The 57671-nt window shown below is 40.2% G+C and carries 41 protein-coding genes (2 of these 41 cut by a window edge); 12 read left to right on the top strand and 29 right to left on the bottom strand.

The window, feature by feature from the left end; all coding sequences use genetic code 11:
• The 6 genes from PL8927_RS25540 to coaE all read right to left on the bottom strand — a co-directional run.
• Positions 1 to 248, bottom strand: the beginning of a protein-coding gene (locus PL8927_RS25540) for a hypothetical protein (RefSeq protein WP_083626510.1). 1168 nt of this gene lie to the left of the window's left edge; the window shows 248 of its 1416 coding nt (coding positions 1-248); it begins with the start codon at positions 246 to 248; its stop codon lies off the left edge, out of view.
• 27 nt (positions 249 to 275) lie between these two features.
• The gene (locus PL8927_RS25535; RefSeq protein ID WP_083626507.1) at positions 276 to 2093 is read right to left on the bottom strand and encodes an AAA family ATPase; all 1818 of its coding nucleotides are present in this window, start codon (positions 2091 to 2093) and stop codon (positions 276 to 278) included.
• 100 nt (positions 2094 to 2193) lie between these two features.
• Positions 2194 to 2640, bottom strand: coding sequence for a T3SS (YopN, CesT) and YbjN peptide-binding chaperone 1 (locus PL8927_RS25530; RefSeq protein ID WP_083626504.1), 447 nt, complete (start codon positions 2638 to 2640; stop codon positions 2194 to 2196).
• A 508-nt stretch (positions 2641 to 3148) separates the two neighbouring features.
• Complete coding sequence (psb28, locus tag PL8927_RS25525) at positions 3149 to 3499, bottom strand: photosystem II reaction center protein Psb28 (protein ID WP_083626501.1); 351 nt, start codon at positions 3497 to 3499, stop codon at positions 3149 to 3151.
• Positions 3500 to 3551: 52 nt separating this feature from the next.
• Positions 3552 to 4184: an adenylate/guanylate cyclase domain-containing protein gene (locus PL8927_RS25520; RefSeq protein WP_083626498.1), complete on the bottom strand. Its 633-nt coding sequence runs from the start codon at positions 4182 to 4184 to the stop codon at positions 3552 to 3554.
• 53 nt (positions 4185 to 4237) lie between these two features.
• Positions 4238 to 4933: a dephospho-CoA kinase gene (gene coaE / locus PL8927_RS25515; protein WP_083626496.1), complete on the bottom strand. Its 696-nt coding sequence runs from the start codon at positions 4931 to 4933 to the stop codon at positions 4238 to 4240.
• Between the two features lie 127 nt (positions 4934 to 5060).
• Between coaE and PL8927_RS25510 the strand changes: the two genes are divergently transcribed.
• Complete coding sequence (locus PL8927_RS25510) at positions 5061 to 10544, top strand: CHAT domain-containing protein (RefSeq protein ID WP_083626494.1); 5484 nt, start codon at positions 5061 to 5063, stop codon at positions 10542 to 10544.
• 158 nt (positions 10545 to 10702) lie between these two features.
• Here the strand turns inward: PL8927_RS25510 and PL8927_RS25505 are convergent, their stop codons facing one another.
• The 4 genes from PL8927_RS25505 to PL8927_RS25490 form a co-directional block, all read right to left on the bottom strand.
• Positions 10703 to 11038 carry a translation initiation factor gene (locus PL8927_RS25505; protein WP_083626492.1) on the bottom strand — a complete coding sequence of 112 codons (336 nt, stop codon included), beginning with the start codon at positions 11036 to 11038 and terminating at the stop codon, positions 10703 to 10705.
• Between the two features lie 63 nt (positions 11039 to 11101).
• Complete coding sequence (locus PL8927_RS25500) at positions 11102 to 11596, bottom strand: hypothetical protein (RefSeq protein WP_083626490.1); 495 nt, start codon at positions 11594 to 11596, stop codon at positions 11102 to 11104.
• Positions 11597 to 11852: 256 nt separating this feature from the next.
• On the bottom strand, positions 11853 to 12713 hold the full coding sequence (locus PL8927_RS25495; RefSeq protein WP_083626487.1) for an SDR family oxidoreductase: 861 nt from the start codon (positions 12711 to 12713) through the stop codon (positions 11853 to 11855).
• Positions 12714 to 13101: 388 nt separating this feature from the next.
• A complete protein-coding gene (locus PL8927_RS25490) occupies positions 13102 to 14064 on the bottom strand; it encodes an aldo/keto reductase (protein WP_083626484.1) in 963 nt (320 codons plus the stop codon).
• A gap of 201 nt (positions 14065 to 14265) precedes the next feature.
• Between PL8927_RS25490 and PL8927_RS25485 the strand changes: the two genes are divergently transcribed.
• The 7 genes from PL8927_RS25485 (at position 14266) to PL8927_RS25455 (ending at position 21757) form a co-directional block, all read left to right on the top strand.
• Positions 14266 to 15717: a serine/threonine protein kinase gene (locus PL8927_RS25485; protein ID WP_083626482.1), complete on the top strand. Its 1452-nt coding sequence runs from the start codon at positions 14266 to 14268 to the stop codon at positions 15715 to 15717.
• Between the two features lie 42 nt (positions 15718 to 15759).
• Positions 15760 to 16104 carry a BON domain-containing protein gene (locus tag PL8927_RS25480; RefSeq protein ID WP_083626479.1) on the top strand — a complete coding sequence of 115 codons (345 nt, stop codon included), beginning with the start codon at positions 15760 to 15762 and terminating at the stop codon, positions 16102 to 16104.
• Positions 16105 to 16470: 366 nt separating this feature from the next.
• Positions 16471 to 16836, top strand: coding sequence for a DUF4278 domain-containing protein (locus PL8927_RS25475; RefSeq protein ID WP_231506139.1), 366 nt, complete (start codon positions 16471 to 16473; stop codon positions 16834 to 16836).
• A gap of 118 nt (positions 16837 to 16954) precedes the next feature.
• Positions 16955 to 19300 (top strand): TolC family protein, encoded by a 2346-nt coding sequence (locus PL8927_RS25470; protein ID WP_083626474.1) that lies wholly within the window; start codon positions 16955 to 16957, stop codon positions 19298 to 19300.
• Positions 19301 to 19428: 128 nt separating this feature from the next.
• Positions 19429 to 19737: a 2Fe-2S iron-sulfur cluster-binding protein gene (locus PL8927_RS25465; protein ID WP_083626471.1), complete on the top strand. Its 309-nt coding sequence runs from the start codon at positions 19429 to 19431 to the stop codon at positions 19735 to 19737.
• Between the two features lie 194 nt (positions 19738 to 19931).
• Positions 19932 to 20579, top strand: a complete 648-nt coding sequence (locus tag PL8927_RS25460; protein WP_083626468.1) for a hypothetical protein — start codon at positions 19932 to 19934, stop codon at positions 20577 to 20579.
• A 68-nt stretch (positions 20580 to 20647) separates the two neighbouring features.
• Positions 20648 to 21757, top strand: coding sequence for a M23 family metallopeptidase (locus tag PL8927_RS25455; protein WP_083626465.1), 1110 nt, complete (start codon positions 20648 to 20650; stop codon positions 21755 to 21757).
• Between the two features lie 218 nt (positions 21758 to 21975).
• On the opposite strand, the gene PL8927_RS25450 is transcribed toward PL8927_RS25455, so the two are convergent.
• From PL8927_RS25450 to PL8927_RS25415, 8 genes are all read right to left on the bottom strand, one after another.
• On the bottom strand, positions 21976 to 23604 hold the full coding sequence (locus tag PL8927_RS25450) for a YcjF family protein (RefSeq protein ID WP_083626463.1): 1629 nt from the start codon (positions 23602 to 23604) through the stop codon (positions 21976 to 21978).
• Between the two features lie 118 nt (positions 23605 to 23722).
• Positions 23723 to 24739 (bottom strand): GUN4 domain-containing protein, encoded by a 1017-nt coding sequence (locus PL8927_RS25445; protein ID WP_197047553.1) that lies wholly within the window; start codon positions 24737 to 24739, stop codon positions 23723 to 23725.
• 944 nt (positions 24740 to 25683) lie between these two features.
• Positions 25684 to 28008, bottom strand: a complete 2325-nt coding sequence (locus PL8927_RS25440; RefSeq protein ID WP_083626457.1) for a dynamin family protein — start codon at positions 28006 to 28008, stop codon at positions 25684 to 25686.
• 11 nt (positions 28009 to 28019) lie between these two features.
• Complete coding sequence (locus PL8927_RS25435; RefSeq protein WP_083626454.1) at positions 28020 to 28841, bottom strand: hypothetical protein; 822 nt, start codon at positions 28839 to 28841, stop codon at positions 28020 to 28022.
• A 6-nt stretch (positions 28842 to 28847) separates the two neighbouring features.
• The gene (locus PL8927_RS25430) at positions 28848 to 31220 is read right to left on the bottom strand and encodes a dynamin family protein (protein ID WP_083626452.1); all 2373 of its coding nucleotides are present in this window, start codon (positions 31218 to 31220) and stop codon (positions 28848 to 28850) included.
• Between the two features lie 285 nt (positions 31221 to 31505).
• The gene (locus tag PL8927_RS25425; RefSeq protein ID WP_083626450.1) at positions 31506 to 32087 is read right to left on the bottom strand and encodes a DUF1802 family protein; all 582 of its coding nucleotides are present in this window, start codon (positions 32085 to 32087) and stop codon (positions 31506 to 31508) included.
• 14 nt (positions 32088 to 32101) lie between these two features.
• Positions 32102 to 32392: a DUF7734 family protein gene (locus PL8927_RS25420; RefSeq protein ID WP_083626448.1), complete on the bottom strand. Its 291-nt coding sequence runs from the start codon at positions 32390 to 32392 to the stop codon at positions 32102 to 32104.
• Between the two features lie 90 nt (positions 32393 to 32482).
• Positions 32483 to 35089: an ATP-binding response regulator gene (locus PL8927_RS25415; RefSeq protein ID WP_083626446.1), complete on the bottom strand. Its 2607-nt coding sequence runs from the start codon at positions 35087 to 35089 to the stop codon at positions 32483 to 32485.
• Positions 35090 to 35362: 273 nt separating this feature from the next.
• On the opposite strand from PL8927_RS25415, the gene PL8927_RS25410 reads away from it, so the two are divergent.
• Positions 35363 to 35872, top strand: a complete 510-nt coding sequence (locus tag PL8927_RS25410; RefSeq protein WP_083626444.1) for a hypothetical protein — start codon at positions 35363 to 35365, stop codon at positions 35870 to 35872.
• 119 nt (positions 35873 to 35991) lie between these two features.
• Positions 35992 to 36603: a hypothetical protein gene (locus PL8927_RS25405; protein ID WP_083626442.1), complete on the top strand. Its 612-nt coding sequence runs from the start codon at positions 35992 to 35994 to the stop codon at positions 36601 to 36603.
• 57 nt (positions 36604 to 36660) lie between these two features.
• On the opposite strand, the gene PL8927_RS25400 is transcribed toward PL8927_RS25405, so the two are convergent.
• The 11 genes from PL8927_RS25400 to PL8927_RS25350 form a co-directional block, all read right to left on the bottom strand.
• Positions 36661 to 37626, bottom strand: a complete 966-nt coding sequence (locus tag PL8927_RS25400; RefSeq protein WP_083626440.1) for a GGDEF domain-containing response regulator — start codon at positions 37624 to 37626, stop codon at positions 36661 to 36663.
• A gap of 10 nt (positions 37627 to 37636) precedes the next feature.
• A complete protein-coding gene (locus PL8927_RS25395; RefSeq protein WP_083626438.1) occupies positions 37637 to 42676 on the bottom strand; it encodes a PAS domain S-box protein in 5040 nt (1679 codons plus the stop codon).
• 344 nt (positions 42677 to 43020) lie between these two features.
• Positions 43021 to 43650, bottom strand: coding sequence for a hypothetical protein (locus PL8927_RS25390; RefSeq protein ID WP_083626436.1), 630 nt, complete (start codon positions 43648 to 43650; stop codon positions 43021 to 43023).
• Between the two features lie 81 nt (positions 43651 to 43731).
• On the bottom strand, positions 43732 to 44784 hold the full coding sequence (locus PL8927_RS25385) for a protein-glutamate methylesterase/protein-glutamine glutaminase (protein ID WP_083626433.1): 1053 nt from the start codon (positions 44782 to 44784) through the stop codon (positions 43732 to 43734).
• Positions 44785 to 44932: 148 nt separating this feature from the next.
• Entirely contained in the window at positions 44933 to 45808 is an 876-nt protein-coding gene (locus PL8927_RS25380; RefSeq protein WP_083626428.1) for a CheR family methyltransferase, read from the bottom strand.
• A gap of 240 nt (positions 45809 to 46048) precedes the next feature.
• Complete coding sequence (locus PL8927_RS25375; RefSeq protein ID WP_083626425.1) at positions 46049 to 49351, bottom strand: HEAT repeat domain-containing protein; 3303 nt, start codon at positions 49349 to 49351, stop codon at positions 46049 to 46051.
• 57 nt (positions 49352 to 49408) lie between these two features.
• Positions 49409 to 51466, bottom strand: a complete 2058-nt coding sequence (locus tag PL8927_RS25370; RefSeq protein WP_083626421.1) for a methyl-accepting chemotaxis protein — start codon at positions 51464 to 51466, stop codon at positions 49409 to 49411.
• A 168-nt stretch (positions 51467 to 51634) separates the two neighbouring features.
• Positions 51635 to 54217: a chemotaxis protein CheW gene (locus PL8927_RS25365; protein WP_231506138.1), complete on the bottom strand. Its 2583-nt coding sequence runs from the start codon at positions 54215 to 54217 to the stop codon at positions 51635 to 51637.
• Positions 54218 to 54303: 86 nt separating this feature from the next.
• The gene (locus PL8927_RS25360; protein ID WP_083626417.1) at positions 54304 to 54681 is read right to left on the bottom strand and encodes a response regulator; all 378 of its coding nucleotides are present in this window, start codon (positions 54679 to 54681) and stop codon (positions 54304 to 54306) included.
• 642 nt (positions 54682 to 55323) lie between these two features.
• Positions 55324 to 56256 carry an isoaspartyl peptidase/L-asparaginase gene (locus PL8927_RS25355; protein WP_083626414.1) on the bottom strand — a complete coding sequence of 311 codons (933 nt, stop codon included), beginning with the start codon at positions 56254 to 56256 and terminating at the stop codon, positions 55324 to 55326.
• A gap of 20 nt (positions 56257 to 56276) precedes the next feature.
• Complete coding sequence (locus PL8927_RS25350) at positions 56277 to 56417, bottom strand: DUF2256 domain-containing protein (RefSeq protein WP_083626410.1); 141 nt, start codon at positions 56415 to 56417, stop codon at positions 56277 to 56279.
• 47 nt (positions 56418 to 56464) lie between these two features.
• Between PL8927_RS25350 and PL8927_RS25345 the strand changes: the two genes are divergently transcribed.
• Both PL8927_RS25345 and PL8927_RS25340 read left to right on the top strand, forming a co-directional pair.
• Positions 56465 to 57262: an RNA methyltransferase gene (locus PL8927_RS25345; RefSeq protein ID WP_083626407.1), complete on the top strand. Its 798-nt coding sequence runs from the start codon at positions 56465 to 56467 to the stop codon at positions 57260 to 57262.
• A gap of 97 nt (positions 57263 to 57359) precedes the next feature.
• On the top strand, positions 57360 to 57671 hold the beginning of the coding sequence (locus tag PL8927_RS25340) for a serine hydrolase (protein ID WP_083626404.1). It continues 1188 nt past the right edge of the window; only the first 312 of its 1500 coding nucleotides appear in the window; its start codon is at positions 57360 to 57362; the stop codon falls past the right edge of the window.

Below are 57671 nucleotides of genomic sequence, written 5' to 3'. Positions count from 1 at the left end.
GGAAAAATACCCGATGCCGGAAAAACGCTGTTTCCATCCCGACGATTCAAATCTAATACTAGCACCCGTAAATCCTGAATGGAACTGTTGGTTTGCACAAAAATTTGACGCGGGGGTTGTTTTTCTAGGCGATTTCCTGTAATTGTAATTTGATTGGGTTGCAAGGTGGTTTCCACTTGAGCATTCGCTACTGTGGGAGATAATAAACAAAGAACGGGTAAGATTAGTCCAGCTAAATATTTTTTCATGGTTAAAGGTGCAATCTCAAGGTTAAACTAAGATTTTGATTGAGTTCGATTTAACATTAATATTTCATATCCTAAACGAAAATCTTCAGGAGTAATTGAAATTTCTTTAGGATTTGTTAACCCTTCCCGACGATAGCGACGAATGGCTTCTAAGGCAGCTTGATTACTCAATAACGCTAGATCTGCTCCATTCCAACCTTCAGTTTGGGTTGCCCAATTCGTTAAATCAATATTAACTAAAGGACGGTTTTTATTATGAACTTGGAGAATCGCTAAACGACTATTAACATCGGGTAAATCGACTTTTAATTGTAGGTCTAATCGTCCGGCTCTTAATAGGGCAGGATCGATAGCTTCGGGGCGGTTTGTGGCTCCAATTAATAAGATTTCAGAGGTATTTTGTAGACCGTCTAATTCCGTTAATAATTGTCCGACAACGCGATCGCTGACCCCTGAATCTCCCATATAAGCACCTCGTATGGGAGCTAAACTATCAATTTCATCAATAAAAATAACACAGGGAGGCGCTTGTCTAGCTTTAGCAAATAATTCTCGTACAGCGGCTTCGGCGGCTCCGACCCAACGACTTAATAATTCCGGGCCATTGACCGCAATAAAATTAGCCCTAGATTGGGATGCGATCGCTTTTGCTAATAAGGTTTTACCCGTTCCCGGTGGCCCCCAAAGCAAAATTCCACGAGGGGCTTTGGCTCCAGTTTGTTGATATAATTCTGGATAAAGTAACTGACCTTCTACAGAGTCTTGTAACGTCTGTTTAATACTCTCTAAACCCCCGATTTGTTCCCAGGAAATATTCGGAGTTTCCACTTCCACAGACCGTAAAACTGAGGGTTTAATTTCTGTTAAAGCGGTGATAAAATCCTGTTGAGTAATATATAATTGATCAGGAACAGGAGCATCTAAAGAGGGAACCTGACGACGTAAAGCAGTATAAGCTGCGGCTTGACAAGTTGCTTTTAAATCTGCTCCTACAAATCCCACAGATAAATCGGCAATTTCTTCTAAATTAACCGTTTGTAAGGGCATCGATTGTGTTAAAATATTGAGGATTTCTAAGCGCCCATTTCTATCAGGAACTCGAAAGCGAATTTCTTTATCAAATCTCCCCGGACGTCGGAGTGCTGGATCAATCGCATCGGGGCGATTTGTTGAGGCTAAAACAATCACGCCTTGAGTTTTAGCAAAACCATCCATTAATCCTAATAATTGAGCCACTAATCGTTTTTCCACTTCTCCTTCGACTTGGGAACGATGGGGAGCTAAACTATCAATTTCATCAATAAAAACAATACAAGGAGCAGATTTTGTGGCTTTTTCAAATATTTGTCTTAATTTGGCTTCAGCTTCCCCATAATATTTGCCCATGACTTCCGGGCCGACAATGGCAATATAACTAACTCCTAATTCTTCAGCAAAAGCCCTCGCTGTTAAGGTTTTTCCGGTTCCGGGTGGGCCGACAAATAACACGCCACGAGTGGGTTCTAAGCCTAATTTTGCTAACAATTCAGGACGTTTTAAAGGCAGTTCAACTAATTCTCGTAATTGTTGAATTACATCTCCTAATCCTCCCACTTCTGAAATATTGGATTCAGGATTAGAATTTTGGGGGGTAAAATTATTGTGTTCTTCTTGAGTGTCAGAAGCGGGAGGAGTAATAATTACAGAATGGAAATTGCTATTGCTTCTAGGAATATTCCCCATCTTGGGAATACTGGTGCGAGAACCAATTTGCACATCGGTTTTGATTTCTCCACTTTTAATTTTTTCATCTAAAGTTTTTGCAAGTTCAAATAATTGATCAAACCCATCAAATAAATTAGTCATTGAAAAACTCCCTAAAAAATTGGGTTTATAGGCGGATTTATTTAAGTTAATTATAGCTGAAAAATATAATTAAAACCGCCCATAAAACCGTTAATTGTTTTTAACTAGCAATTCGGTCTAAAGCGCGTCTTCCTCCCCAACGTTCTACAATTTTATCATCATAATCATCCGCAATATCTAGTACGGCGTTAACAGAGGCTTCTAACTCGACTTTATCACAGGTAGAACCCACAATCGTATGCTCAAAAATAATATCTCCGTGTTCATCAATCCCAAAGGCTCCAAATCTCATAATATTATTTTCTCGCAGTAGAAAATGTAATAAATCTGGGGAAAGTTCCACATCCGTAACCACATAAGACCGAGCATTAATAACGGCATCATCTTTTTCCCAAGGAAACACAAATACCTCAACCAATGCCGAACCCATGACCATTGCTAATCCTGGCACATCTTCTCTAGCACAAGGAAATTTGCCATATAACTCTCGCATCCAGGTGGCAACTTTGTTATAACAAGCTTCTTGCATTGCGGTTTGAAACTCCATTTTCCACTTTCTCCTGATGATTTTTCCTTGGTTGTAACACTTTTTGGGTCAGAATAAGCAGGATTTGTATTATTTCTCAACACGGTGATCAAAGGCTTGATCAAATTTTTGAAGTTCTTTGTAGAAGCGGGTTGTCTGAGGTTCTCAAAAATAGGTGGAATCAGGTACACTCGGAATAGGAAATTATCAGTTTAGTTTGATTGGAGGATGAACAATGGATGAAATTGCAATGGCTAACTTAATTGCCCAAGTGATTACAGTAATTGGTTCCTTGGGCTTTTTCTTCCTAACGTTTCAAGCGTTGAAACAGTTGGAAAAATAGGAAATGGGCAATAGGTGTTCCGATCCCAGTGTAGGGGCGAGGCGCGCCTCGCCCCTACTATAAATTGGATTTTAAGACATTTTTACAACTGATTTAGACTGGCTATAGATAACTGTTGAATCTTGATTAATTCGCGCATTTGAACCTCAGCCGTTAAGAATTAAACATCAAGCAATGGGGTTTCTTTTAAGTCGGTTGGAATTGAAATCCATTTTCATCTGCATAACGGTGTAAAAACCGCATGACTCGTTCAAAAACTGCTTCTGAGTCTACTTCAAAAGAACATTCAACTTTAGAAAGATCCTCGTCTTCTGCAAAAAAGAATTTAACGCCAGTGGGGGTGACTTTAATTTCTCCTTCTTCATCGCGTAACCACAAATTTGTGATTTGTTGGCGATAGGCTCTTAATCTTTCTATAGCTTGGAGATGATCAAATAGCAAAACAACGATTTTAGTCTCCGAGTCTTTGCGTTTCCGCAGGCTAATCCCGCTAATTTCTTCATCTAATCCGTTAATAAATTGTACAGAGGTTGTCATAGTCTTTTCCCTCTTGCATTTTCCTTTAGCTTATCTTATTTGTGGGAAAAAATCAATTCATTTGATAAATAATTTTAAAGGCTTGTGACGTACCGGGGGTAACTGTTGAGAGAAGTTCGAGTTGAATATTCGACCGTTTTTTAATTTGTTCAGTAACGGCTACAGTGGCTAAAATTTCCCAAGCTTTCCCAATATCTTCCCCTAATTTACTCGCTGCATTCACTTCCGCCCCAAAAATATCAGCATCGCCAATTTTCAAGATTCTGCCATATCCTAATCCAATGGATAATAAAATTTTTTCTTCATCGGTTTTATCTTGATTATAAGCTTGGGCAGCTTTTTGCATAGCGATCGCACAGTCTAACGCTTTATTCACCAACCGAAAAACCACCATTAAACTATCCCCTTCGGATTTAATTACAATCCCATCATATTCATCAATACAAGGGACAAATAATCGTTCAGACTCATAAATGAGTTGTAAAAAGTGAATAATTCCAAATCTTTCAACCCCTCTGGAAAATCCGCATAAATCGGTAAACATGATCGCCCAAACTTCGCCAAATAAATCCCAAATCTGAGCATCAATTTTTTCTCTATCTGCATCCGGTTTTAAACGTTCTTTGATTAATTTCTCCAGTCGAATTTGAGACGCACTGGTATGGATTTGATTAATATACATCATCAGCGATTCATCCTTTAAAGTATAGAAAGTTAGGCAAGTTATGGGATCAACGATTAATCCCTATCCTCACTGATCTTTATTTTAACTTTAGTTTTCCGCTCCTGACTTATCTGTTTTTGTTGGATAGCCACATCCACTTGTTTAAACAATTCCTCTGGTGTTGAAGAATTATATAAAATCACATCCGCCTGTTGACATTTTTCTTCTAAAGGCATTTGGCTATTAATTCGAGCTTCAGCTTCTTCTAGGGTTAAAATTCGATTATAATTCATTTTTTCCCGTTGAATTAACCTCAAATATTGTTGTTCTGGAGGACAATAAACCACCCAAATCTCGGTGACTAAATCGGTCATTTGAGATTCAAATAATAACGGAATCACTAAGACCCCATCAGCAGATCGGGGGGAGGTCAGATCAGAAGGAGCAATTTTTGTTGCTTTTAATTGTTGAATATTGTTAAGAAAACAATCTCGAACAAAGGGGTGAATCTGTTGTTCTAGCCACGTTTTCTCTGATGAGTCTGAAAAGATTAGACTGGCTAATCGTTGGCGATTTAAGTTACCATCAGAAAGTAAAATATCGCTCCCATAGCGGTCAACAATCGGTTTGAGAATGGGGGAATCGGGTTTTACTGCTTCTCGTGCATATAAATCCGCATCCCAAATCGGCAGTTGGTAAGTGATAGCAAGATAGTTGGAGACGGTGGTTTTCCCTGTTCCTATCCCTCCAGTTAGACCAATTAAACGCATACTTCGTTTTTAAATCTATAATATTATTAATTCTGTTTTAATTAGAATAGTCTATCTGGGTAGCTTCTGTCGAGAGATAAGTAATAGACCGCCTTTCAGTAATTGTTCGTTAAAGGCATAGACCCTTATGCAGCCTGGACGTTTTTTAAAGTTAGTTTTAATCTCCCTTCCCTTAACTGGATTTTGGACGGTTGGGATCAATGGGTGTGGGGAATTTGCTATGGGTAATCTCAAGGTTAATCTTCCCCTAAACCGAGCTTTAGCACAATCGATTATTCCTGAACCTAATAGTACAAATACCCTGACTAATTCTGTAGGAAATCGGGTAGATATTACCGGGGGTCAACGCTCAGGAGATGGGGGTAATTTATTTCATAGTTTTACTCAATTTAATGTTCCATCGGGTCAGGTTGCCAATTTTGTTTCTAACCCTTCAATTCAAAATATTCTCAGCCGGGTTGTTGGGGGACAACCTTCATTAATTGAAGGGTTAATTCAAGTCACCGGAGGTAACTCTAACCTCTTTATTTTAAACCCCGCCGGAATAGTTTTTGGATCGGGAGCGCGTTTAGATGTTCCTGCGGCTTTTACCGCTACAACAGCTTCAGGAATTGGATTTAATTCTGGTTTTTTTAATGCCTTAGATGCTAATAATTATAACACCCTTTCCGGTGAACCGAATGCCTTTCTTTTCTCTAATTCCAATCCGGGTAATATTATTAATTCGGGAGAACTTACTGTTTCCTCTGGACAAACTTTAACCTTAGTCGGAGGAAATGTGATTAATACCGGAACTTTGAACGCACCGGGAGGACAAATCACCATTGCAGCCATAGAAGGAAATAACTTAGTTAGAATTAGTCAAGATGGCTATTTACTGAATTTAGAAATTCAAGCCGTTACTCCGATTTCTGGAGATGAGCAAGCGGTGATTAATCCTCTAAATTTACCCGAATTATTAACCGGAGCAGGAGAGGATACCCAAGCTTCTATTGTTAATATTTTACCCGATGGAACGGTACAACTCGCCGCTTCTAGTCCCCAATTACCTCCTGAAGGAGGAATGGCTTTAATTTCCGGGTTTTTGAATACCAGAAACACCCGTTTTAACCCCTCATCCTCAACGCTTCCTCAAGTCAATATTATTGGAAATGATATTCAGTTATCTAATGTAGAAATTGATGCTTCGGCGGCGAATGGAGGCGGGACAGTTAGAATTGGCAGTGACTATCAAGGTAATGGTTCTTTTCCCACGGCTTCCCGCACATTTGTTAATGATCAATCTAGCATTTTTGCTGATGCTTTAACCGATGGAAATGGGGGACGGGTGATTATTGGTTCAAATGATTTTACCCAGTTTTTTGGAAGTATTAGTACCCAAGGATCTGCTAACCCGGAAACGAGCCAAGGATTAGGAGGATTTGCGGCTATTTTTAGTCAAAATAATCTTAATATAGCCGGAAATATTAACCTAAAAGGAAGTGATGGAACACCGGGAAATTTAGTCATTAATGCACCCGAAATTAATATTGGAAATCAGGATCAAACCGATGAAAATATTACCCTATCTGACCAAACCCTAGAAAATTTTGCCACCACAGCCAATGTGATTATTGAAGCTCAAAATAATATTATTATTGCAGATTTAACCGATAATGAATTAAGGTTTCCAGCCACAACAGGAACCTTAACTTTTACCGCCGATGTCGATGAATCTGGGAGTGGTGGATTTACCATGAATTCGGGGGATACTCTCCGCACTTCCGGTGCTGCTATTGTGATTACAGGCGTTAATTTAGTTACCGGAGATATCATCACTCAGGGCGGAAATTTAGACCTAACTACAACGAATAGTGGTGGAATTCGTACCGAAAATTTATCCACCTCTAACTTAGAAAATGGTGGGAATTTAACCCTGAGCAGTGATCGAGATATTGTTACTAATACGATTTCCACTTTTTCTAATCGAAATGGAAGCGGGGGGACGGTCAATTTAAGGGCATTAAACCGAATTCAAACCAATAATATTAATACCTCTGGTCGTGTTCAAGCCGGAGATATTACCCTCAGTAGTTTACAAGGTGATATTATTTTAGAGGGAGATTCCTATAGTATTGATGCTACTTCTAGTCAAGGTTCAGGAGGAAATGTTTTAGTTAATACTTCTCGAACTTTGACCACAAATTTAATTGATGCTAGAGGTGAAAAAACTGGAGGAAATATTATTCTAAATGCGGAGTTAGCTGTTGAAATTCAAGGACTGCGTACCGGAACTTTTACAGGTTTAGAAAATGCTACTGGAAATATTGAAATTACCAGTGATGAAATTAATTTTATAGGCGGTCAAGATTCTATTCAAGGTCAAGGTCAAATTTTGTTACAACCTGCAACGGTGGCTCAAGATATTGAAATTGCAGGTCAAAATAATAATTCTGAACTCAGCTTAAATTTAACCTCCAGTGATTTAAACAGTTTAGAAAATGGGTTTACGCAAATTATTATCGGGGGAAATCAAGGAAATGGTACAATCTTTATTGCGGGAAATATTTCCTTTAAAGATCCCGTTGTGATTCAATCTCCTCAAGGAATAATTGCTAGTGGAACTACGTTAAGAGAACAGTTTTATACGCTTACAGGGTTAGATGATGCCAGTTTAAAACTATTGGCATCAGAAAATATTACCTTGGGAACTCTAGTTACAAATGGGCAAAATATTTCAATTACCAGTCAATCTGGAACCGTTTCTACCCAACAATTATCAACAGGAAATTCTGCTCCCGCTACAATTCAGTTAACAGGAACAGAAATTAATTTATTAGGAGGATTAAATTCGGTTCAGGGTTTAGGAACACTGATTTTACAACCGAGTCTTAGCACACAAGCCATGACTTTAGGAGGGTCAGAAAATTCCTCTACCTTCGATATTAGTAGCCGAGATTTAGAAACCTTTGCCGATGGATTTAGTCAGATTAAAATCGGTCGTGGAGATAGTACGAGTACCTTAACTTTAGAAGGAGATTCTAAAGTTAATGATCCCACTAATTTACAAGCACAATCTATTTTAGGAACAGGTCATCTCGCCGGAGTTGATAATGCGTCTCTTAGCTTAATAGCTGGCGGAGATATTATCATTAACAATATTAGCACCGAAGGAGGAACCATTCAACTCACCAGTTCCCAAGGACAAATTCGGACTGGAGCGTTACAATTATTGTCAGAAAATTCGGGAATTGGCGATATTAATATTTCAGCATCAGGAAATATTGAAACGGGAGAAATTCGGTCTACAACTCAAGCAAATAACACTGGAAATAGTGGCATTTCTCTGAATGGTCAAGATGTTAATTTAATCAGTCGTAACGGGTCGATTAGAGTTAATGGTCAGATTTTGAGTTCATCCTTGGAAGGTGATCCGATAGCTATAGAATTGTTTGCACCTGGAAATATTATAACCGGAGATGTTACCTCTGATCGAGGAATTAACCTCACCAGTTCTCAAGGTCAAATTGTTACGGGAAATCTCCAAACTTTGCAAGGACTCGAAAAAAATCAAGGGATTACGTTAACCGGATATACAGGAATTCAAACGAATAATATTAATACATCAATTCCCTCTGGAATCAGTAGTAATATTACTCTTAATAGTGCAACAGGAAGGGTACAATCAGGAGACTTAAATACAGTCGGAACTACCGGAGGAGGGAATATTATAGTAGTTTCAGGAAATCGGATTAATACCGGACAAATTGATGCTAGTTCTCCCGAAGGAAGGAGTGGAAATATTGGGTTAAATGCTTCCCAAGATATTGATGTGGTTTCTATTCGAGGGGAAGGAAAAACCCAAGGAGGGGAGATAGGAATTGCAACTCATGGCTTATTTAGAGTAACAGGAATTTTTAATAGCCGCAATCAAATGAACGCCAGTATTTCTAGTGTTGGAGGAGAAGAAGGCGGCTCTATTGTGATTCAACAAGGTGGCGATTATTGTAGCACTTCTGAATGTAGTAATATTCCCTTTACCGTTGGAAATGCCACTTTAAATGGGACGGCTGGAGCGATTACTGATGGTAATTTAGTTACAATTTTACCTGCTACTAATTCTACTGGAACAACCGGATCAACGCAAGCAGTTGTCAATCAAATTAATTCTGAATTACAAGGTAATAATCAAGAGAGTCAAACCTCATCTGTAAGCCCTCAAACTGATGGAAGTACAACCCCCATTTTGAGTAATTCAGCGTCGGATTCTTCCTTAAATTCCACCTCGGAGACATCATCTGATTCAACTTCTACAGACCCAAATCAACCCCTAGAAACCTCAGAAAACCCAATTATTCCTTTAAATACCCCCACTATTCCCACGGATCAAATTAGTTCAGGTTCCGTGATAGCTTCTTTAGCTCAAATTGATACCTTTCGAGGAATTGAATTTTCTAATTATTTAGGTTCAAACTTAAAAAATCCTCCCCTTACGGATCAAAGTATTCGTAAAACTTTAAATGAAATTTATAAATTAACTGCATCTAAATCTGCAATTGTCTATGTATCGGCTCAATCTAATCAATTAGAATTAAGGTTAATTTTACCCGAAGGACAACCCCTATTTAAAAGTATTCCAGTTCCGAGAGAAACAGTATTAAAAACCGCTAGAACCTTTTCTAATCAAATTCGTTCCCCTGAAAATTTAGAGGATACCCGCTATAAAGAGAATGGTAAACAATTATATGAATGGTTAATTGCTCCTCTGGAAAGCCAATTAGAAGCACAAGGAATTAATACCCTAGTCTTTTCAATGGATACGGGATTAAGAACCCTACCATTAGCCGCCTTATATAATGGTAAACAGTTTCTTGTAGAACGTTATAGTTTAGGACTGATTCCCAGTTTGAGTTTAACCGATACTCGCTATGTTAATATTAAAAACTCTAAAGTCTTAGCGATGGGAGCTTCTATTTTTCCCAACTCTGACCAACAACCTCTCCCGGCGGTTCCGATGGAATTGGACTTAATTGTTCATCAAAATATTTGGCAAGGACTCTCCTTTTTAAATGATAAATTTACCATTGATAATCTTACCTCTCAACGCAATCAACATCAATTTTCGATTGTTCATTTAGCAACACACGGAGAATTTCAAACCGGAGGGTCTGACCAATCTTATATTCAATTTTGGGATCAAAAATTACGGTTAAATGAACTCAGAAAGTTAAAATTACATCAACCTCCCGTTGAATTATTAGTTTTGAGTGCTTGTACAACGGCTGTGGGGGATGAAAAAGCGGAATTAGGGTTTGCGGGGTTTGCAGTTCAAGCGGGTGTTAAATCAGCCTTAGCGAGCTTATGGTATGTGAGTGATGCGGGAACATTAGGGTTAATGAATACCTTTTATGACGCCTTATCAACGAGTCCCATTAAAGCAGAAGCTCTGCGACAATCTCAACTAGCAATGTTACAGGGAAAAGTCCGTTTACAACAGGGTTATTTAATCGATGAAACCGGAACAAAAACGGCTAAAATTCCCCTTCCTCCAGAAATTGCATCCCGTGGAAATGTTAATTTATCTCATCCTTTTTATTGGGCGGGTTTTACTTTAATTGGGAGTCCTTGGTAACATTATTCTTCGGGTNGAGCAATTAATATTACTAAATACCATTTCTGATTTAAGAGTAACAAAAATTCTCCCCTCTCCATGCGGTCGAGGGGCTGGGGGAGAGGTCTCAGAAGAATCTGTCTCCAGAATCAAACAGCCCTAGCTCTGATAAACCACCCCTAAGCCCAACGATTTTCCTCATCGGCGGGATCTCCGTAGGGATCTTCACTCGCAGGACGGACATTGCCAAATTGTCCCTGATCAGCCGGATCACCATAAGGATCTTCACTAGCGGGACGAACATTACCAAATTGTCCAAATTGTCCCTGATCAGCCGGATCACCGTAGGGATCTTCGCTGGCGGGGCGAACATTACCAAATTGTCCCTGATCAGCCGGATCTCCATAAGGATCTTCACTGGCGGGATGGACTTGCCGATTCTCATTATCATTATACTGTCTCTGATTTTGATTTAAAAAAGAGTCAGCTATTCTTCTTAAAAAACCTTCTACCATGATTTTGTTCCTTTTTCTATTAATTGAATTGGCGATAAAATTGTCAATGAAGCGATCGCTTTTTTAACGCGCCGGGGCAGGATTTTGAACAACATCATTGAGATCTAAACCTGAAGATCTGCCGTTATATCCTTGAAAATCTTGATAAGGACGGGCTTCTTCCTCTGGAACCTGAATCCCTTCAGGCGGAGGAGTTACCCAATGGGCGCGACCTTCTGCATCTCGATAATAAACACGACCATTTTTAGATAAATAATGTTTACCTTGAGGCCCTTGTTCGGTTCGATTTTTATGCTGGTTATAGATATAGTAAAGAGCCGCCGCCCCAGCTAAAATTGCCACTTTCTGACCATTGGATATTCCCGGTCTGGCTTGAGGTTGTCGAGAAGGTGGAGGCGCAACCGTTCCCCCTCGCGTATCGTCCACCGGAGGCGGAGGACTATTATAACTTTGAGGACTACCACAAGAATTTAAAAAGGGAATTGTCAGCAACCCAGACATTAATAACGCCATCGGTTGTGAAAATTTATGACGTTTGGGGGGGGATAGTGTTGGCATTGCGCCTCCTATTTTTCAGACGAAACAGGATAAATGAGGAAAACAGTTTTTTAAACTTTACTGTTCTCTAATTTTGGATTAATAGATTAAATTAAACATCTCACTAGGGAAATATAAATCAAAAAAGAGGGAGCCATTCGGACTATATAATTATGATGAGATTTTATTTAATTTATCAAGCCTAAATTATCTAAATTGTAGGGTGAGCTTTGCCCACCTTACAACTTTTTAGAACAGATTTAAAACTAATAAATTCTTATCCATTCACAACTTCACCCCCGTTGGGATGTAACACCTGTCCGGTCATATAGGAAGCATCTTTTGAGGCTAAAAACACATAACAAGGAGCCACTTCCGCAGGTTGACCCACCCGTTGCATGGGGACTTGTTGACCGAAGGTTGCGACTTTATCTTCAGGGAAAGTAGCCGGAATTAAAGGAGTCCAAATCGGGCCGGGAGCAACAGCATTCACCCGAATATTTTTCTCAACTAAATTCTGAGAAAGAGCGCGAGTAAAGGCAACAATTGCCCCTTTTGTTGAAGAATAATCTACTAAAGTTGGATTACCTTGATAAGCCGTTACAGAGGTCGTATTGATAATAACGCTACCCGGATGCAGGTGATTAATGGCAGCTTTGGAGAGATAGAACATCGAAAAAATATTTGTGCGGAAGGTGCGTTCTAACTGTTCTGCACTAATATCTTGGAAGTTTTCTTGAGGATGTTGTTCAGCAGCATTATTGACTAAAATATCGAGATGTCCGAACTCTTCTGCGGTTTGTTTGACGGCTTCCCGACAGAAATCTTCATCCCCAATATCACCCGGAATTAATAAACAACGGCGACCTTCTTTTTCAACCAGTTTCTTTGTTTCTTCTGCGTCTTCCGTTTCATTCAAATAAATAATGGCAACATCAGCACCTTCTTTAGCGTAGAGAACGGCAACAGAACGACCAATTCCGCTATCGCCACCCGTAATTAAAGCGGCTTTATCTTTGAGTTTATTACTGCCTTGATAGTCAGGATCAACAACCATAGGAGCAGGATTCATTTCCTGTTGATGCCCAGGTTGTTGATTTTGATGTTGGGGGGGTCTTTCTTGTTGTTGAGTTGGCATAAACGTATTGTTTAAAGATGAGGTTTACAAAACAATTTGGCAATTGCTTTCTCTGTTAAAAACAGTAAAATCTTTAATAATTTTCTTCCTCTGTCTCAAGTTATAAATCAATAAATTGTATAAATCTAACGGTTTGAAGTATAAACTGATCAAATATAAATAAAATTATATAATATGAAATCTGTAAATGTTTTCTACACATTCCCCCTGTAGAGACGTTGCATACAACGTCTCTACAGGGGGAATCATCCGTAGCGTTTATAATTAGATTTCATATTACAAGATCGGCTGAAAAATAGGAAAGAAAAAGCTATCTATAGATTCAGCCAAGAAACACCAACTTAATCAATAGATAGCTTCGTTAAAATTGTTAAATTTATCTCACCTTCTAAAAATCCCACATCACAGGACTATCATCTAAATGATCCGTAACAGTGCGTCCAATTTTGTCAATTTCTGCTAAATCTTCGGATGTAAGATTAATATCAGCAGCTTGACTATTTTGTTGGGCTTGTTTAACATTTCTAAAACCAACAATAGCGTGAGTTTGGGGTTGAGAAATTAACCAAGCGATCGCTAATTGTCCTAAACTACATTGATAACGTTCTGCAATGGGTCGTAATTGATCTAAAGCATTTTGCACCCGTTGATAATGATCTTTATTGGCAAAAAGTTTATTTTTAGACCGATGATCTCCTTCTGAAAATTGATGATTCGGGCCGAATTTTCCGGTTAATAATCCTTGAGCTAAGGGAGAATACGCTAAAATAGAAATCTTCTGTTCAAGACAATAAGGCATAGCATCTTGTTCAACTTGTCGCCAAAATAAAGAATAGGGCGGTTGTAAACTTTCGATTCGTCCATATTGTGCAGCTTCTTCTAACTGAGAACGGGAAAAATTAGAAACACCAATAGCCCGAATTTTGCCTTGTTTTTTTAAGTCGTTTAAAGCCCCCATTGTTTCTGCAATCGGAACAATTTCGGAATTCATAAATCCTGACGGCCAATGAATTTGATATAAATCAATATAATCAGTGTTGAGATTTTTCAAAGACCGTTCACAAGCTGCAATCACTTGATCATATTTCAAATGATTAGCAAAAACTTTACTCGCATAAACCACTTGATCTCGGACATCAGATAAGGCTTCAGCTACGATTTGTTCAGAGTGTCCTTCCCCATAAACTTCTGCGGTATCAACGGTTGTAATACCCGCATCAAAGGCAGCACGAATGGCTTTAATTGTTTCTGCATCTTCAATTCCTACCCACATTCGTTTTCCCGCTTGCCAAGTTCCGATCAAAATCGGAGTAATTAAGATATCAGATTGACCTAGAGTTCGTTTTTCCATATCAGGTTAACTTTTCGTTACAGATTTGTTGATTTTATCGCTCNAAAACGTAGCCGTTAGGCTTAGGCTGGTCAGCTATCTAAAGTTGGAGGCATGAAGCCCCGTCTCTTCAGAGCGGGGTGCTGACTTACTGATCTAAACAATAAGGAACATTTTTTAGCTACAATATCATATCAGCCTTTATTTTATATTTTGGGGATCATGCTGACTGCGGGAACCCTTCTGAACCGTCGGTTTCGACTGAAACGCCAACTGAATGAAAATCCCATTCGCCAAACTTGGTTAGCGGATGATTTAATCCTGAAGGATAAGGCCGTTGTCAAATTGTTGGCGTTAGGAGGTTCAATGCAATGGGAAGATTTAAAATTATTAGAACGGGAAGCCCAAATTTTAAAACAATTAAATCATCCTCACTTAGTCAAATATCGAGATTATTTTTCCCTTGATGATCAGAATGTCTGGTTTGCCTTAATCACCGAATATATTCCCGGCCATTCCTTAAAACAGAAGTTAGAAAATCATCATCGCTTTACCCAACAACAACTCTACTGGATAGCCTTTGAAATCTTAGAAATTCTCAATTATTTACATCAACTTCATCCGCCTGTTTTGCACCGGGATATTAAACCCAGTAATTTAATTTGGGGTGAAGATCATCATATTTATTTAATTGATTTAGGTGCTGTTCAAATTCAACCCAGAACCCCAGGATCGACTTTTACCGTTGTGGGAACCTTTGGTTATACTCCCATTGAACAATTTGGGGGTTTAGCGGTTCCGGCTTCCGATTTATATGCGTTGGGAGCTACATTAATTCATCTATTAACAGCCATTCCTCCGGCGGAATTACCTCAAGAAAAGTTTAAGATGAAGTTTAACGCAGATACCCTAGATCCAGCGTTTAAAAATTGGTTAGAAACCTTAATAGAACCTGCGATAGAGTCTCGTTTTTCTACGGCTCAAGTCGCCTTATATGCTTTGAATTATCAACCTAAATTACCTTCAAAAACTACCTCTGAACCTTCTATCCAGTTATCTCAATCTCCTAACCAATTAAAAGTTAATATTCCTTCTCGCTTTTCCTTACAATATATTTCCCCAGTGCAGAAGATTTTAGTCAATCCGATCACGGGAATTAAAAAAGGGTTGCAAATTCTGCCTGGATCAAGGACAATTAAAACCTTAGGATTAGGTGCGATCGCTGTTTTAATCGCTTACAAACTTTATTCTGTTTTAGAATCATCCAGCTTTCAACAACTTGATTTAGGGTTGATTATTTTATTTTATTTAACTTTATTGGGAATTCCGGCTAGTATAATTTTGCTAATTTATAAAGCGTTTGTTGATTATAAACCCTTTGAAAAAGTCCAACTCAATTTTAATAATCAAACTTTTGAAATTTTTTGGTCTTCTTATTTTCCTTTCCGAAAATCCGGGGATATTTCTCAAATTCAACAAATTAATTTAATTAGAACAACCGATAATCAAGGTAATTTTTATCCGAGTTTAGAAATCGTTACCCAAGAACCCAATATCTTCTTTTTATCTCGGCGCAAAACCTATCGTTTTGGACATCAATTACCCGAAGAAGAATTAAAATGGTTAAAACAAGAATTGCAAAAATGGCTTGCTTCTCAAACGAATCTCTACTAGACTAAAGCCGTCTTTATTAATTAATTCAGGATATTTGATTTTATGGCATGGTTTGAGCGTATTTTTGGCGCCCTCACAGGTGATACTCCCAGTAAACCTTCTAATGATGTTGTACAACAAGCGGCGGCTAATACTTCCCTTCCCCCAGAACGAATTGGAATTGCGGGAGAATATGACGAAAGTGGTTTAGCCAAACGGGTCGCCTTAGCCTTTGATGAAGATCCAGAACTGGATGATATTGGTTCTTTATGGGTGGCTCAAAAAGGCGGAACTGTTGTTCTCAAAGGAAAAGTCCCCAGTCAAGGTTTTCTGGATAAAGCTGTCAACATCGCCCAATTCCAACCGGGAACTGCCGAGGTCGATACTTCTCAAGTCAGTATTGAATAGTGGGGTTGGCTATTATAGCGCTACGCGCAAGGGAACCGGGAACAGGGAACAGGGAACAGGGAACAGTAAGAAGTGAAGGGTTTCAGGATTTAGAAATGTCCTAACTGTAATGCGTAGCACTATAACAGTCAACAGTTAACAGTCAACAGTCAACAGTCAACAGTCAACAGTCAACAGAAAAAGTATAAATTTTTGTTAAGTTTGCTGATCTGACCTAAAAAAATGTAACAATGAATACAGAAATAAAAAAATCGTTTAGAATTTGTCTTTGAGACAGCCTCTTTAAAGCGAAGGTCAGGAGAAATAGATATGAAACTCAACTATCGTGGCAATCAGTATGAAGCCTCTTTTCCTGCTGTTGATCAGGTGGAAAGCGAACTCACAGGTAAATATCGGGGTCAAAGCGTACAGTTTCGCTATCCTCGCCATGTTCCTGTGCCTCAAACCTATCCCCTAAAGTATCGGGGTGTTTGCTACAGCAATGCAGAACCAAAACCGTCGCTCAACGAAGTCTCCCCTTTCACCCCGACCGCAATGCAACCTGTAGAGACACGGCAGGCTGTGACCGTGCGGGTGGCTACTTTTGAGCAAGTTCTGGACGAGAATCTAGCACAAGTTCATACGGATCATTTATGCCGTTTATTGGAACGCCGCCGTCAAGCCGCCGCCGCCCGGGGCGACCTGAATTTGTTGCGCTTGCTAGATTTAGAAGCAAAACAAATTGCCTGCTAAGAGAATCCTGTTCCCTGTTAAGCTGTTCCCTGTTCCCTGCTATAGCATCAAAAAACTTAGGAATATTGCTCGCTTGCTCTAAAATTGTTTCTGGACTTGTAGACAGAAAAGAAGCCTTATGTCCGTTCTTCGTAATTTGATGGCTGTGGGAGTGAGTGGAGCAATTACGTTAATCAATGTGGGGCCAGGAACGGCCGTTCCTTCCCCCATTGAATCGCCAGATAATTCGCCCAACTCGAATGCAACTCAACCGCAAGGGTTTAAACAAAATCCAACAAAATCTCAGCATCCGGCGACGGCTGTTGTAGAACCGAGTGTTGAATCCTTATCCCCTACGGTGACTCATCCCTCAGAGGAAACTTCTGATGCTGGCCAAGAAGCAACCCCTCAAAAGGGACAACAGATTTCTACCTCTAAATCTGAACTCCCCCATCAGGAGTCAGTGCCAAGCTTTTCCCCATCGATGGAATCAGGTGATTCTGCTCAGGAGCCTTTACCTTCGTCCATCCTCACCTCAACATTTAAACAAAATCCTAAAAAATCTCAACCTTTAGTTTCAACGGCTCCTCGTCGTCTGATCGATAACTTCTTAACAAAACCGGAATCCGTTCCTCAACCGTCTCCTTCATCAGAGTCACCCACCTTAGCTTTTAAACAAAATCCTACAAAAACCGATCAAGATTCTCTCTCGACTCCTACAGAACCCACCGTTGTTAATACAACTCCAGAACCACCTTCTGTGCAGCAACAGCGTTCGACGCCAACTTCCGAGACACCAACAACAGCAGCCAATCCTCCTAACTTACCCCATCCCTCAAAGGACAATTCCTTATCCCCAGAGATTAATCCTCCCTTACAGGTTGAAGTAGCCTTACCGAATGCCTCGACCTCAGCAACAACCCTAACCTCACCGTTCACAACTTCCGGGCGGGGTAGCGGAAATTCTCAACCCTCCCTCCTGGCTCAAGTTAGTACACCCGCCTTAGAAGTTCCTGACCTGACACCGCCAACGACTCCCTTTCCGCCTCCCACACCCAACGGAACCTTACAAACCAATCCTCCCTCTATTCTGCTACCCAGTCAGAATCCGCTTTATAAGCCCACCTTACCCGATCAAGTTAATATTGAGGAAACCGTTCCGGTTACTCTCCAACAAGCAGTTGATTTAGCAATTCGCAATAATCAAAATGTCGGCATTGCCCAACTGCAAGTCGAGCAAAACTTAGCCAGTTTACGCGAAAACCAAGCGGATTTATATCCGAGTTTGATCTTTAGTTCTAGTTTTGGTCGGACTGTCTCTGCTCTGCAAGACTTACAAGTCCGGGCGCAAAACCGCGCCCTGCGAGTCCAACGCTTTAATGGTGTCCAAGGTGCTGATCAACAGGAATTTCAGACTCGCTTCGGTACCTATTCCTTTGATAATTCGCTGCAATTGCAGTACGACTTAGGAATTAATGGATTAAGGGGATCAAGAATTCGGGCTTCTGAAAAACAGTTACGGATTTTTGAATTAAGATTAGAAACCACCATAGAAGAAGTTCGATTTGATGTGACTCGTGCCTATTACAATTTGCAAGAAGCCGATGCTGCGGTTGAAATTCAAGCGGCTGCTGTGCGAAACTCCCAAAAGAGTTTAGAGGATGCCGAAGCTTTAGAACGAGCCGGAGTTGGAACCCGTTTTGAAGTGTTGCAAGCTCGCGTTACCCTCGCTAACGCCCAACAGGATTTGACGAATTCACGACGGGATCAACTGCAAAGTCGGCGAGAACTGGCTGCGGTTCTCAATATTGATGAAAATGCGAATTTATTGGCGGGAGATCCAATTGCTTTGGCGGGAGCTTGGGATTTCACCTTAGAAGATACGATTGTTCAGGCTTATCAAAATCGGGCTGAGTTGGAAGAACAGTTAGCTGAACGCGATCGCGCTCAACAGTTACGCCGAGCAGCATTAGCAGCCACTCGTCCTAGTGTCACCCTCGCCGCCAGTTATAATCTTTTGGGACAAATTAACGATAACCCTGATTACAGGGCTGTCCAGGGTTGGGCTGATGGTTATGACGCTCAAGTCCAGTTTTCTTGGAATTTCTTTGATGGCGGTGCAGCCAAAGCCCAAGCCAGACAGCGTGAGTTAGATATTGGCATCGCAGACGAGCGCTTTGATCAATTACTCAATCAAATTCGCTTAGAGGTCGAACGAGCTTACTATGACCTGCAAGCTAACTTTGATAATATTCAAACGGCCAGCTTAGGCGTTGAAGAAGCAACGGAAGCTTTACGTTTAGCTCGTTTACGGTTTCAAGCTGGGGTGGGAACTCAGTTAGAAGTGATTAACCAGGAAACGGACTTAACCCGCGCCCAAAACCGACTCCTGAACGCCATCATCGGTTATAACCGCGCTCTGTCCGCCCTGCAACGAGCCGTCAGTAACCTTCCGGGTAATATTCTGTCGGATTATCCTCGCTAAGTTGGGTGTCGGGTGTCGGATGTTGGGCTTAACAGGCAAGATGTCTGTTCCACACTTCCGATTTGTTAACATTTTGTAATAATTTAGAAGAAACGCTGTGTTAATGAAGCTAGGACATTGCAATTGAAATGGCTAATATCAAATTCGTGAGTGAAAATCAGGAAGTAATCGCGGCGGATGGGGCAAACTTAAGAATCAAAGCCCTGGAAAACCGGATTGACTTATATACGTTCACAGGCAAAATGATGAACTGTGGCGGTTATGGTCAATGTGGCACTTGTATTGTGGAAATTGTAGAAGGTCTGGAGAATGTTTCTCCTCGCACGGAGGCTGAAGAACGCATTCTTAGAAAAAAACCCGATACCTATCGATTAGCCTGTCAAACCGTTGTTAATGGCAATATTACGGTGCAAACAAAACCGAAAAAGGGAAAATAATGTTGACGGTTGACGGTTGACGGTTGACGGTTAACTGTTGACTGTTGACGGTTGACTGTTGACTGTTAACCGACATCCACATCCTTCTGCTCTGGGGTCAAAGTTGATCTCAACAGGAACAATGAAGCGATTCTATCGACTCTTAAGTTATAAAGGGTCAAATCAGATCTTGAAAAAAAAGGATGTTTCTGTGTATGTTCAGTTCTAAATTTTCTCGTTCAGGACTGTCCGTTTTCCTGGCTTTGGGTTTAACAACGGCGGTGGCGACACCCCTTTTGCAAGCAATTCCAGCGACGGCTCAATCGTTCCCGGATACCTTACAACGGGATAGAATTTTAGCGGGAACTATGATTTCAGTAGAATACCCGGAAGCTGAAAAAATCGTTGTTATGCCCAGTGAAACAGTTCCGTTAACGATTACGGTAGCACGGGATGTTGTTACCAGTCAGGGACGGGTTTGGATTCCGGCGGGTGCTGAAATTGTTGGACAATTAAAACCCGCTTCGGGGGGTTCTCAATTTGTCGCTAATGAAGTGATTATTAGTGCTGGGAAACGCTTTCGCTTAGATGCGAATTCGGAAGTGGTGACTCGGACTGAAACCATCCGTAAAGGAGCTTCGGCGCGTTCTATTTTGGGGGGTGCAGCCATTGGGGCGGCGGCGGCGACGGCGATTGGTGCTGTTGTCGGGGATAATGCGATCGCAACGGAAGAAGTGTTAGGCGGCGCTGGACTCGGTGCAATTACCGGAATATTTGTTGGCCGTCGTAAAGTTGATGTTGTGGTTGTTCGTCCGAGTGAAGACCTGAATTTAACTTTACAATCGGATATTCTATTCCGATAAATTGTAGTGAGGCGTTCACGCCTCTGTCTGGAAAGACAGCCCTAAAGGGCTGACTACGGGGCTAAATAATGAGGATATCAAGCGCTAAAAAATACGGGGTCGCATTTTTCCTGACTTTGGGGTTAATGGTATTAGTCAGTTGTTGGAGTCCTGAAGTTACTCAAACGGCTGAGTCTTCTCTGCAAAAAGCTCAGACGATGGCTGAAGGGATGACCCAACAATTGATTACCCAAACCCCCCAAACTCCGCGTTTTGCTCAACCTATTGATTGTCAATTGGGTCAAGATTGCTTTATTTTGTTATACCCGGATCGAGATCCTAGTCCTAATGCCGTTGATTTTGGCTGTGGACGGCAAACCTATGATGGTCATAAAGGGACGGATTTTGCCATACCGGACGAACAAGCAATGGCTAGAGGAGTTCCAGTGGTGGCGTCGGCGGCGGGAAAGGTGTTGCGAGTCCGGGATGGGGTGGTTGATAAACGCATTGCACAGGAAGCGGATAAAACGGCCGTGGAAGGTACAGAATGTGGCAATGGTATTGTTATTGATCATAGTTCTATTCCCAATGGTGCCGGATGGGAAACTCAATATTGTCATTTGCGACGGGGAAGTATTCAGGTTAAACCTGGGGATAGTGTTGAGAAAGGGACGGTTTTGGGATCAGTTGGCGCCTCTGGGTTAGCATCCTTTCCCCATGTTCATCTCACCATTCGTTATAACGGAGAAGTGATTGATCCCTTTGTGGGGCCAGGAGCAAAGGCCGGATGTAACGTGACTCGTAACCCAATTTGGGAACAATCCTTGGCCTATATTCCCACGGGGTTAATTCGGGCAGGATTTTCGGCTCAACCCCCCACAATGGATGAATTATGGCAAGGTAAATTTAATGAAACTATTCTACCTCAAAATAGTCCCGCCTTGTTATTTTGGGTACAGGTTTATGGGGTATTAACGGGAGATAAAATGATTTTTAATCTCTATAATCCCCAAGGTCAAAAAGTTGTTAATAATGAAAGTTTTGTGAATGAGTCTAGTAAAACATGGATCGGTTATATTGGTAAAAAAAATAATCCTCAACAACCCTTATCCTCTGGAAATTGGAACGCCGAATATCAATTAATTCGAGGCGATCGCACTTTAGTTAAAACCAAAAAACAACTCCAACTCCAACAGTAGGGTGCGTAAGAGCTTCTCGCACGCACCATCTTGATAATTACTAAGCTAGTCTCTACCGGGGGAATGTGTATAGCACTACGCATTACAGTTAGGACATTTCTAAATCCTGAAACCCTTTCACTTCTTACTGTTCCCTGTTCCCTGTTCCCTGTTCCCTGTTCCCTCTTCAAGTAGCGCTATAGCAAACATTAAAGCATGGAATATTAATTGTTGATTTTTCATGATTCCCAATCACTCCGATCAACAGTATCCTGATCTTCCCAATCATCCAAATAACGCTTTAATAACGGTTTAATATCAGCTTCAATTGGTAATTCTTCCTCCTCCAATTCAGTAGAATTAAAATTAAGCGGTTCAATAATTTTAGCAAAGGCATCTTGAACAAATTGTTTCACAAATTCATCCCGGCGAGTTAACTGAAATTGTCGCTGGACAACTTCCGTCATTCCTCCATCTCCCCAATCTTGATCATGGCGGAAATATTCAATAAAACTTTTACCCGCAATTCGTGTTAAATAAGCCGCACTTACCGCTTGAATCGCACGTCCAACTACCAAAGTCGCAATATTTAATTGTAACGCCGTTGAGACTAACTGAATCACCCCTTTAACTACTCCTAAACTCCCTAAAGTTTTAGCTAAGGATAATGCTAATTCTCGACCCCGATCTGCATTCAATTCACACCCATATATTTTACCAATTTCGATTACCATTTGGGTATTAACAGCCGCCGTTGCAATTAAATCAATTACAGGTAAAGGAGTGACAGCAATTACACCCGCACCTATCCATTGAAACCGTTCAACAATTTTTTCTGCTTCCCGTTTTCTTTGGGTATCAATTAATCGTCGTGCTTCTTCTCCTAAACGTTGGGATTGTAGTAAAATATTATCAGCAATTAATTCTTCTCCTTCGGCTCTTAAAATTGTTGCCATTCGTCGAATTAAAGGCATAATATCCGGTTCTGGTTGGATAATTTCTCCTGTTTCTAATCGAATTGATTGCGGATTTGCAGCTACAGAAATCACATCACTGGGATCTAAAAAAGTTTTGACTCGATCTCGAAGTTTAGCTAGAATCATCGTTTGATCGGCTTCTGTATATAAATCCGTTTTATTTAAAATAATTAGCGATCGCTTGCCAATTTCTACTAAAGCTTGTAAGGAGTAATATTCCGATTGTCTTAAATCATTATCCACAACAAATATTAATAAATTAGCATCGGTTGCTAAAGAACGGGCTAATGTTCCCCGTTCAGATCCCCCCATCCCCGCTTCTAAAATTCCAGGGGTATCTGTAATTAAAATTTCCCGTTCAATTCCCTGTAATTGTAAATGATAGGTTTCTCCTATTTCTGTCGTTCCCATCGGTGCATTCACTTTCCCTACCATTCGACCCATTAAAGCATTAACTAAAGAGGTTTTTCCCGCCGAACCTGTGCCAAATATAACCACTTGAATATTACCTTTGGCTAATTCAGAAGCGATATCTTGAGAACGACTTAATAACGCTTTTTTAGCCACTTCATCTTGAATTTGAGTAACTTGTTGTCTTAAAGATTTGATCGATTCTTCAGCCGCTTCTGTTTTGTTGATGGGGATTTTTAAAGGTCGCCGTTTTTGACGAGATTTTCCTGAATTCTGGAAGAATCGAGTATAATAAAAAAACGCAAAAATTGCTAATCCTAATAATATAATTAACAATAAAAGCAGCAAATTTGCTAAAATAGGATTAGCTGACCAAATCACCTGAGTATAAAGAGCCGATAGGGAACTAATCAGCCAAATTGTTAACCCTAAAATTAGGCAAATCCCAAAAATTAATAGTAAATAGCGGGAGATAGGCATAGTGCGATCGCTCCAACCTCAAATGAGCCAATTTTGTTGATCTATTTCTATAGTAACTAACTCAGGAGATGAATTCATCCCTCCGAAGTCGTCTATCTTCTTAAGCTCTCATATTAACCTACAGTTTGCAAGTATCAACCCGTGCAAAAAATAAAGTTCTGGCTTGGATTTCTTGAGAAGATAAGGGGAGATTGTTTGGAGAAACAAGCTGATAATTAGATTTCATTTTCATGCCTTTTGCAAGTTGATTCAGACGGGGAAGATGACCTTCCGGTGCTTCCAGAGAAAAAGTCATTTCATCGTAGGTTTTCCATTTTTCCTTTCCATTTTTACTCGATTCAATCCATCGTACTAAGTCAGCAAAATGAATATAAGCATTGGGATCATATCGAGTTAAAGCATCATCTTCTATTTGATTTTCTGTTTCCAGAAAAATTCGTTTTTGAACGCTAAACCCAAACAAGCCACCTGAGTATTTTTTCCATAATTGATCAATCGTTCTTAAGTAGGGACAAGACATTTTTTTAATCGCATCTTCATTGAGATAGCCAACGCTTTCTCGATTCGTGATTTTAAGTAAAACTTGATTCGTTTTTTGATCAGCATCTTTCCATTTTTTTTGTTCTAGGAGCTTTTCTAATTCTTGAATATATTTGGGTTTTCTCACACAATTTTGTTCTTCATTCAGTAAATTAATTTCAATCAAGGCTAATTCATTTTCAGGATTGACAACTTCAATATATCCAAATCCATCACTAATAATTTTGCTAATCCGTTGTTTAAACAAATTAAATTCTGTATTCTGATCAGAATTCTGTTTGCCAATCACCTCAACAGAAGGCAAAATTTTTACCCGATCTCCTTCTAAAATAGCAGCTTCACAAATAGAGTTTGGGAGAACAGAAATATTCAATGTATTGGGATTTACACTGATATTCAACTTTTCAATATATCCTCGATATTGTCTATTCTGCTCCAGAGAATCTGTAGAAAATCCCAATAATTCTTGATAAAATTTTAGGATATTTTGGTCAGTATTCAGATAGCTTAAGAAATCCATCTGAGTCAGAGTTCCATAAACAGTAATGAGAGATCCAGTAAAAAATCCGATAATAAAAGTAGGAAATTGATCCATCATTTTCCCAATCCATGTATCGTTTCTGGAGGGTGATCTAGAATTTTTCATGTTAATAGGGGTAGATGCGATACAATTAACATCAGGAACAAAAGTCAAACAAGTTAAATCAGAAATTAATTCAAAAACAAGGATGTTAAAGCGATGAAATTTGGGTAGAATTCCAGAATTCTAAAATTTTTAAGAAAATCAAACCTCAAAGAGATGATTTTTCAATAAATTTAGAGTCTGCTTTCCTGATGCAATAGTTTTAGATGAGTTTGCAATTTAAAAAATTGTTCTCTTATACTTGTTTGACTGGATAAAGTTCCATTTTCCTGAATCGTCTCACCTCCTCACGTCAAATTAGATTTAGGACTGCAACTAAGATAGCATTGAAAAACCGACAATGCTAGGGGTCAATTCTAGCAGAACAGTTTAGGTACAATAAACCATTTTATGGGTTTACTATCGTATAAATTCTACGGTTTAGAGTTATTAAAACTACAATCGTTGATCAATCTATTTTATTCTTCAAGAGTTTGAATAATCTGAAACAACCATAATGATTATTATCAACCCTGATCCGATTTTTTATCAGAATCGCTAACTTGTGGTATGTTTTTATACAGTCAGTCACAAGTTAAATTTGAAAGTATATTAACTCAAGTCAAAATTCCCCTCGTAGTAAGCCCTTCAGGGCTATCTCCCGTCATAATTTTTCCCGCACCTAAGCAGTGCGCGATCGCGTGAGATACACCCCAAAAACCAGGTTTCTTTAACAATACCCTCGCTCATATTGTCGTGTCGATCTTTAAGAGAGTTTCTGTACTCGCAACCACAAAGAAACAAAGACACAAAGAAAGAAGGATGATTAAGGTAAGGGGATATGAGTTGTGGCGAAGGTATTGAATTTAATCATCCTGAATTCCCCATACCTTAAACCCGATATCATGTATTAATGATTATACCTCTAGTGAAGGATTTCTTTTTAAGGCAATCGATAATTGTCTTAATCGTTCACTAACTTCTAAATTTGATTCTTGTGACTTTAAGTTATCAGGAATTTCAGCAAATAGCAGTGAATTTTCTTGCCTCCATTCATTGATAGCAACCCCATTCCAAGTGCCTTTTTTATCTCTAAAACTATCAATTAAACCTTTTAATTCTTGAATACAGTAGGACTCAAAACCTGCTGCATCAAAAATTGCATAGCGTAAATATTCCTCAAGCGCATTAATATCATGTTTCACCTCAACAACTACCGCTTCAGCTTCTTCTTTTTCTTGTGGAAATTCTAGCTCATTAGAAACATCTACAACTATTTGTGTTACTACCTCTGTGATTTGCGTTGCTACTTCTTTAACTCCTAATACTTGTTGCCGAAGTTCAGGATTAAATAGCAAATCAGAACCATGTTTTGCATATTTTTTAAGGACTTTAAATGCAATTTCTTCACCCGTATAGTAGTTATCAATAATTTCAATATCTACTCCTAAACTTTTGATAATTTTATGGCGAATATCACTCTTAAGAGGGCCACGAATCAGTGCTTCTGCAACAGGACGAGCAAAACGTAAAAATAAAACACTTAAGCTATTCTCTAGTTTTTCTAAAAAATATTCCTCTGAATTTTGAATGAGTCTGGATTTTACTTGATTACTTCCCCATAATAGATGGGTCATGTATTCAACTAATTCTAAGGCTTCATCTTTAAGTTCTACAGCAAGTTGATGAGCAATTGAAGAAAGAAGTTTGGTAATATCACTATACAAATCCTCACGCCAAGCAAAATTAGCTTTCATTTGAGCAAAGACTGGAAAAGCATTAGCCAGAAAAATCGTATCTTTCTTTTTAAATGTTTCTTCTCGAAGTTTTTTCATTTCGACATCAACGATTTGTAAATATCGCTGTCTAAACTTTTCTATTTGAGCCAATGATTTAGAGTCGGAACTTTCAAAAGATTCATTAGCAATAGAATCTTGATAGTATTTTTGTAAATCAGCTTTAATAGTTTCCCATTTTTGATCCCACCACTCTGTAAATAAGACTAGCTGATTATTTTCTTCAAAAAGCTTTGCTTCTTCAGGATTTTCAGGATAATTTTTACTAACTATCCGATAAATTTCTTCAGAACTGCTCATAATTTTATTGATAGAAGCTTCGCATCTTTTCGTTAAAATATCAACCCGTTCTGTGTTAATATAGTTAAATATTTTATCTTTAATAACTGGAATACCCGTTTCTTTTGTCTGAAGAGTTTCTTCATCAGTAATTCCAGTTAATTTCTGCAATTTAGCTTTAATATCACTAGCATCCCCAATCTCTAACTTAGTCTGTTCTCCTGCTAAATTATTCAAGCTTAGGTAAGCTCCGGCTGAACCTGAGACAATACGCTCAGGGGGAAGCTTGGCGCGTCTTAACCAATCTTGGGATGCTTCTTCAATATGGGTTTTTAACGCCTCTGGACTTGCCAATGAATCAATCCGACTTAAAAATACAAAAAGCTTATCAGCAACGGTAACGTTTTTATCACCAAGTTCCGTAAATTTTATTATTTCTAGCTCTTTTTCTCGAAGGCTAGTAAAACGTTGTACCAATATTACAGCATCACAATCAGATAGCATTGCTTGGGCTTCATCAACGTGCTTTGCTAAACCTGAATCTAAACCGGGAACATCATAAAAAACAATCCCTTCTGCTTGGGCGAGTTTGTTAGTATAAAGTCTAGCTTCTAAAACAGCATGAGCATACTTTTCATCTGCTACATATTTCTTCAGTGGCTCTCTAATATCTTCCAATCTCGTGAATGGAAAAACACGCTTAGGTTCGCTTCTGACCTGTTGCAAAGTTATCTCGTTTGCTTTTATAGTTTTTAGGTCTTCTTTCGCTCCTATTTTTTCAAGTTCCTTGAGTAAATTGATAAACTCTTCTTCGGTTCTTGCTTGAACTTCTAAACTTTGTTCAGACTCATTTTCAACGGAATAAATTTGAGTCGTTGTAAAGGTACATCTACCTGCTTTTGCAGGAAGTAAATCACATTCTAACCAAGCATTAATAAAGGTGCTTTTTCCAGCTTTTTCTAGTCCCACAACAGCAATACGAAACTCACGTTTTTTGAGTCTTTCAAGTTGGCGACGAGTTGGTTCTTCTTCTTCTAAAAGTATGTCTTTTAATCGAGTCGGAACTTGTGCCTGGGGTAAATTAGCTAAATTTACCGCGTGTCGTTGCACGTTTAGAGCGTCAGTAAGACGTGCTTCATAGTAAGAAGATTTTGTTTTCCAATCCATTTTTAGACTCCTTAAATATGGTTAAAGTGTTCTAATCCAGACAGATTTTTTAGACAATTATACCGTTGAATAATTCGTTGTCCATCAGAGGGTAAGTCTCTTTTGAGGATGTAAGGAACTTGTTTTCCTATTAGATTTTGGCCTTTATCAATGTGAATTCGGATATAAACTTCTTGGTTGCTATCATTTGTTATTTCTTCTCTTGTTATTTCTAAATGCTCCTCTATTGATGCAACATCTTCAAGTCCTATACATAAAAAATGTGAGGAATAATCTATGAGCATTTTGACATCATAGCAGCTTAGGCGGTTATCTTCCAAAGCATTTGGATGCTTATTCTTTAAATCAATAAATACAGAGGCTTGAACAACAAGACATAAAGCAGCAGTAATTGGTGGAAGCTCTTGTGAAGACGGAGAATTAGGTGGCAGCTTTGTTGTATTACCTGTTAGCTTTTGTTTACGTTTATTTATGTATTGGATACAGACAGGGACTCCAACAAGGAAGCAGGCTATAATCACAATCCAAGCAATTTTTCCTAAGTTAGGATTCATAAAAACACGGAATTTTTCTTTCAACCAATTATCGTGTGATGATTGTAAGGGTATAGCATTCGGTTTGTCTATTAAATAAACAACCACATTTTCATCATCATCTAAAGAAGCATTGTCTTTTATATCAAGATCATTACATATTTCCGATGCCTCTGATTCTCTTGCCTCAAGTAAGATATGTATTACTTTGTATAAAACGCCATTTTTCTGATCTTTGATCTGAGGATACACTAGATCAAAAACCTTTTGATACCGTGTTTCTAACTTATTATTTGCCACTTTAATTTAATCCTCCTTTCTCAATAGTTTTCCTAAAATAGTAAATTCCTCTGCTAATCCTTGGGCTTTGCGTTCCATCGGTTGCCAAACGTTTTTTTGCTTTTCATAATCTAAAGTAATTTCTTGGTGAGCTTTATCTAGTCTAGTCTGATAACGGTCAAAAATATCATTTTGAATTTTCTTGACATCTTTGTTGAGATAATCAATTTGTTCGAGCAACCAACTGATCATTTCTTTAATGATCTCTGGTTCAGCTAGTTGTAGCTGATCATTCCAGTTTTTAAGAAGCTGTTCAGTGCTGGGAATTGTAGCATTATCACTAGAGCGTGTTTCGGATTTTGGGATCAACCACAACCAGTGCAAAAAACTTCTAGTTTCTTCCTTCCAAGTTTCTTTTTTAATTGAAAACCCAGATTCAAAGTTTAACCTAAATAAAAGTTCTCTTTTAACTTGGTTTAGCTGAGACTCAGGAAACCTGATTATTATGTTGGGTGCAATATCATTAACACCTTTTTCTAAATGGGATAAATGGCAATTCAAAAGCTCAACAACTGCCTCATAAATTCTCTCTATTTCTTGACTAGAAATTTTGTTTAATACATCCTCCATAACATGATTAAGATGGATAGATAATTCATTTAACTCTTGATTGAGTTGGGAAAGTTTCTTTTTATCATCATCTGTTTTAGCTTGTATTGTTTCACCATTTTTAGCAATAGAAGCTGTATATTTTAAACCTATTAGCCGTTTCAAGTTATTTTCTAGGGGCTTGATATGGGAAAAGCTTGCTCTTTTTAGGTTAGGATTGTCTAAGTTTACTCTTCCACTATCTAAAGACGTTCCTACTGCTTCTAAAACTTGGTTTATCCCTTTTTTTAATTCTTGCCGCCATCCAAAAAGAGGCCTTAATTTATTTCCTAATTCATTATAGGGTTTTTTTTCATTAATTTTTGAAATGGTGATTTGAAGTTGGTACAAAGCATCATTTTTTGATTGACCTGCAAAAATTTTTTTGATTTCCGTATCTATCTCTTCAAATGGCTTTCTCAGATTTTTATCGTTCTCTTCCAGAAATTGCTCAATCGCTAACCTAATATATAATATATTTTCACATTCCTGTTTGTATTCTTTTTCCGAACTATTAAGAATAGCTGTTGTTGTTTGGGTAGCCCACTCTGCTACAGCATTTCCAGCAGCTACATTAAACTGTTCTATAGCTTGCGGTATTACTAACTGGGGAAAGTGTTGAGTAATATGTTCCTTTAAGTTCTGTTGAAACTCCTCTGCATAAGATTTTTGCCATAATGCTTCAGAAACTCTGATTCGATCATGCCTAGACCATTTTTGTACATTACCGGGCAAGTCATCTAATACATCTTCAATTAATCTGGGAAAATTCTTGGCTATTCTACACGCTTCAGCACTGAAAACATCATCATTATTTTGGATCTGAAGGGCTAGTAAAGCAGGCCATGTACTTAGTTTGACAACCTGTAAATTCTCAATATATTGTGTATATTCTGTTAAGTGATCAGTCAACTCATTTTTAATACTGTAGATAGTATTTTTAATAAAGCGATTTTCTGTTTCTGGCCATTCTTTATCGGCTCGAAAAACATCAATACGATTCAAAATAAACAACATCCGCGCAGGGGAACCTCCTAAATCTTTTACCTGCTGTACAACTTCTTGCAGTAAGCTTTTTACTTTCTGTGCATCGGTTTCTGCACTATTGTATGTTACTATGCACAATGCCTCTCGGCACTGTTTAATAACTTTGGCGTTCTCTTGATCACCCACATAAGACAAACCGGGTAAATCCAGAATTTTAACTCTTGTTCCTTGTGGTAGTTGTAGTTGAGATTCTTTTAAAAGCCGAAAAGGGTAAAAAATTGTAGATTGTGGACAAGCTAAATTCGGTTGTTTTTCTCTATTATCAATATAACTGATCATCACTTGATATAAGCGCTGATAAATTTGATCTTCAGTAATCCCTTTCCATTCTCCACATTCCCACAATGCGCCCGGTGTTTCATGGATAATTAAAGACTTTTCTGGGTTATATTCAATAGTAACGGCTCCTGCACTCATTTCACTGACGGCTACGGGAACAATTTCTGCACCACATAACAAATTTACCAAAGTGCTTTTACCGCTACTGGTGGTTCCTGTTGTTGCCAGAGTCAAAGTCGGATAACGAAGTTTATTAATTAAATTATTTAAAGCTTCCTCTAATTTAATAGAGAGTTCTTGCATTTCTGGCTGATATGAATCTGGTAAATGTTCAGAAATTTCTGTAGCAAAATTATTCCAGTATTTACCAAGCTGTTGAGCTTTGAATTCTACTTCATCAAAAATTTTGTCTAATTGTTTACTCATGTATGCAATCCTGCTGGTGATAGTAAATATGTATTTTAAATCACATATTTGAGCCACAACTCATCGAGGAATCACAGCCCGACTCTTCAATTATAGCTCAAAGTGAGCAGACTATAGCTGTAAGGATAAGATATAACTTTCTTTACAATTGAGCTTGGGACAAAAATCAAGAACACTTTGCATTGCAACCAGGAGTTACAGATTTAATCGTAAGCCCTTCAGAGCCATCTACCGTAGTAAGCCCTTCAGGGCTTTCTTAAGAAGAATAAAGCCCTGAAGGGCTTACTACGAGGATTGAAGAATTTGAGCAATTGTTGATACTTGTTGATCGTAGTCTTCTTGCGTTAACACAGGAATCCTATTTTCTAATGAAATTGGTTCTTGTAACTTAATCCAAGACCGACATCCTCCATAACTAGGATGATAAGGAATGTTATAAACTTGAGAGAGTTTATAGGTTCTCAGTAATAAAATATAAAGGGGTTGTTGGGGTTTAAATTGAAGGCGATCGCGCACAAAAATTTCATTCCAAATATGAAAGTTTTTTAAAGAATGGATTAAAGATTCCTGTTGAGAATTATTCCATGATAAAATATCAGTAATTTCAGCAAAACTACTAATTTTAACAGTTTCAGAATGCCAACCGGAAGGAACAGGTTGCACAAGATTAGCATATTCGGGTTTTAATAAACTGGATTGTTGATGTTCAAAGGTCGGATAAAGTAGAATTTTTTCCTGATCAACCTTAAATTTTCCCCCTTGTTCTCGAATTCCGCCTTTTCTCAATAACATAATAGTTTCACCCTGTTGTAAGGCTTGAATCGCAATATTCCATTCTTTCAGCGCATGATAAGTTTGAGTTTCCATGATTTTTTTAAATGTCAATTTTCTGTTTCGACCAATAACAATTGCATCATGTCCCAGGTTAATCCCTGTTGAATATAACGGGGTTCGGTGGGATTATAAGGACTGAATAGACGATCAATTTCAATAATTTTAGCGGTATCAGGAAGAACAGGAATATCAGGATCAAAAGCGGTAGGACGCATTAAGGAACTGGAAAATCCTTTAAAAATAGCAATTTCATCAGGTTCTCCATTGATTTCAATTTTAACAATTAAAACTTCTTGAGGATGTTTTATTGTATATTGTTCTAAGCGATGTACAATCATGATCAAAACAGGTAGAAAAGCAATTTTAAAAGGGTATTATAGTTGTTTTCAGCAATTAAGGTATTGGTGGCACGTTTAGGTTGATGTTCCCTAATTGTTGGAATTAAAAGAGGCAAGATAGGAGGGGTTTTTTAAGGGTAATGTAACGGTAAAAGTGGCTCCTTTTCCCTCACCCTCACTTTCAGCTTGAACAGTTCCTTGCTGTAGTGTAACTAACTGTTTAACGATCGCTAATCCTAATCCTAATCCTCCATACTTCCGGGTCATTGAACTATCGACTTGCCGAAAAGATTCAAAAATAGAAGGTAAGGCTTCTTGGGGGATGCCTTGACCCGTATCCGTAACTTGAATACACGCTTGAGTCAGATTCGATTTTAAATCAATTGTAACTTCTCCTCCCTGGGGTGTAAATTTAATCGCATTATCTAAAAGCTGCTCCACAATTTGTTGTAATCGTTCTGGATCTCCAATCACACTATCAACAGATTCATCCACTTGAATTTGTAAGTGAATTCCTTTAGCGATCGCCGCAGGTTCTAGGGTTTTTAAAACCGATTGAATCACCGACTGTAACTTGACTGAACTTAAATTAATCTTGGTTTTACCCTGCAACAAATTAGAAATATCTAACAAGTTTTCAATTAATTTTGTCAAGGCTTTAGCATTGCGTTCCACTGTTTCTAAAGCAATTTCAGAGCGTTCAGGAGTTAAAGAACGGGTACGCAGGAGATATAACCAACCGAGAATCACATTTAAAGGCGTTCTTAATTCATGGGAAACAATTGCTAAAAATTCATTCTTTAATTGATTGGCTTGAGCTAATTCTTCAGTTTGTTGCTGGAGTCCATTTAACGCAATTTGTAATTCTCGTTTTCTTAAGGTTAATTCCTTGGCTAAGGTTTCTAAATCAACGCTTTGAGTCGTTAATTCCTGCTGTAATAAATCTCTAGTTCGTTTGATGATAATCCAATTACTGACCCTAGCTCGTAATTCTTCTACAGAAAAGGGTTTCATCAAATAATCTTGCGCTCCCTCCCGCAACAATTGTACTCGTGATTCATCATCGGTTTTAGCGGTTAACATCACAATGGGAGTAATATTCAATTCTGGATAAGTGCGGATTTTTTTCACCAGTTCATCCCCACTCATTCCCGGCATCATAATATCACTAATAATTAAATCAGGACGAAGGGTGAGTGCTTGCCGCAAACCTTCTTCTCCATTAATCGCAATTGCTGTGTTATATTCTGATACCAAAGTTGTGCAGACAAACTGACTCATCGTGGGATTATCTTCTACCACTAATACTAGAGGTTTTTCCGGTTGGGAAAGTTGGGATAAAGACTCATTAGACATCAAGGTTCGCAGTTCATCTAACCAAGGTTGAATTTTCTTTTCACCCCAAACTGAGGGATGATTGTTGATGCTAGTAGACGTTAAAGATTCAACTTCAAGCTCCTCAGAAATGATTCTTAATGGAAATTCTACCGAAAATAAAGCTCCGGCTTCTGGTGCTGCTTCAACGGTAACAAAACCGCCTTGAAGTTCCACAAATTCTTTAACAATTGCTAATCCTAATCCTGTGCCTCCAAACTGCCGACTTAACCCCGCATCTACTTGACGAAACCGTTCAAAAATTGTCTCCCGGAGTTCAGGAGCAATCCCAATTCCACTATCTTGAACCTTGAGAATTGCCCAAGGAGAATCCATTTTTTCCGATAGAGATAAACAACATTGAATTTTTCCTCCTGTTGGTGTGAATTTGAAAGCATTTGAAAGCAAATTTAATAAAATTCGTTCCATTTTTTCTACATCGATTTCTGCCAGAACTTCCTGTGGCGTATCTACAATAAAATCGATCTGTTGTTCCTGTGCTAGTCCATCAAAATTCGCTGCCATCACCCTAACTAAATGGGCAACATCCACAGAACTATAATGAAGCTGCATCTGACCTTCTGCTAATTTTGAGACATCTAATAAATCGTTGACTTGTTTGAGTAATAAACGGGCATTTCGTTCAATAATTTGGATGTCTTGATGGTGTTTTTGAGAAAGTTCTGCTGATGCTAATAACTGTTCTGTCGGCCCCAAAATTAACGCCAAAGGAGTCCGAAGCTCGTGACTCATATTGGCAAAAAATTGAGTTTTGAGGTGATCTAATTCTTTGAGTTGATCATAAAGAGTTTCTAATTTTTGATTTGCTGCTTGTAAATTTTGATGACGTTGTTCTGACAAATCTGCTGTTTCAATTAAAGCTAACGCTTGGGGAACTAAAGGGGGTAATGCCAAAGCCGTGATCACTGACACCAACGCCGTAATCACTTTGATTACTCCAGCCAACCAATACATCGGATTCCATAGCGTCCATACCTCCATAATATGGGTAATTCCACAAGCAATAATAAAGGCTCCAAATGCTAAGAACATCCAATGAAAGGGAATTTGTTGACGAGATTTATGGACAAAATAAACTAGCGTGGCGGAAATGGAAAGATAAGCCGAAGCAATCAGAATATCAGAACTGACGTGCATCCATACCAGTCCAGGTTTCCATAAAAAACAATGACCATGCGGAATAAAACCAGACCCATTAAATAGAATTTGAAACAGGTCGGGTACAAAACTCCCAATTAGAATGGGAATCGATAGAATAACGATGGTACTTGAAAGAATAGGAGGGGATGAAGTTGTGATCATTATTATCACTTGAGAAACGTTGGGATGAGAATTTAGGGTATCTATATCTTTAGTCTAAACTACCCCAAGGTGAGTTGGTAGATACACTTACCGCTTAAACGCCAGCGAAGAGAAACAATATTATCGATTATTCCTGATATTCCCTGAACCTATTCCTAATTAAATATACTTATTGGATGAGGAGTCGCTGATTTAATCAAAATCAGTAAATCTATACCAGAGAAGTGTAGTTAAAACGTTATTGTAAAAGAAAATAGGATTGAGAAAAAAACAATGACAACCGTTTGGCAGTATGGCAGTAGTAACCCCGATAATGCAACCCATTTGGACACTATTCGCCAGTGGTGGGCATCTTTACAGGGTCAGGAAATTCACTGGCAACAACGTTTACTTTCCGCCGAGGGAGATTTAAGCTATTTAGACTGGGAGCCCCAACGATTTGATGAAACCTTTGTGATCACGACCCCAGAAGTTCGGGGAGCTACGCTCTATTGGTTTAAACCAGAACAGCCTCAAGAACGGAATATTACGCCCCATAAATTAGAACTGGATCTTCACCAAAAACGATTGTATATTTTTCCCCAATCTCAACAGCAAGTTGTGATTCGAGTTCAACGCTATCAACCGCCCTATCAAATGATTGAATTAACTGATCCAGATTTGGCGGTTGGTAAAAATGGGATGATTTTATTACGGGATCATCAACAGTTAATTGAAGTGAAAATTACCCTCAGTTTAGATCGGCTGAACTTATTAAAATCTAAACTCATTTCTCCTGAATAATCCGATCGTGACTGGATTAAACCTCTGATGGGTTCCTTGACATCTCTTGGACAGATGCACTACCATATCCTCTAATCACAAACAAATCTCGTAAATACTGGCAAGTTAGGACGTTTCTGATGTCTAAAATCTACAGTACAGAGGAACTGATCCAGATCTTGAACCAGGAGCGCGAAGCTTGCCTGAAAGGGGAGCGTTTGAATTTAAAGGCGACTCCTGCGGTCGGAAATCCAGTCATTGATTGTTTTTTGAAACCGGAGGGAATTCAAAAGTTTACTGCTTATCAAAATTTTAAAGCAACTATTCACCAATACCAACAAGAACATCAAGTCTCTGGGATTATTGGGCGAGAAATTACCGTCCAGGGAAAAACTTTATATTTTCCCATTGTCGATGAACAATTAATCGCCTTACCCCGTGATTTTGAACAATTAAAAGCGGCAAAAATTCAATTATTAGAATTTTGGGATGATGTCACCGCCGGAATGGATTTATATTTAAGTTTAAATAGCGGGAAAGATTATCGTCAAATTTGCGTTGAAGAAGTAGATGCAATTGTCCAACGCACGGAATGGGCTTGTATTTGGAAATGGGAAAAAGCCAGTTTTTTAGAGATGTTATTACAATTGGGTTGGGGACAACCTGGAGAAGCCGGAGATCGCCGGGGATGGCCGCAGTCGGGAAGCGAAAATATTCATGCTGTCAAACCCGGTCAGCGTCCCATTTGTTGAAGATGGAGCAGGGGAATTGTCCTCGCTCACCAACAGTCAACCGTCAACCGTCAACAGTTAACAACAATTTCTCTGGTATTTTGTATATTTATGTTCATACATTAGTTTATCAGCTTTGGCGATCCATTGTTCCAGTGAACAATTATCATTAACATCGTAGGGTTGTACACCCATACTAATTGAGAGTTTATAGGCTCGATTTGACTGTTGATTAAAGCCATCAATATTAGTTTGTAACCGAGTTTTAAAATCCGTTGAATAGTTTTCTTCACCCGGAACAAATAGAACAAATTCATCGCCACCGAGTCGCGCCACAATATCTGCATCCCGAAAAGTTTGTTTAAGAATTTGGGCGGCATCAACAATAGCTCTGTCTCCCAATTCATGTCCGAGGGTATCATTAATTTTTTTCAAACCATCTAAATCAGCGAACAAAACACAGCAGGAGGTTTGGGTGCGACGAGCAATTTTTAATTGTTGTTCTGCGAGTAAAAAAAAGCCCCGGCGGTTATACAGTCCGGTTAATTCATCGGTTAAAGATAGCTGTCTAACTGCGGCTTCAGCTTTCAAACGTTCCTGAATTTCCTGTTCTAACCTTTGATTTTGTTCAATTAATTGTTGATGTTGGTGTTGAATTAATAATTGGTTTTTAACTCGCACCAAAACTTCCTGTTCTTGAAACGGTTTAGTAATATAATCTACACCCCCCAACTCAAAAGCCCGTACTTTATCTTCCAGACGTTCAAGGGCACTAATAAAAATAACTGGAATGTGAGCCGTTGTTTCAGACGCCTTTAACTGTTGGCAGATTTCATAACCATTCATTTCTGGCATATTAATATCCAGCAAAATCAGATGCGGTGGGTCACGCTGAACCCCTTGAAGTGCCATTCTCCCATTGAGAGATTTGCGGACAATGTAACCTTGAGTCTCTAAAATTTTGGCTAACAATCGCAGATTATCTGGGGTATCATCCACGATCATAATATTCGTTTCAGTCTTACAATTGAGTAGAGTGATCATCGTCTCCTCCCTAAATCTGAGTCATAATGGCGATCGCTTCAAGCTGAAAGTTATCCACGAGGGAGGTCATCGCCTCAATTAGAAGTTGGTTCTCCGGTGGAATTTGACCGATGAGTTGAAGGATCTGATAATCATTGAGATCAAGCGCTGCTTCATGGACTTGAGTAATCCATTCTAGAGGCATAATTTGCAAATCTTCTGAAGTCAGAGTCTTAGATAGTGAAGGGGAGGGTTCTGATGGGATAGATTCAGCATAGCAATACTCTAAACCCAAATATTCAGCCATCTTCTGAAACAAAGTTTGTTCACGGAAAGGCTTGCTCATATAATCGTTGCAACCCGCAGCGAGGGCGAGAGTCCGATCGCTCTGGGAAGCTTGTGCTGTCAGTGCGATAATAATACTATTCTGCCCAGATTCCATAGCGCGAATTTGTTTAGTAGCTTCGTATCCGTCGAGGACAGGCATCCGAATGTCCATCCAAGTCAGGTCAGGTTGCCATTCCTGCCATAGCTGTACCGCTTCTTGGCCGTTACTGGCTTCCCGGACTTCAAATCCTAACTGAGTTAATAATCTCACGATCAATAGACGGTTTTCAATCCGATCATCAACAACGAGAATTCGATGATGGCTTTGGCCGGGAGCTAACCCGATGATCAAGCGATCGCTTTGTTCTGGTGTCACCTCAACGATATCGCTAGAACTCACCGGAAGAGAAAAGCTAAATATACTTCCCTGATCTATTGTACTCCGAACTGAAATCTCTCCACCCATGATTTCCAGGAGTTTCCGGCTAATAGTTAATCCCAACCCCGTACCACTGACCGAGTGTTTCCCAGCTTGGGCTTGCACAAACGCATCAAAGATGGTATCTATTTCTTCCGGTGCAATCCCTACACCTGTGTCGATAACTGCAAATTGGAGAATATATCGAGTTGTAGTCCCAACTTCAAGAGTGGAAACTGAATTCCTGACCTGTAAAGTAATGCTTCCCTGATGGGTAAATTTAATCGCATTACCCAAAAGATTGAGCAAAACTTGACGTAGTTTTTGAGCATCAGTATTAATAAATTGGGGAACGTCGGGAGCAATATCAAAATTGAGGTCAAGTCCTTTAGAACTCGCCCGTTCTGCTAACATATTGCGGAGAGAATGCAGCAACCCAATCAGGTCAAAGTTACTTTCTTCTAGGGTACAGTGTCCCGATTCAATTTTGGAGAGATCTAAAACATCATTAATCAAATTCAGAAGATGATCACCACTCCGCCAAATCGTTTGTAGATCTTCTTGCTGGCTAGGGGTTAAAGATAGGTCATGACCCATAACCTGAGTAAATCCCAAAATCACATTCAGGGGAGTGCGGAGTTCGTGACTCATATTGGCTAAAAAGATACTTTTGGCTAAATTAGCTTGTTCTGCGGCTTCCATTGCCTCTCGGAGTGCTATTTCTTTTTGTTTGCGATCGCTAATATCTTTATGGGTTCCAATCATCCGTACAGGCTGACCCTGGGAATTATAAGCCACTATTTTTCCATAGTCAGCAATCCATTTCCATTCCCCTGACTTACAACGCAGGCGATAATCAAAAGTATAAGGACAAGAACTATTTTTTAAATGAGTATTCAAACACTCCCATGTCTGAGATTGATCATCGGGATGAATCATCTGAGTCCAGATGTTCAAATCCAGCACCAACTCACCCGGTTTGTAGCCCAGCATCTCCTGATAGCGAGAACTTAAGTAAATTTCTCCGGTTTCAATAGACCAATCCCAGAGTCCATCTCCAGAGGCTTCTAGGGCCAGTTGCAAGCGTTCCTCGCTCAGATGCAAGGCGGCTTCAGCTTGGTGTCGAGCCGTGATATCTCGCAAAAAAGCCGTAAAGATAATCTCACCATTGAGATTCAGCTTGGAAATAGACGCCTCAGCCGGAAACACTGACCCATCTTTGCGACGCCCAAAAATCCCACCTCGCGCCATCGGTCGCGCATAGCCTCCCGTTTGGGCATAGTCACCAATATGCTGACGATGAACGTCTGTAAACCGATTGGGCATCAACAGCGTCAGGGGTTGTCCTAAAACTTCCTCCGCCTGATAACCAAAAATTTGTTCGGCACCTTTATTAAATAGAGTAATTTGCTGATCAATATTAATAGAAATAATCGCATCGCTGGCAATTTCTAAAATTCCGGCAAACCGAGCTTGAGAGATTTGGAGGTCAATGGCGGCTTGTTTACGTTTGCTAATATCTCGGCAAATAGAGAAGTGCATGATCTCGCCTTCTAGTACCACGCGACTGTAGCTAATTTCGACATCATATTCCGAACCATCTTTGCGGCGATGTCGAGTTTCAAATAGAGGCACAATTTCATCACTTTTGAGAATCGCTTCTAGGTCTTCAGGTGTCCATTGAGCATCCCAATCCGCAACATTTAATCCTAGGGTTTCTTCCACAGTATAACCCAACATCTGAGCAAAACTAGGGCTGGCTTGTACCACATCCCCTTGATAATTCATCACAACAATGCCATCAAGTGAAGTATTAAACAGGGCTTTTGTTCGCAGAAGTTCTCTTTCTAAATTAATTTCCGCTTGTTTGCGTTCGGCTTCGAGTTGTGCTCTTTCACTAATATCCTTCATGAAGCAATAATGTCCCAACAGTTGCTGCTGTTCATCGTAGGTAGCAATCATGACTAATTGTTTATAAAAAATTGAACCGTCTTTGCGAACTCCTATCGTTTCTACTTCGACTCTACCCTCTTTTACCATCTGCCAATAAGCGGCAATCAGTTTTTCTAACTCATCAGGATGGACAGTCTTTTCCCACAGCATCCCGATCATTTCTTCGGGTTGATATCCGGCGAACTGAGCATAGGTTTTATTGACATAAAGATAACGACCTTCGACATCAAGTTTGGAAATTCCTGATACGGCATTTTCCATCACCTCAATCAGTTCTTTGCGTTCAGTCTCAACTTGTTTGCGCTCCGTAATATCTTCTGAAAAACAGAGTAAATATTGGGGCTGATGCTGCTGATTGTAAACAGGAATTTTCATCGTATGCAGCCAACGTTTGCCCAAACTTAAACTGTTAATGGGTTCTTCTGGAATATCTTCTAGATTCCCTTTTTTCAGGGTATCTCTATCCTTTTGTTCAAAAAACTGGGCTTGCTCAAGGGGGAAAAAGTCATAGCTGGTTTTACCAATCGCTTCTTCGGCGGAGATCCCAAAAAATCGTTCACTGGTTTTATTCCAAAACTGAAAGACCCCAAATTGTTCAGGATTAATATCTTTAACAAATACAGCAACGGGTAAATGATCTAATAAAGCCTGTAAAAAATTACGAGTTTGTTGAATTTCCGCCTCGGCTTGCTTCAATTGAGTGATATCAATAAACGTAATTACGACTTGTTGGAGTTGATGATGGGGATCAAATTCTGGAAAGGCATTGACTAAAACCCAAGCCACAGGAGGAGTCAATTTATTGATTCCTAAAACATAATTTTTGAGGGGAATTTGGGTCGATAAAACTCGATTTACCGGATAGTCCTCAATGGGCATAATAGTGCCATCTTCCTGGACAAAATGCCATGCTGGATCAATTGCTGTTTTTCCCATCATTTGATCCATCGATAGTCCTAATAACTCACAAGCCATTGAATTGCAGAGTAGAATTCGGGTATCAGTCCCATGAATTACAAACCCCACACTTAAGTTATTGATCAGTTGGCGATATCGGCTTTCGCTGTGATGGAGTGATTCTTCGGCCTGTTTACTTTCAGTAATATTTCGCGCAATCTTTGAAGCCCCAATAACATTTCCTGCCTGATCTTTAACCGGGGAAATACTAACAGAAACATCGATCTTGATTCCATCTTTTCTCAGTCGCTTTGTATCATAGTGTTCGATGCTTTTTCCTTGGAGGATTCTTTGGAAAATTTTCTGTTCCTCATCGTGATATTCTGGGGGAATCAGTGTTGTGATCGATTTACCGACTATTTCCAGGGCTGTATAACCAAAAACTTTCTCGGCTCCGTGATTCCAACTTGTAATTACACCTTGTAAATCTTTACTAATAATCGCATCTTCTGAGGATTCAACAATGTTAGCAAGTTGAGTTAAATGAATTTCTGCTTGTTGTCGTTGCTGGATTTCCCATTGCAATTGACGATTTCCGATTTTCAATTGATGGATTTGATCTTGACTGATTTGTATAAGATTTATTACCAAGACAAATAACCAAACTAAAATTAAGCCTCCGATCAAGACAACTAGGGGTAAAGGCGTTTTGGCTTTTGTGATCAATTCTGGAGTGGCGAAAACAACAACCCGCCAGTCTGCACCATAAGCTTTAATGATCACTGTTTTTTGCAGTGTGGGATCAGAAGGAAGTTCGGGTTGACGATAAATTAATTCTTTGCCATCATAAATTGCGACTTTGTAACCCGGAGGCACTTTTAAAATGCTATCAAATAGGGTTTGAAATTGAAAAACTCCGATAATAAACCCATCAAAGCGATCGCCTACAAATATAGGTACAGTGGCTACAAAACCTTGACCTCCTTTCGGGAGAGGAATACGCCGCGTTATAATCACTTGATTTAGATCCCGTGCGACTTTTAATGTAATCTGACGACGGGGTTCTTGATTGAAATAGATATTTTTCTCGGCTTTAGTTCCAATTTGTGGTATAATCCAACGCACGACAAAAGCCGGATCAACCCATTCAATCGCTTGATAACCGACAAAATTGTCGATATAAGTCTTAGCATCCGCTTCCCAAAGGTTCTTTGTTTTACCTCCACTCACTTGCCAACGATCAGCCATTTGCTGGAGAGTTAATATTCGGCTTGATAATTCTTTATTCAGTTGTAACTCAATCCCCTGGGCTTCCTGCTGAATTAACTGCTCAATATAGAGTTGTTCATTTAAGGTTAGTTGTTGCCACAGAAAAAAAACCGCAATAGAAGCTACCACACCCAATAACAACGGTAACAGTCTTTTCCAAGGTGTTTGGCTAAGGATTTTAATCGGGTTAAGCTGGGCTATCACCATAAATCAGTTATCAGTTATCAGTTATCAGTTATCAGTTTAGAGACGTTGCATACAACGTCTTTACAGGGGAATCACTGATCACTGTTAACGGTTAAAAATTTTATTAAAATTGCTGAATTAATTGTATAACAAATAATAGAAACTCGCCAAGCTGAAGGAATAATAGATGATTGTATTTTTAACAATTCTTTAGGTCTATGACACACTGCTATCGGGTTGACAATAAGCTCCACCTCTAACAACAAATCATTACGAATTGTTAAGATTGGGTGTTCGGGTGGCTAATCACTTTTTTCTATTCCCTATTCCCTATTTCCCCCTGTTCCCTGTTCCCTGCTATAATTTTAGCAATTGAGAATAGCTAAGTCAATGGACGCTTCAATCCCCTTAATTAAACAAGATAAAGGAATTACCCCAGAAACAAAAACTAAATAACCCTTGACTGAATTATCATAGAATTGAAATGTAGTATCAACGATTAACACATAACGCATTTCATTTTTACTTAATATTAAAGATCGGACTAAATCAGGTAAAGGTTCAATTTGGAAGGTAGGAATAGAAAAGGTCAATTGACACCCCATCAAAGTGCTTAACATACTGCCATAGGAATTTAACAAAATATTCCCAGCTTCCGTTAAAACTTCACAGGCAGAAACATTCAAATGTAAAATTCCATCGGGGCTACTATTTCGGAGTAAATTCGTTAACATAACAGCAAACGAATAATTTAAAATTAATAACGCCTCGCCCTCAATTTTTCCTTGAAACATTTGATGAATACTGACAATATCTTCCTGAGAATAGTTCGGTAATTCTGTGGTTAATTTACTCAAAGGAGACAAAGAAACCTGCGAAATTTTCATCACCACTTCAAAACCAATTAATTCTGATAATGCCTTAGCTGTCCTTCGAGAGAGAACCATTTTCATGAATTTAGATAAGGCTATTTTTTGTTTTTCAGTGAGTAGCATCTCTATACCTCTGGAAGGTTAATCTGGGCTTAATTGTTGACGGTTAACTGTTACTTAATAATAATGGGGCGTTGAGAGAGATTATAAAACATCTAAAATTGCTTGTGCCATACTATTAAGAGGATAGGAGCGATCGCTCAATCCCGATTCCACAACAGAGCGAGGCATTCCATAGACAATGCAAGTTTCTTCTGCTTCTGTAAATATCGAACCGCCATGAGATTTAATCCAAGCTGAACCCTGTTTTCCATCAGCACCCATTCCCGTCATCACAATTCCTAAAACCCGATTTCCATAAACTTCTGCGGCGGATTGAAACATCACATCTACAGAGGGACGATGAGGCATATCAAACGGTTGGGCAGCTAAAGCAGCTACCACATTATCCCCTTGACGTTTAAAGGTTAAATGACGCCCAGCAGGGGCAATAAATACCACACCCGGACAAATTAGATCTCCATCCATTGCTTCTACAACTTTCAAAGCCGATAATTGATCTAATCGTTCCGCATACATTTTTGTATAGCCAATCGGCATATGCAAAACAATTGCAATCGGTACGGAAAGATTACTCGGTAATTGCGGAATTAAAAATGCTAAAGCTTGGGGGCCCCCCGTTGAAATTCCAATCGTAATTAAATCAATAACACCGGGATGAAGGGCAGGTTGAACCGGAAGAACCGCCGGGGTTGACTTCAATAAAGCCGGAACAGGAAGACGATTTAGGGGAACTTTAGCAGCGGCTTTGACCTTATCAATTAATTCTTCAGCTAATTCATACATTTTTTCAGTGGCTAAAGCGGTGGGTTTCTGAATAAAATCAACAGCCCCCGCATTTAAAGCCGCTAATACCATTTCTCCTCCTTCATTGGCAATACTAACAATAATCACAGGAATCGGGCGGCGTTCCATTTGTTGCCGTAAAAACTCTACTCCATCGATTTTGGGCATTAATAAATCTAAGGTAATTACATCGACTTCATCTTTCATCCGTTCTAGCATTTCTAATGCTTCTTCGCCATCATGGGCTGTTCCCACCACTTCAATAAAGGGACTACGAGCTAACATTTGTTTAATCACTTTGCGAACATAAGCAGAATCGTCAACGATTAAAACCCGAATAATATTACTCATGATTTTTATCCTCCTTTTTTAATTAAAATTAAGTCAAAGAACCGAAACAAGGACATTTTACCTAATATTTAGGATGGATCGGAAATTGCACCCTACTTAAATTTAGCATTTAAAATCCTTTATGGTTATCCTAAATTTAAAACCGGGACTAAAAAAATGGGGGTTTGGGTTGCTGTTTAACATAGGTAAATGCTCCCTGAATTTCCTCTAACTGAAATTTGGTTTTGAGTTTGAGTAAAGACTCGGAAGAACTCAAAAATAAATAAGCTGGGTTAAACATTTGTTGATAAAAAAAATTAACAGTTTTGGAAATAGACTTTTCTGAAAAGTAAATAAAGACATTGCGACAAAAAATAAAATGAGCTTGAGCTAAATATTGAATATCGGACTCTATTAATAAATTCTTGACTGACCAATGAATGCGATTATGAATTTGGGGGGACACCCGCCATCCATCGGGTTCAGCAGAAAAATATTTATCTTTTAAGGGTTCAGAAAAATTGCGAAACGAATACGGTCGATAGATTCCTAATTTAGCTTTATCAATTGCCCTAGAAGAGGCATCACTAGCATGAATTTCAATCGGAACTCGTTCAAACAAACCAGCCTCAGATAAAGCGATCGCAATCGTTAAAGGTTCTTCTCCGGTAGAACAAGCTGCACTCCAAATCCGAATCGGTTGACAAGGATAAGACAGACTATAAAACCGCTCTAAATACTGAGGTAATAACACCTCAACTAAAACCTTAATTTGGTCATACTCGCGCCAAAAATAGGTTTCTTGCACAGTTAATATATTAATAAGCTGTTGCCATTCTTCATCCGCTTTTATATCATATTTAAGCAGATAATAATAGTCTAAAAACGAATCAAACATCAGTTCTCTAACTCGACTCGATAGCTTATCAGCTAACATCGTTTGCTTAGAAATTTCATAAAATAATCCTGTTCGTTCATGGATTAGATCTCGCAAAATAATAAAGGTATTATCGCTTAACTTTAGAGGTTCTGGGGAAAATCGCATATCAGTAATCAGTTGTCAGTCATCAGTCATCAGTCATCAGTTATCAGTAATTAGTTATCAGTCATCAGTTATCAGTAATTAGTCATCAGTTATCAGTAATTAGTCATCAGTTAGGACATAAACTGATGAGCGCAAGCCTAAACTTGTGTTTCTATGAACTTCCCAATTAAGTTTTTCCTGGCTATAACTGAAAACTAAAAATTAATGGCTGATGACTGATAACTGATCACTGATAACTGACTATTGATGCAATCCTTTTTGAGCCGCCCGACGAACAGCAGCAGAAGGATCATTGCGAGCTAATATCCCCAATTTTTCAGTACAGCCGCGATTTCCCAGGTAGACCAAAGCGTTAACTGCCGATAAACGGACGTTTTGATCCTGGTCATTCAAGGCACTAATTAAAATTTCTGAAGCAAAAGGATGTTTTAGACGTTTTAACACTTCAACGACAGCACAACGGACAGCCGGGTGGAGATGGTTCAATCCTTGACTAATCCCTTCAATATAGTTCTCTTTCAGAGTAGAATGATCGAAAGTGCGAGAAGCTAACGCCACAATACAAGCTTCGCGTGTGGTGGAATCAACCGACAACTCTAATAAGGCTGCGATCGCTTCTGGAGTTCCCATGCGAGACAGAGACTCAATCGCCGCGTGAACCACTTTTTCCTCTGGATCAGCCGCTGCCATCCATTGTAAAGCCACCCCGGCTTCTTCTCCCCCACGTTCTCGAAAAGCATGAAGGGCATCTAAACGGCGTTCTGGGTTCGTGGAATTCAACGCGATTAATAAGGGTGCAACGGCCTCTGTACTTTCAATCCGCCCCAAGGCCATCACCGCAGCCCGAGCAATATCCCCGTCCCCAATATCAAGTCCAACCAAGGAAGTTAACAGGGGAATAGCTTGATCTCCTCCAATGTGGCCTAAAGCTGAAGTTGCTGCCGCCCTTACGGGATAAGCAACGTCCTGGGCGACAAGATTTTCTAAAACCTCAAATACCTGTAGGAGGATTTTTCCCTCAGACATCAGCAAGGCTGGCAAATCCAGCCGACCAATAGAACGCGCCGCTTGATACCGTACCCAAGAATCATTATCCTGTAAAGCTGTCAATAAGTGGGGTAAAGCCACACCTGCCTCTAAATCTCCTAAAGCGTGGGCAACTGCGGCCCGGACAGGGGGAACTTCCTCCCTTAAAGCTTGAACTAAACGGGGCACAACTCGTTGATCCTCAAGATAAGGTAAATGTTCAATCGCCGCCCGTCGCACTTTTTCTTCGGGATCATGGGTACAGTTGAATAAGGCTTCGATGCACTCCGCAAAGGCAAAATAACCCGCAATTTTGACGGCGGACTCTCGAATCACCGGATTAGGAGCAGTGAGTAAATGCAGAATCCGTTCGGGTAAGTTGGGATGACCGAGGGAATTCAGGGCGGCAATGGCCCCTAAACGCACGGCTGAATCGGGATGTCCTAATAATTCTAACAGAGCTTCAAAGGCCCGTTGATCGCCAATTTGGGCTAAAGCCGCCGTTGTCACCATTACTAATTCTGCATCTGCACTGAGTAAATCAGTTAAAGCCGGAACAGCTTGATTACTGCCAATCCGACCCAGTGCCGTAATTGTGGCTTTACGAGTGTCTAAATCTGGGGCATCTAATTGAGCAATTAATAACGGGGCAATCGAACTCCCAAATCGAACTAAAGCTTCAATAATTGTTTCTCGCAGTTGGGGATTACTTAAGAGTTCCGTTAATGCCGCAGCAACGCTTTCCCCTTCTAACCATCCCAGAATTAATACAATCGCACCTAGTTCTTCGGGATTTGCCGTTTTAATCGTGTTGAGCAAGTTTTGAATTCCGGCGTCAGTAACCGCACGACGGGTGAGATCCGCGACAAACTCCCCTTCCCCGAATTCTTGATGATAGCGGTGATAAATTTTAGCTAAGGCGATGGCCAAACTGCTCACCGGACAAGGGAATAGGCTTGTATCCGGTTGATTGAGACAGGAAGCGATCGCTGTCACCACATCGGCATCTCCCAATTCCCCTAATACTTCAGCTACCTTATCCCCTAATAATTCATTTTTTAACAAATAAACAATCTGAGAACTAATCGTAGCATCTCCAATTTTCATCAACGCTTCCAAGGCTGGGAAGGCTAAAAAGAAATCTCCAGACTGAGCAATTTCGACTAATTTATCGACGGCTTCCGTTGCCCGCAGATGCCCTAAGGATTCAATCGTATGATACCTAACATTAATATCGGGATCATCCAGTAGCGGAATTAAGGCAGGGATGGCTCTGGGATCATGACGTTCTCCCAAGGCTAAAGCAGTGTAAATGCGTAACTCTGGATCAGGATCGCTTAAACATCCCACCAAAGAAGGAATCGGATCAATATGGCTAAGAACTAAAACCTGAAGCACACTATTGAGAATATCAGGATTGCGGTGTTGTTCTCGAAGCAAGCGTAATAAATCCTGGGTTAAGCTGGGATCGTCTTGCATCGCCAAGCTATCCACCGCTTCCCGACGTACCCGCCAATTAAGAGTTTTTTGAATTAAGGGCATTAAACGTCCAGCAACAGTAAGATCTCCAATTTGCATCAAGGCATCTAAAGCCGGAAACGCTAAGAAAAAGTCTTGGGATTGAGCAATTTCCAGTAAGGGATCAATCGCGTCTCTGGCTTTTAAACGTCCTAACGCTTCAATCGCATGATAACGAACATTTTGATCGGGATCAGCTAAAGCTAACACTAAAGCCGGAACAGCCCGCAGATCCTCCCGTTGTCCCAGGGTTTGGGCTGCATAAATCCGCAGTTCAGGATCGGAGTCATGCAAACATTCAATTAAAGCCGGAATTAAATCAACCCGACTCAGTGCTAATACTTGAATCACACTATTAACAATCGTGGCATTGCGATGTTCTTGACGTAAAAGCTGTAACAATTCTGTGGTAATTTCTGGGTTGTAGCTGGCGGTTAAGCGTTCCACTACTTCCCTCCGAACTTGCCAACTACTTTCTTGCAAAGCATTCATAAAGTCAGTCGTATTGGAAGAGATTCCTTTACCCAGATCATCAGAGAGAGAAAATAATAAATTCTGATATTGTTCGTTGTTGAGGGTGGGAGAAGAACCCGTTTCTGATGGCATCACATCCCTGCGGTAATGCTGCTCGATATCAATCTCTCGTTCTCGTCGAACGGTTACATCCTCAAGGGTAACAATGCTTCCTACAATCCGGTTTTTGTCTCGTAAGGGGGTAATTGTGACGCGCTGCTGCATATATTGAAAATACTTAGACGAGATTAACGGTGGACAAGGAATTAAGTATTGATGAAAAGCAGGCGCGAGGGTTTCAATCACCCCTTCGGTGATCACCCGTTGAAATCGTTGCAATAAACCCCGTTGTTCTAAATCAGGAATTAGATCGGTAATTCGTTGTCCACTACTCATGTCCGCACTAATTCCCGTTAGTTCCAATAATCGAGAATCCCAGGAACGGATGATTAAATTTATATCCGTCGTAAAAATACCAATACTCATATTTCGGTTGATAGTTGACGGTTGATCTGATTATTACAGACGCGCCATGGCACGTCTCTAAACTGATAACTGATGACTGATAACTGATAACTGATTCAGTTGGCGTTCACTGATTTGTCCCATACTCTCCATCCCTTCCAAAGCCTGAGTTAAAATATTGGAATGCTCTAAATTAGAATTTTGAATTAAATTAATTTTGTGAGTCATACTTTGAACCGCCCCGGTCATTCCTTGAATAGCTTTTGATTGTTCTCTCATTGATGTTGCCAGTTGTTCTGACTGAATTCGCATATTATCAACCGCTAGGGTGATTTGAGTGGCAGTGGTTGCCTGTTCCGTCATGTCTTTACTAATATTATTAATCAGGTTAGCCAGTCGTTCGGCTTCTTGAGAGATTTGATCTCCGGCTAAGGACTGTTCTGCAATAGCGCGAGAAGTCGTCATCACCCCCCGTCGCATTAACTCTACCGCCTGCATAATTTGGGAAGCTCCCTTATTTTGTTCAAAGGCAGCTTTCCGCACTTGTCCGGCTAAAGTGGTGGTATTTTGAGCCGCTTTAATCACATCACGGGCCGCTGTTGCTTGTTCATTCATGGCTTTTGTGACTTGTTGGGCGATTTGTCGCATCTGCCGAGTCGAGACTACAATGCCTTGGGTGGTTTTGGATTGTTCCGTTGTGGCTTTTGCCACTTCTCGCGCTTGGTTAGCTGTAGTATTAATCGAATTAACCACCGTTTGACCCGCAATCATTTGTTCCTCAGAAGCGGTGGCTATTTGACTCACCAATTGAGTTGTTTTTTCAATCCCCGATAGGATTTTTTTTAATCCTCCTAATCCTTCTTCAGCTAAATTCCCGCTATCTTCAGCCACACGAGTCCCTTCATTGGAGGTATTAACGGCATCTTGGGCAACCTGTTGTAAGGCTTTGATAATAGCCGCAATGTCGGAGGTGGCTTGGGCTGCGCGATCGGCTAAATTTCTAATTTCTTCCGCCACCACCGCAAATCCCCGTCCCGCATCTCCCGCCCGGGCGGCTTCAATGGAAGCATTCAAGGAGAGTAAGTTAGTGCGCTCTGAGATTAAATTAATCGTATCGACAATACTGCTAATTTCATTGGTGCGTTTGGCCATATCTCGAATCACATCGGAGGATTTAACCATCGACTCTCGCACCCGACCTAACCCTTGAATCGCTTTTTCAATGGTTTTGCCCCCACCTTCGGCATCCTGCATGACTCGACGGGTAATTTCATCCGCTTGTTGGGTAAGGGTGGTAATCGAACGAATGGATCGATCCAACTGTTCAGCAGAAGTAGCTGCATTGGTGGCGGCTTCGGTAATTCGTTCTCCATTTTGAGCTACCCCAACAACAGATTGAGCCATTTCTTCCATAGAAGTCGAAACTTCTTCAACGGTGGCGGCTAAATTTTCGGTGGTGGCGGTGACTTCTTCGATGGAGGCGGCCATTTCGTTAATTGAAGCGGTGGTTTCTTCGGAGGCGGCAGTTAAATCATCGGCATTTTGGGCAACTCCTCCAATGGAACTGGTCATTTCTTCAATGGAGGCGGCGGTTTCGTTGACGGCGGAGGCTAAATTTTCCGTGTCTATACTGACACTTTTAATCGAGGCGGCAACCTGTACCATTGATGCCGTGACTTGAGAGGCTGAAGTTGCCATTTCTTGAGCACTATTGGCAACATTTCGGGTGGAAATACTGCTTTGTTGTACGGAAGTTGACGTTTGTTGAATCGCCGTTGCGAGTTCAGTGCTACTGGCGGTGACTTGTTCAATGGAGGCAGCCATTTCATTAATAGAAGAGACGATTTCTTCTCCTGAAGTGGCAACGGATTGGGTTTGGGAGGCGGTTTGTTTTAATGAGGTGGCTAAAGTTGAAATTCCGGTACAACTTTCTTCTAATAGGCGATTTTGAGATTCCATTCCCGATGAGAGATGTTCCACTGTTTGCAGCAGATCTTGGGTGTTGAGCCGGATTTGCTGATTCTGTTCTCTGGCTGGTTTAACAATCGGATCAGGTGCGCTGGGGTTGGTGATTTCATGGGATTTTTTTTGAGATTTTTTATAATTTTTTTGGTGCTTATTATTAACTTTAGCCATGATTTTTCTCCTTAAAATAGTTATTATTTTCAGTCATCAGTCATCAGTTTTCAGTTATCAGTTATAGCAATCCCAAATAGGTTGTAATAATTTAAAACTGATATGAAACAGCTAGAAGTATTACCCCTGTTCCCTGTTCCCTGTTCCCTGTTCCCTGTTCCCTACTCCCTAAACTGATAACTGATTTGTGAGTAATTCTTCCACATTTAGGATTAGGATAACTCGTTTTCCCAAGGTGGCAATACCTCCTAAATACCGACCGCTTAAAGGGGATATTCCTTCTGGAGGAGGTTGAATTGCTTGATCCGATATTGCTAAAAATTCCCTAGCAGTATCTACAATTAATCCAATGGTACGATGATTAGTATGAATCACGATTAAGCGAGTTCGCAGATTATAAGCGGTTTTCTCTAGTCCAAATCGGACTCGTAAATTAATCACCGGAATCACCTGTCCTCTGGAAAATACAACCCCCTCCACAAAAGGTAAAGTATTAGGAACAGTCGTAATTTGTTCAATCATTTCCATTTGCTGCACGATTTGAGATGGAATCCCATAGAGGGTGTCAGCGAGTTCAAACAAAATATAGGATTGGGTGGAAGTTGCAAGGTCTGACATGGGAGTAAGAGTTGGCGGTTGGCGGTTGGCGGTAAGGAATGGGGATGGGGAAGTTTGTAAGGTTGAATATCGGATTAAAGCACCCACATCTACAATTAAAACCACACGGCGATCGCCAAGTTCTGTTGCTCCGGCTATTCCCATCACTTGTACAAAAGGATCGGTTAAAGGCGTAACCACAATTTCCCGCAGTCCCGTCACCCGATCCACCACCAACGCCACCGAGTTTTCTCCCATCCCCACTACGACTATTGGGGAAGCAGGGGGAGCAGGGGAAGTAATGGAAGGAGGAGAGAGGGAGAAAATCTGGGCGAGACGGATAAGCGGTAATATGGTGTTGCGATAGCTAACAATTTCGTTATTCTCAAACGTAATAATTTGGGATGTCGAAACTTCTAGCACCTCTAAAACAGAAGCTTGAGGAATCGCAAAGGTTTGTTTACCAACATTAACAATCAGAGCATCTGTAATCGCTAAGGTGAGAGGGAGTTGAATCGTAAATTGAGTCCCGTGACCTTTGTGAGTATCCAAACTCAAGGAACCTCCTAACTCCTGAACTGTATTTTTGACAATTGCCATTCCTACCCCCCGTCCAGAAATTAAATCCGCTTGATCTTTAGTTGAAAATCCGGCAAAACAGAGAATGTCTAATACTGCCATCATATTGTATGGCTCTGGCTTTCCGGCTTCCCTATTCTTGTCTGCCAACAGAGTGTTCTCGCCAAGGTGCGTCTCGTCACTAACTCGTTGGATCACCGTTTCAATATCAACGCCACGACCATCATCTTCAATTTCAATAACGACGGTTTCTCCTACCGTTGTAGCCCGAAGTGTGATCGTTCCTTGGGGGTTTTTTCCGGCTTGCTGACGTTCTGCGGGGGTTTCAATGCCATGACTGACGGCATTTCTCACTAGATGTAACAGGGGATCTAACATTCGTTCTACAACGAATTTATCAATTTCGGTTTCCTGTCCACTGATTTCTAGGGTGACTTGTTTTCCACTGGCTCGAACTAAATCTCGAACGACAAATTGCATCCGGGCAAAAATCTCACCAATGGGAACTAAACGCACTTCCATCACCCCTTGGCGTAAATCTCGCAATTGTCGTTCTAACATCAAGTTAATTTCTTGTAAGGCTCTAATTTGAGGCGCCCGAAGACAGGCGGCTATTGATTTGAGATCCTCATCTAAACGGGCGCGACTAATCACTAAATCTCCCACCATTCGCATCAAATCATCCAGTTTGGGTAAGTCTACACGCACGACATTCAGAGTGTTGGCTGTTGACGGTTGACTGTTGACTGAAAAATGGGTGTCAGGTGTCGGGTGTCGGGTTTCAGTTATTTTCCTATCTTTCCCGGCTCTGGGTGTCTCCGCAGTCTCCGGTTTTTTTGCTCTAAAATAGGGTTGCCAGGTTAAACCCGGTTGATCGCTTTCTTGAAAGGGAATTTCAGGGACAGAGGTGGCTAAGATCAAATCAAATAGAATTTTGTTTCCCTCACTCATGCGAGGGGCAATATAAATTAATCTCCCCAAGGTTTGTAAATGTTCTCGAACGGTATTAACTCGGATTCCCTGTTCAGAGAGTTGGGTACTCGGTGAAAAAATAAAATGCCAGAGGGTTTCCCCGTTGCTAATTGCGGTGTTGAGTTCGTTTTGTTCTTCGGGTTTGAGTTTGAACTCTATTGGGGTAACAAGACTTGATGGGTTGTCGAGATGTTCGTCTGGAATCACGGCCCTAAGTTGGGCGCTGATGTCGGTAATGTCGGGTGCTGGGGTTTGGGTTCGGCGACAAGTGATGACTTGTTCAAGCAGTTTTGTTCCGGCAATTAAAGCATCAAATCCTTCAGAAGAGAGAACAATTTGTTGATCTCGTAATACTCGTAAATAGCTTTCCATTTGATGGGCTAATTCTTCCGCCACACTCACTCCCACCATCCCTGATAATCCTTTTAGAGAATGGAAACAACGGAATAATTCATTGAGGTGAGAACGCTCAAGAGGAGATTGATTGATCCACGATTCCAGGGTTAAAAGTTCTCGTCTAACAACCGCTAAATGTTCTTCACATTCTGCAAAATAGTCTTCTAAAAAATCCTCGAAAAAATTGTTATTATTCGGATTAGACACAATGGAATTTACCTCATAAGAATGATGTCACTACCTCTTACAAAAATCAGGGCTTAGACTGAATCAATTAAGGATATAGATCTCTATTAAACTGAAACCGAGGTCAGTAATTTTTGAACTTGATCTGCTAACAATTTAGGCTGAAATGGTTTGGTTAAATAGCAAGCCGCGCCTGCGGAAAGTGCTTCACTGCGACTATTTTCATCACCTTTTGTAGTAAGAATGATAATCGGTGTAGCCTGATGATTTGGGTGTCCTAAAACAAATTTTAGAACTTCTAACCCGTGCATATCGGGCATATTCAAATCCAGTATCATTAAATCAAAGGGCGCAATTTCAACCTGTTCAATTGCTTCTAAACCATTCCCGGCTTCACTAAAACTGATATCTTTTAAATCTCGCAAGGACGCGATTACCATTTTTCGCATCGTTGCTGAATCATCAACAACTAAAATCCGTCTCATAATCATAAACTCCTTGAGCGAATAAGACACAAATAGTTTGTCTTACTATGACTCGAAAGTTGCCTGGTAGATGCAGATTTTGGTGTTTCTACAATTCCAGAAAAGCATAGAGGGAAGTAGATTAATTTAAAGGATGGTAAGCTTAAGAAAAATGACACCATTGATTCCTCGTAAATGAATTTCTACCTCGCCAAATCATGCAAGCGATCAATGAGCATACTAACTTGCCAAATAATCACACTTGCATTATAAATCATCAGCTTCTAGGAATTCTAAATAGTGTTTGAAAAATTAACAGATGCAATGGGTGTTGGCGGTTGACTGTTGGCGGTTGATGGGCGAGGAGGGACATAAGGAGTGTCAACTTAAGGCTAAAACCCGTGATTAAAAGATCAGATCCCCCTAAATCCCCCTTAAAAAGGGGGACTTGGATCTCCTGTTCCCCCCTTGTTAAGTTGGATCTCCTGTTCCCCCCTTGTTAAGTTGGATCTCCTGTTCCCCCCTTGTTAAGGGGGGTTAGGGGGGATCATTGACTTGGGATCAGATAGCGCGTGAATTCGGGTTTGATCGTCTACTTTTAGCGTTAAGTTGACACTCCTTGGAGGAGGGACACAAGCCCCTACTCGCCCTGCTTCCCAACGCTTAACAGCTACTAGAAAATACTTGAGTTCCTTTAGCAGATTCTAGGCTATCACCCCTGTTTTGACCGTCGTGGAAAGCGGAAAGAATCACATCACAGGTTTTTCCCCAGGCGATCGCACCCGTTGCATCAATACCAATGGCCCCAAAATCCCGTTGATGCTGATCCGCTTCAGTAAAGGATTTCTCGAAGGCGGTTTTCAAGGATTGACCATCTGTGACCCGGATCACAATTTTGGCGGCTAAACATTCATCCAGAATATCTTCTCCAATTCCAGTACAACTAACTCCCGCTTGATCCGTTGCATAATTTCCCGCCGGAGTTGCGGAGTCACTGACCCGACCAATACGTTCAAACCCCTTACCCCCGGTGGAAGTTCCGGCGGCTAATTCTCCATTTTGATCCAAAGCCACAACCCCGATAGTTCCAGTTCCCGCAGGTTCAGAAACAACATTCGCCATGCTGCGTTTAAAATTGTCTTTGCGATCTTCGAGCCACTCTTGTAACCGTTGATCGGTGAGGGGATTATAAAGGGGAAGTTGCAGTTCTCGCGCTAATTCGGCGGCGCCATAGTCGGATAAAACATGATCTGAGGCGTTTTGTAGAACAACGGCTAAATCAATCGGATTTTTCACCCGTGAAACGTTGATGACCCCACTAAACCGTTGTAGAGTTCCATCCATCAACGCAGCACTCATGCGAATTTGGCCATCGGATTGTAAAACCGAACCTGTTCCCGCATTAAACCGGGGATCGTCTTCGAGGAGTTGACAACCCCGGACAACGGCTTCTTTAGCAGTGGCTCCTTTGAGAAGTAAGGCGTAAACTTGATCAATAACTTGATAGAGTGATTTACGAACCGCTTCTAATCCTCCTTTGTCTTGGAGAGAACTACCAGCACCGCCATGAATAATTAGTTTAGGTTGAACAGCCATGAATGTAATAATTTTTAAGATCAACGGCGACGACGACAACGTTCAGAACAATATTTAACTTCTTCCCAACAGTCGGCCCATTTTTTTCGCCAGGTAAAGGGGCGATCGCAAACGGGACAAATCTTAGTCGGTAAGTCAGACTTAGAACGCGGTTGTGCCATGCTAAGTTATTGAAGTTGCTTGAATCAGGGATGATCATATCATTTCCATGACACAGACCGATTCGTACACCCGATTAACTCCCATTCGGATTGTTTTAGTGGAACCCGCAGGGCCTTTAAATGTGGGTTCTGTGGCGCGGGTAATGAAAAATATGGGATTAGAGCAATTAGTATTAGTCAATCCTCAGTGTAACCCCGCTTGTGATGAGGCGAAAAGAATGGCGGTTCATGCTGGGGATATTTTAGAACGAGCGATCACGGTTTCGTCTTTACCCGAAGCTTTAACCGGATGTCAACGTGCGATCGCAACCACGGCGAGATCTCGATCCGATGCTTTACCGACGGATTTAGAAGATCCCAGAACGGTTTTACCTTGGTTATTAGACTGTCCCTCGGCTTTAATTTTTGGCCCGGAAGATCGGGGTTTAAATAATGATGAATTGAGTTATGCTCAAAGGTTTCTCCGTATTCGGTCGAGTTTAGCCTATCCTTCATTAAATTTAGCTCAGTCGGTCGGGGTGTGTTGTTATGAATTACGATATTGTGTGTTAGAAACCCAAAAGGGTACAGAAGACTCGATAGAAATCCCCCCTTCTACTGTTTCCTTGGAAGTCTTAGAGGGATATTATCAACAGTTGGAAGCGATGTTACTGAAGATTGGATATGTCTATCCCCATACTGCAAATAGTCGGATGAAAAAATTCCGGCGTTTGTTTAATCGAGCGAATTTAACATCTGAAGAAGTTATGATGTTACGGGGCATCTTGAGTCAAGTCGAATGGGCGTTAAATTGTAACAATTATGCTGCAATTGATGATACCCTAAAAACGTCGCCCGATCACTAATCCGTAGACAGTCTTGTCTAGTTACGGGTGTCGGGAATTTAAGTGATTAACCTTATCGTCTTAAAAGAATTATTTCAATCTTAGTCAGGTGTTAGGTGTGGCCCAGCGATCTCCTCGTCAGTCGTTATTCTCAATACTTTCTTTTTCTAAGTCGGGCTCTAAATCCTCGGAGCCAAAGTCTCGGAATGGAAATTCACCCAAATCCCAACCTCGGCGTCGTTCTCGTGGGTCTACTCCGCCACCTCCGAAACCTGTTTCTCGTCGATCTCCGTCGGTAGAACAACGACAGGGTATTGATCCCGGCCGTTCTGAATCCTTTGATCCCCTGCTCTCTCAACTGCGACAGAAACGGTCTGCGCCTCCGCCATCTCGCAAACCTCGATCTCAACCGGGTAAACGTTCATCTAGG

It is taken from the genome of Planktothrix serta PCC 8927, assembly GCF_900010725.2.
GTDB lineage: Bacteria > Cyanobacteriota > Cyanobacteriia > Cyanobacteriales > Microcoleaceae > Planktothrix > Planktothrix serta.
Note: the sequence above shows the minus strand (reverse complement) of the source record. Positions and strands in the feature narration are given on the sequence as shown.

Coding starts and splice junctions, on each gene's coding strand:
- PL8927_RS25415 (WP_083626446.1), bottom strand. CDS start 35,089: ATGATCACAACTTCATCCCCTCCTATTCTTTCAAGTACCATCGTTATT.
- PL8927_RS25390 (WP_083626436.1), bottom strand. CDS start 43,650: ATGCTACTCACTGAAAAACAAAAAATAGCCTTATCTAAATTCATGAAA.
- PL8927_RS25495 (WP_083626487.1), bottom strand. CDS start 12,713: ATGCCAACTCAACAACAAGAAAGACCCCCCCAACATCAAAATCAACAA.
- PL8927_RS25350 (WP_083626410.1), bottom strand. CDS start 56,417: ATGGCACAACCGCGTTCTAAGTCTGACTTACCGACTAAGATTTGTCCC.
- PL8927_RS25395 (WP_083626438.1), bottom strand. CDS start 42,676: ATGGTGATAGCCCAGCTTAACCCGATTAAAATCCTTAGCCAAACACCT.
- coaE (WP_083626496.1), bottom strand. CDS start 4,933: ATGCGTTTAATTGGTCTAACTGGAGGGATAGGAACAGGGAAAACCACC.
- PL8927_RS25490 (WP_083626484.1), bottom strand. CDS start 14,064: ATGGAAAAACGAACTCTAGGTCAATCTGATATCTTAATTACTCCGATT.
- PL8927_RS25455 (WP_083626465.1), top strand. CDS start 20,648: ATGAGGATATCAAGCGCTAAAAAATACGGGGTCGCATTTTTCCTGACT.
- psb28 (WP_083626501.1), bottom strand. CDS start 3,499: ATGACAACCTCTGTACAATTTATTAACGGATTAGATGAAGAAATTAGC.
- PL8927_RS25355 (WP_083626414.1), bottom strand. CDS start 56,256: ATGGCTGTTCAACCTAAACTAATTATTCATGGCGGTGCTGGTAGTTCT.
- PL8927_RS25530 (WP_083626504.1), bottom strand. CDS start 2,640: ATGGAGTTTCAAACCGCAATGCAAGAAGCTTGTTATAACAAAGTTGCC.
- PL8927_RS25480 (WP_083626479.1), top strand. CDS start 15,760: ATGGCATGGTTTGAGCGTATTTTTGGCGCCCTCACAGGTGATACTCCC.
- PL8927_RS25535 (WP_083626507.1), bottom strand. CDS start 2,093: ATGACTAATTTATTTGATGGGTTTGATCAATTATTTGAACTTGCAAAA.
- PL8927_RS25425 (WP_083626450.1), bottom strand. CDS start 32,087: ATGGAAACTCAAACTTATCATGCGCTGAAAGAATGGAATATTGCGATT.
- PL8927_RS25430 (WP_083626452.1), bottom strand. CDS start 31,220: ATGAGTAAACAATTAGACAAAATTTTTGATGAAGTAGAATTCAAAGCT.
- PL8927_RS25405 (WP_083626442.1), top strand. CDS start 35,992: ATGTCTAAAATCTACAGTACAGAGGAACTGATCCAGATCTTGAACCAG.
- PL8927_RS25380 (WP_083626428.1), bottom strand. CDS start 45,808: ATGCGATTTTCCCCAGAACCTCTAAAGTTAAGCGATAATACCTTTATT.
- PL8927_RS25505 (WP_083626492.1), bottom strand. CDS start 11,038: ATGGTAGAAGGTTTTTTAAGAAGAATAGCTGACTCTTTTTTAAATCAA.
- PL8927_RS25375 (WP_083626425.1), bottom strand. CDS start 49,351: ATGAGTATTGGTATTTTTACGACGGATATAAATTTAATCATCCGTTCC.
- PL8927_RS25440 (WP_083626457.1), bottom strand. CDS start 28,008: ATGGATTGGAAAACAAAATCTTCTTACTATGAAGCACGTCTTACTGAC.
- PL8927_RS25500 (WP_083626490.1), bottom strand. CDS start 11,596: ATGCCAACACTATCCCCCCCCAAACGTCATAAATTTTCACAACCGATG.
- PL8927_RS25385 (WP_083626433.1), bottom strand. CDS start 44,784: ATGAGTAATATTATTCGGGTTTTAATCGTTGACGATTCTGCTTATGTT.
- PL8927_RS25485 (WP_083626482.1), top strand. CDS start 14,266: ATGCTGACTGCGGGAACCCTTCTGAACCGTCGGTTTCGACTGAAACGC.
- PL8927_RS25400 (WP_083626440.1), bottom strand. CDS start 37,626: ATGATCACTCTACTCAATTGTAAGACTGAAACGAATATTATGATCGTG.
- PL8927_RS25470 (WP_083626474.1), top strand. CDS start 16,955: ATGTCCGTTCTTCGTAATTTGATGGCTGTGGGAGTGAGTGGAGCAATT.
- PL8927_RS25410 (WP_083626444.1), top strand. CDS start 35,363: ATGACAACCGTTTGGCAGTATGGCAGTAGTAACCCCGATAATGCAACC.
- PL8927_RS25445 (WP_197047553.1), bottom strand. CDS start 24,739: ATGGATCAATTTCCTACTTTTATTATCGGATTTTTTACTGGATCTCTC.
- PL8927_RS25510 (WP_083626494.1), top strand. CDS start 5,061: ATGCAGCCTGGACGTTTTTTAAAGTTAGTTTTAATCTCCCTTCCCTTA.
- PL8927_RS25450 (WP_083626463.1), bottom strand. CDS start 23,604: ATGCCTATCTCCCGCTATTTACTATTAATTTTTGGGATTTGCCTAATT.
- PL8927_RS25345 (WP_083626407.1), top strand. CDS start 56,465: ATGACACAGACCGATTCGTACACCCGATTAACTCCCATTCGGATTGTT.
- PL8927_RS25465 (WP_083626471.1), top strand. CDS start 19,429: ATGGCTAATATCAAATTCGTGAGTGAAAATCAGGAAGTAATCGCGGCG.
- PL8927_RS25420 (WP_083626448.1), bottom strand. CDS start 32,392: ATGATTGTACATCGCTTAGAACAATATACAATAAAACATCCTCAAGAA.
- PL8927_RS25360 (WP_083626417.1), bottom strand. CDS start 54,681: ATGAGACGGATTTTAGTTGTTGATGATTCAGCAACGATGCGAAAAATG.
- PL8927_RS25460 (WP_083626468.1), top strand. CDS start 19,932: ATGTTCAGTTCTAAATTTTCTCGTTCAGGACTGTCCGTTTTCCTGGCT.
- PL8927_RS25370 (WP_083626421.1), bottom strand. CDS start 51,466: ATGGCTAAAGTTAATAATAAGCACCAAAAAAATTATAAAAAATCTCAA.
- PL8927_RS25520 (WP_083626498.1), bottom strand. CDS start 4,184: ATGATGTATATTAATCAAATCCATACCAGTGCGTCTCAAATTCGACTG.